Origin of the sequence: Photobacterium rosenbergii, from assembly GCF_003026455.1 — a bacterium.
GTDB classification, from domain to species: Bacteria; Pseudomonadota; Gammaproteobacteria; order Enterobacterales; family Vibrionaceae; genus Photobacterium; species Photobacterium rosenbergii.
Genome location: NZ_PYMB01000013.1, coordinates 1 through 57,671, shown reverse-complemented (window position 1 = coordinate 57,671; position 57,671 = coordinate 1). Strand labels below are relative to the sequence as shown.

The 57,671-nt window shown below is 45.4% G+C and carries 55 protein-coding genes (1 of these 55 running past the window's edge); 39 read left to right on the top strand and 16 right to left on the bottom strand.

Annotated features, from left to right (window positions below; all coding sequences use genetic code 11):
* Positions 1–295: the end of an ornithine carbamoyltransferase gene (gene argF / locus C9J01_RS20035; RefSeq protein WP_107299917.1), read on the top strand. 707 nt of this gene lie to the left of the window's left edge; only the last 295 of its 1,002 coding nucleotides appear in the window; its start codon lies off the left edge, out of view; it ends in the stop codon at positions 293–295.
* A gap of 99 nt (positions 296–394) precedes the next feature.
* Here argF and C9J01_RS20030 read toward each other — a convergent pair whose 3' ends face one another.
* Positions 395–1,546 (bottom strand): iron-containing alcohol dehydrogenase, encoded by a 1,152-nt coding sequence (locus tag C9J01_RS20030; protein ID WP_107299916.1) that lies wholly within the window; start codon positions 1,544–1,546, stop codon positions 395–397.
* 250 nt (positions 1,547–1,796) lie between these two features.
* On the opposite strand from C9J01_RS20030, the gene C9J01_RS20025 reads away from it, so the two are divergent.
* From C9J01_RS20025 to C9J01_RS20010, 4 genes are all read left to right on the top strand, one after another.
* On the top strand, positions 1,797–2,717 hold the full coding sequence (locus C9J01_RS20025) for an AraC family transcriptional regulator (RefSeq protein ID WP_107299915.1): 921 nt from the start codon (positions 1,797–1,799) through the stop codon (positions 2,715–2,717).
* Positions 2,718–2,908: 191 nt separating this feature from the next.
* Positions 2,909–3,469 carry a porin family protein gene (locus C9J01_RS20020; RefSeq protein WP_107299914.1) on the top strand — a complete coding sequence of 187 codons (561 nt, stop codon included), beginning with the start codon at positions 2,909–2,911 and terminating at the stop codon, positions 3,467–3,469.
* A gap of 387 nt (positions 3,470–3,856) precedes the next feature.
* Positions 3,857–4,366: a porin family protein gene (locus C9J01_RS20015; RefSeq protein ID WP_107299913.1), complete on the top strand. Its 510-nt coding sequence runs from the start codon at positions 3,857–3,859 to the stop codon at positions 4,364–4,366.
* A 175-nt stretch (positions 4,367–4,541) separates the two neighbouring features.
* A complete protein-coding gene (locus C9J01_RS20010) occupies positions 4,542–5,006 on the top strand; it encodes a hypothetical protein (RefSeq protein WP_107299912.1) in 465 nt (154 codons plus the stop codon).
* Between the two features lie 65 nt (positions 5,007–5,071).
* Here C9J01_RS20010 and C9J01_RS20005 read toward each other — a convergent pair whose 3' ends face one another.
* Positions 5,072–6,112 (bottom strand): AraC family transcriptional regulator, encoded by a 1,041-nt coding sequence (locus C9J01_RS20005; protein ID WP_107299911.1) that lies wholly within the window; start codon positions 6,110–6,112, stop codon positions 5,072–5,074.
* A gap of 204 nt (positions 6,113–6,316) precedes the next feature.
* Between C9J01_RS20005 and C9J01_RS20000 the strand changes: the two genes are divergently transcribed.
* From C9J01_RS20000 to C9J01_RS19990, 3 genes are all read left to right on the top strand, one after another.
* A complete protein-coding gene (locus C9J01_RS20000; RefSeq protein WP_201797850.1) occupies positions 6,317–6,697 on the top strand; it encodes an MFS transporter in 381 nt (126 codons plus the stop codon).
* Positions 6,690–7,913: an HlyD family secretion protein gene (locus C9J01_RS19995; RefSeq protein WP_107299910.1), complete on the top strand. Its 1,224-nt coding sequence runs from the start codon at positions 6,690–6,692 to the stop codon at positions 7,911–7,913. Before C9J01_RS20000 ends, C9J01_RS19995 begins: the two co-directional genes overlap by 8 nt.
* 201 nt (positions 7,914–8,114) lie before the next feature.
* Positions 8,115–8,819 (top strand): hypothetical protein, encoded by a 705-nt coding sequence (locus C9J01_RS19990; RefSeq protein WP_107299909.1) that lies wholly within the window; start codon positions 8,115–8,117, stop codon positions 8,817–8,819.
* Here C9J01_RS19990 and C9J01_RS19985 read toward each other — a convergent pair.
* Positions 8,816–9,988, bottom strand: coding sequence for a cation:proton antiporter domain-containing protein (locus C9J01_RS19985; RefSeq protein ID WP_107299908.1), 1,173 nt, complete (start codon positions 9,986–9,988; stop codon positions 8,816–8,818). The two genes, C9J01_RS19990 and C9J01_RS19985, sit on opposite strands and share 4 nt — an antisense overlap.
* Before the next feature lie 355 nt (positions 9,989–10,343).
* Here C9J01_RS19985 and C9J01_RS19980 point away from each other — a divergent pair, with 355 nt between their 5' ends.
* From C9J01_RS19980 to C9J01_RS19955, 6 genes are all read left to right on the top strand, one after another.
* Positions 10,344–11,702 (top strand): class-II fumarase/aspartase family protein, encoded by a 1,359-nt coding sequence (locus tag C9J01_RS19980; RefSeq protein ID WP_107299907.1) that lies wholly within the window; start codon positions 10,344–10,346, stop codon positions 11,700–11,702.
* A gap of 168 nt (positions 11,703–11,870) precedes the next feature.
* The gene (locus tag C9J01_RS19975; RefSeq protein ID WP_107299906.1) at positions 11,871–12,884 is read left to right on the top strand and encodes a helix-turn-helix transcriptional regulator; all 1,014 of its coding nucleotides are present in this window, start codon (positions 11,871–11,873) and stop codon (positions 12,882–12,884) included.
* 128 nt (positions 12,885–13,012) lie between these two features.
* The gene (locus C9J01_RS19970) at positions 13,013–14,467 is read left to right on the top strand and encodes a TolC family protein (protein ID WP_107299905.1); all 1,455 of its coding nucleotides are present in this window, start codon (positions 13,013–13,015) and stop codon (positions 14,465–14,467) included.
* Entirely contained in the window at positions 14,464–15,453 is a 990-nt protein-coding gene (locus tag C9J01_RS19965; RefSeq protein WP_107299904.1) for an HlyD family secretion protein, read from the top strand. Before C9J01_RS19970 ends, C9J01_RS19965 begins: the two co-directional genes overlap by 4 nt.
* The gene (locus tag C9J01_RS19960; protein WP_107299903.1) at positions 15,450–16,595 is read left to right on the top strand and encodes an ABC transporter permease; all 1,146 of its coding nucleotides are present in this window, start codon (positions 15,450–15,452) and stop codon (positions 16,593–16,595) included. Before C9J01_RS19965 ends, C9J01_RS19960 begins: the two co-directional genes overlap by 4 nt.
* Positions 16,592–17,758, top strand: a complete 1,167-nt coding sequence (locus C9J01_RS19955) for an ABC transporter permease (protein ID WP_107299902.1) — start codon at positions 16,592–16,594, stop codon at positions 17,756–17,758. Before C9J01_RS19960 ends, C9J01_RS19955 begins: the two co-directional genes overlap by 4 nt.
* 58 nt (positions 17,759–17,816) lie before the next feature.
* On the opposite strand, the gene C9J01_RS19950 is transcribed toward C9J01_RS19955, so the two are convergent.
* Positions 17,817–18,449 carry a heme-binding beta-barrel domain-containing protein gene (locus tag C9J01_RS19950; RefSeq protein WP_107299901.1) on the bottom strand — a complete coding sequence of 211 codons (633 nt, stop codon included), beginning with the start codon at positions 18,447–18,449 and terminating at the stop codon, positions 17,817–17,819.
* Between the two features lie 421 nt (positions 18,450–18,870).
* On the bottom strand, positions 18,871–19,347 hold the full coding sequence (locus C9J01_RS19945; RefSeq protein WP_107299900.1) for a CreA family protein: 477 nt from the start codon (positions 19,345–19,347) through the stop codon (positions 18,871–18,873).
* A 221-nt stretch (positions 19,348–19,568) separates the two neighbouring features.
* Between C9J01_RS19945 and C9J01_RS19940 the strand changes: the two genes are divergently transcribed.
* Positions 19,569–21,335 carry a lysophospholipid acyltransferase family protein gene (locus tag C9J01_RS19940; RefSeq protein ID WP_107299899.1) on the top strand — a complete coding sequence of 589 codons (1,767 nt, stop codon included), beginning with the start codon at positions 19,569–19,571 and terminating at the stop codon, positions 21,333–21,335.
* A 59-nt stretch (positions 21,336–21,394) separates the two neighbouring features.
* On the opposite strand, the gene C9J01_RS19935 is transcribed toward C9J01_RS19940, so the two are convergent.
* From C9J01_RS19935 to ovoA, 5 genes are all read right to left on the bottom strand, one after another.
* A complete protein-coding gene (locus C9J01_RS19935; RefSeq protein WP_107299898.1) occupies positions 21,395–22,489 on the bottom strand; it encodes a hypothetical protein in 1,095 nt (364 codons plus the stop codon).
* Between the two features lie 90 nt (positions 22,490–22,579).
* On the bottom strand, positions 22,580–23,026 hold the full coding sequence (locus C9J01_RS19930; protein WP_107299897.1) for an META domain-containing protein: 447 nt from the start codon (positions 23,024–23,026) through the stop codon (positions 22,580–22,582).
* Between the two features lie 105 nt (positions 23,027–23,131).
* Entirely contained in the window at positions 23,132–23,461 is a 330-nt protein-coding gene (locus C9J01_RS19925) for a hypothetical protein (protein WP_107299896.1), read from the bottom strand.
* An 88-nt stretch (positions 23,462–23,549) separates the two neighbouring features.
* Positions 23,550–23,855, bottom strand: a complete 306-nt coding sequence (locus tag C9J01_RS19920) for a DUF1289 domain-containing protein (RefSeq protein WP_107299895.1) — start codon at positions 23,853–23,855, stop codon at positions 23,550–23,552.
* A gap of 142 nt (positions 23,856–23,997) precedes the next feature.
* Positions 23,998–26,124, bottom strand: coding sequence for a 5-histidylcysteine sulfoxide synthase (gene ovoA / locus C9J01_RS19915; protein WP_107299894.1), 2,127 nt, complete (start codon positions 26,122–26,124; stop codon positions 23,998–24,000).
* Between the two features lie 205 nt (positions 26,125–26,329).
* On the opposite strand from ovoA, the gene C9J01_RS19910 reads away from it, so the two are divergent.
* Entirely contained in the window at positions 26,330–26,887 is a 558-nt protein-coding gene (locus tag C9J01_RS19910) for a hypothetical protein (protein ID WP_107299893.1), read from the top strand.
* Between the two features lie 82 nt (positions 26,888–26,969).
* Here the strand turns inward: C9J01_RS19910 and C9J01_RS19905 are convergent, their stop codons facing one another.
* Entirely contained in the window at positions 26,970–27,278 is a 309-nt protein-coding gene (locus C9J01_RS19905; protein ID WP_107299956.1) for a hypothetical protein, read from the bottom strand.
* Between the two features lie 559 nt (positions 27,279–27,837).
* Here C9J01_RS19905 and C9J01_RS19900 point away from each other — a divergent pair.
* Positions 27,838–28,329 carry a GNAT family N-acetyltransferase gene (locus C9J01_RS19900; RefSeq protein ID WP_107299892.1) on the top strand — a complete coding sequence of 164 codons (492 nt, stop codon included), beginning with the start codon at positions 27,838–27,840 and terminating at the stop codon, positions 28,327–28,329.
* A gap of 22 nt (positions 28,330–28,351) precedes the next feature.
* Here C9J01_RS19900 and C9J01_RS19895 read toward each other — a convergent pair whose 3' ends face one another.
* Both C9J01_RS19895 and C9J01_RS19890 read right to left on the bottom strand, forming a co-directional pair.
* On the bottom strand, positions 28,352–28,900 hold the full coding sequence (locus C9J01_RS19895) for a GNAT family N-acetyltransferase (RefSeq protein ID WP_107299891.1): 549 nt from the start codon (positions 28,898–28,900) through the stop codon (positions 28,352–28,354).
* 145 nt (positions 28,901–29,045) lie between these two features.
* Positions 29,046–29,483, bottom strand: coding sequence for an SRPBCC family protein (locus tag C9J01_RS19890; protein ID WP_237157022.1), 438 nt, complete (start codon positions 29,481–29,483; stop codon positions 29,046–29,048).
* A gap of 1,295 nt (positions 29,484–30,778) precedes the next feature.
* Between C9J01_RS19890 and C9J01_RS19885 the strand changes: the two genes are divergently transcribed.
* From C9J01_RS19885 to C9J01_RS19870, 4 genes are all read left to right on the top strand, one after another.
* Entirely contained in the window at positions 30,779–31,819 is a 1,041-nt protein-coding gene (locus tag C9J01_RS19885; protein ID WP_107299889.1) for an amino acid ABC transporter substrate-binding protein, read from the top strand.
* A gap of 117 nt (positions 31,820–31,936) precedes the next feature.
* Entirely contained in the window at positions 31,937–33,211 is a 1,275-nt protein-coding gene (locus tag C9J01_RS19880; RefSeq protein WP_107299888.1) for an amino acid ABC transporter permease, read from the top strand.
* Between the two features lies 1 nt (position 33,212).
* Positions 33,213–34,310 (top strand): amino acid ABC transporter permease, encoded by a 1,098-nt coding sequence (locus C9J01_RS19875; protein ID WP_107299887.1) that lies wholly within the window; start codon positions 33,213–33,215, stop codon positions 34,308–34,310.
* Positions 34,311–34,332: 22 nt separating this feature from the next.
* Positions 34,333–35,100, top strand: coding sequence for an amino acid ABC transporter ATP-binding protein (locus C9J01_RS19870; RefSeq protein ID WP_107299886.1), 768 nt, complete (start codon positions 34,333–34,335; stop codon positions 35,098–35,100).
* 84 nt (positions 35,101–35,184) lie between these two features.
* Here the strand turns inward: C9J01_RS19870 and C9J01_RS19865 are convergent, their stop codons facing one another.
* Positions 35,185–35,730, bottom strand: coding sequence for a hypothetical protein (locus tag C9J01_RS19865; RefSeq protein ID WP_237157021.1), 546 nt, complete (start codon positions 35,728–35,730; stop codon positions 35,185–35,187).
* Positions 35,731–36,359: 629 nt separating this feature from the next.
* On the opposite strand from C9J01_RS19865, the gene C9J01_RS19860 reads away from it, so the two are divergent.
* From C9J01_RS19860 to C9J01_RS19840, 5 genes are all read left to right on the top strand, one after another.
* Complete coding sequence (locus C9J01_RS19860; RefSeq protein ID WP_107299885.1) at positions 36,360–36,986, top strand: NAD(P)H-dependent oxidoreductase; 627 nt, start codon at positions 36,360–36,362, stop codon at positions 36,984–36,986.
* Positions 36,983–38,917: a monovalent cation:proton antiporter-2 (CPA2) family protein gene (locus C9J01_RS19855; RefSeq protein ID WP_107299884.1), complete on the top strand. Its 1,935-nt coding sequence runs from the start codon at positions 36,983–36,985 to the stop codon at positions 38,915–38,917. Before C9J01_RS19860 ends, C9J01_RS19855 begins: the two co-directional genes overlap by 4 nt.
* Positions 38,918–39,451: 534 nt before the next feature.
* Positions 39,452–40,660 carry a NupC/NupG family nucleoside CNT transporter gene (locus C9J01_RS19850; protein ID WP_107299883.1) on the top strand — a complete coding sequence of 403 codons (1,209 nt, stop codon included), beginning with the start codon at positions 39,452–39,454 and terminating at the stop codon, positions 40,658–40,660.
* 191 nt (positions 40,661–40,851) lie between these two features.
* The gene (locus tag C9J01_RS19845; protein ID WP_107299882.1) at positions 40,852–42,222 is read left to right on the top strand and encodes a S8 family serine peptidase; all 1,371 of its coding nucleotides are present in this window, start codon (positions 40,852–40,854) and stop codon (positions 42,220–42,222) included.
* 454 nt (positions 42,223–42,676) lie between these two features.
* The gene (locus tag C9J01_RS19840) at positions 42,677–43,189 is read left to right on the top strand and encodes an outer membrane beta-barrel protein (RefSeq protein ID WP_158264575.1); all 513 of its coding nucleotides are present in this window, start codon (positions 42,677–42,679) and stop codon (positions 43,187–43,189) included.
* Between the two features lie 46 nt (positions 43,190–43,235).
* Here C9J01_RS19840 and C9J01_RS19835 read toward each other — a convergent pair whose 3' ends face one another.
* Entirely contained in the window at positions 43,236–44,117 is an 882-nt protein-coding gene (locus C9J01_RS19835) for an NAD(P)-dependent oxidoreductase (RefSeq protein WP_107299880.1), read from the bottom strand.
* 258 nt (positions 44,118–44,375) lie between these two features.
* On the opposite strand from C9J01_RS19835, the gene C9J01_RS19830 reads away from it, so the two are divergent.
* The 5 genes from C9J01_RS19830 to C9J01_RS19810 all read left to right on the top strand — a co-directional run bounded on the left by C9J01_RS19830 (position 44,376) and on the right by C9J01_RS19810 (position 49,661).
* The gene (locus tag C9J01_RS19830; protein ID WP_107299879.1) at positions 44,376–44,915 is read left to right on the top strand and encodes a hypothetical protein; all 540 of its coding nucleotides are present in this window, start codon (positions 44,376–44,378) and stop codon (positions 44,913–44,915) included.
* Positions 44,916–45,083: 168 nt separating this feature from the next.
* Complete coding sequence (gene secD, locus C9J01_RS19825; RefSeq protein WP_107299878.1) at positions 45,084–46,904, top strand: protein translocase subunit SecD; 1,821 nt, start codon at positions 45,084–45,086, stop codon at positions 46,902–46,904.
* A 1-nt stretch (position 46,905) separates the two neighbouring features.
* Positions 46,906–47,802 carry a protein translocase subunit SecF gene (secF, locus tag C9J01_RS19820; protein ID WP_107299877.1) on the top strand — a complete coding sequence of 299 codons (897 nt, stop codon included), beginning with the start codon at positions 46,906–46,908 and terminating at the stop codon, positions 47,800–47,802.
* Between the two features lie 161 nt (positions 47,803–47,963).
* Positions 47,964–49,151, top strand: a complete 1,188-nt coding sequence (locus C9J01_RS19815) for a cystathionine beta-lyase (protein ID WP_107299876.1) — start codon at positions 47,964–47,966, stop codon at positions 49,149–49,151.
* 159 nt (positions 49,152–49,310) lie between these two features.
* Complete coding sequence (locus C9J01_RS19810) at positions 49,311–49,661, top strand: hypothetical protein (protein WP_107299875.1); 351 nt, start codon at positions 49,311–49,313, stop codon at positions 49,659–49,661.
* Positions 49,662–49,805: 144 nt separating this feature from the next.
* On the opposite strand, the gene C9J01_RS19805 is transcribed toward C9J01_RS19810, so the two are convergent.
* Positions 49,806–50,087 carry a hypothetical protein gene (locus tag C9J01_RS19805; RefSeq protein WP_107299874.1) on the bottom strand — a complete coding sequence of 94 codons (282 nt, stop codon included), beginning with the start codon at positions 50,085–50,087 and terminating at the stop codon, positions 49,806–49,808.
* A gap of 372 nt (positions 50,088–50,459) precedes the next feature.
* Here C9J01_RS19805 and C9J01_RS19800 point away from each other — a divergent pair, with 372 nt between their 5' ends.
* The 8 genes from C9J01_RS19800 (at position 50,460) to C9J01_RS19765 (ending at position 57,500) form a co-directional block, all read left to right on the top strand.
* Positions 50,460–51,041: a DNA-3-methyladenine glycosylase I gene (locus C9J01_RS19800; RefSeq protein ID WP_237157020.1), complete on the top strand. Its 582-nt coding sequence runs from the start codon at positions 50,460–50,462 to the stop codon at positions 51,039–51,041.
* Between the two features lie 142 nt (positions 51,042–51,183).
* A complete protein-coding gene (locus C9J01_RS19795) occupies positions 51,184–52,107 on the top strand; it encodes a cation diffusion facilitator family transporter (RefSeq protein WP_107299872.1) in 924 nt (307 codons plus the stop codon).
* Between the two features lie 149 nt (positions 52,108–52,256).
* On the top strand, positions 52,257–52,643 hold the full coding sequence (locus tag C9J01_RS19790; protein ID WP_107299871.1) for a hypothetical protein: 387 nt from the start codon (positions 52,257–52,259) through the stop codon (positions 52,641–52,643).
* A gap of 117 nt (positions 52,644–52,760) precedes the next feature.
* The gene (locus C9J01_RS19785; protein ID WP_419687446.1) at positions 52,761–53,093 is read left to right on the top strand and encodes an SMR family transporter; all 333 of its coding nucleotides are present in this window, start codon (positions 52,761–52,763) and stop codon (positions 53,091–53,093) included.
* Between the two features lie 277 nt (positions 53,094–53,370).
* A complete protein-coding gene (astB, locus tag C9J01_RS19780) occupies positions 53,371–54,705 on the top strand; it encodes an N-succinylarginine dihydrolase (protein WP_107299869.1) in 1,335 nt (444 codons plus the stop codon).
* Positions 54,706–54,974: 269 nt separating this feature from the next.
* On the top strand, positions 54,975–55,355 hold the full coding sequence (locus C9J01_RS19775; RefSeq protein WP_107299868.1) for a hypothetical protein: 381 nt from the start codon (positions 54,975–54,977) through the stop codon (positions 55,353–55,355).
* Complete coding sequence (locus C9J01_RS19770; RefSeq protein WP_237157019.1) at positions 55,352–56,836, top strand: LruC domain-containing protein; 1,485 nt, start codon at positions 55,352–55,354, stop codon at positions 56,834–56,836. Before C9J01_RS19775 ends, C9J01_RS19770 begins: the two co-directional genes overlap by 4 nt.
* Before the next feature lie 142 nt (positions 56,837–56,978).
* Positions 56,979–57,500 (top strand): DUF2058 domain-containing protein, encoded by a 522-nt coding sequence (locus C9J01_RS19765; protein ID WP_107299867.1) that lies wholly within the window; start codon positions 56,979–56,981, stop codon positions 57,498–57,500.
* The last annotated feature ends 171 nt before the right edge of the window (positions 57,501–57,671 follow it).

Genomic DNA, 57,671 nt, shown 5'->3' with positions numbered 1-57,671 from the left:
TATGGGTGAGCCTGCAGAACTATGGGCCCAGCGCGTTCACGACCTGTCCCCTTACCAGGTCAATATGGACGTCATCAAGATGACCAATAACCCAGATGTGAAATACATGCACTGCCTACCAGCATTCCACAACAGTGAAACTACGGTGGGTAAAGAAATCTCAGAGCGTTTCTACCTAGAAGGTCTAGAGGTGACAGAAGATGTATTCGAGTCACCTTACAACATCTGCTTCGATGAGGCCGAAAACCGCATGCATGCGATCAAAGCCATCATGGTAGCGACTCTGGGTGATTAATCTAGTCAGTAGACTTTAAGACCTTGAATCCTGCAACTTGAAGTCTTGGGTGAAAAAAAGGGAGGCGAAGCGCCTCCCTTTTCTTTTATAGCTATGAAGTTACAGCGCAGCCTCTAGGATCGCTCGGCTGTCATTGATCGTGATGTTACCTCGCTCACCCAATGCTTTCATACCATGCTTTTCAAGGCTGGCAACCAGAGTGTCGATGTCAGCATTACCCAACTCGACATCACTTAGGCTGGTTGGTACTTCCATCTGCTTGAAGAAGGCGATAGTTTGGGCAATTGCTTGGTCGATACGCTCGTCGTTTGTACCTTCAGTGATACCAAATACACGCTCTGCGTACTGCAGCAATTTGCCTTCTTTGTCTTCACGGCGCTCTTTCATCACTGCTGGCAGAACAATGCTAAGCGTGCGAGCATGGTCGATACCGTAGTTACCGGTTAGCTCATGGCCAATCATGTGAGTGGTCCAGTCTTGCGGTACACCGACACCAATCAAACCATTTAGAGCTTGGGTTGCGGTCCACATGATGTTGGCACGCACATCGATATCATCAGGAGTCGCTAGGGCTTTCGGCCCTTCTTCGATAAGGTTCAGAAGCAAACCTTCGGCAAAGCGGTCCTGAACCTTGGCATTGGCCGGGAAGGTCAGGTATTGCTCCATGACATGAACATAGGCATCAACTACACCATTCGCTACCTGACGAGGAGAAAGGCTAAGCGTAGTTGTTGGGTCTAGTACTGCAAACAATGGCTGTACTTTTGGTGTCATGAAAGCCAGTTTGTCTTTACCGCGAGAAACAACAGAGCCCATGTTGCTCTCAGAGCCTGTTGCAGGAAGAGTCAATACACATGCAAGTGGTAGGGCACTTTCTACAGGGTGCTGTTGGGCAAGGATATTCCATGGGTCTTCGCCTTGGTAAGCAGCAGCTGCAGCGATGAACTTAGTGCCATCGATAACCGAACCGCCACCGACTGCAAGTAGGTAGTCAAAGCCTTCAGCTTTGATTTTTTCAACCGCTTTCATTAGCGTGTCGTACTGAGGGTTTGGTTCTACACCCGCAAACTCGCCCCAGTTATGCTCACTTAGCGCTGCTTTGACTTGATCATATACACCGTTTTTCTTGATAGAACCGCCACCGTAGATGACCAAGACCTTTTTGTCTTGTGGGATATCGTTGGCAATGGCTGCGATTTGGCCTTCACCAAAATGGATACGGGTAGGGTTCTGGTAAGTAAACTTGTCCATGAAGTATCTCCAGTGTTTATTGTATGTGTCGCTATATGATGAACACAGTCTATGCCAATGCTCCCTAAATAGTGATGCTCAAAACTGTTTAATACTTGCCTAAATCTACTTTTTGACTGATATTGTCGTCGGGAATATATGGTAGGATAGCTTTCTGCTGATTGTTCTCCAGCACTGGCTTTTCGCGTTAAGTCGCGTTCTGCTCTGTGCCCAAAGGCAAATCATTCATTTTAATCTTAGGGTAGGTGAGATGGTATCCGTCGTAGACTCCGCGTCTAAAAAGTGTGTACAGAAAGGGGAAGATCTTTGTACTTACTATGGTTTAGCTGATAGTTCAGGTATTGTTGACCTTCCTATACCGGGTATTCGGCTATTTAGGATCAAGCAGTACCATAAGATGACACCGCAGATGTATCAGCAAGGGGTTGTGGTGATTCTGCAAGGGAATAAAGTGGGCCACCTCAATGATTACCGCTTTGATTACGATACAAACCATTGCCTGATTGTTGCAACACCTTACCCTATAGCATGTGAAACTTTTGCTTCACCGGAAGAGCCGTTGATTGGGTTGGATATCGATTTTGATCTCACCATCATTCAAGAGCTTGTTGATACCTTGGAGCAGCACCAGCACAGCGAAATGGCCCCCTCGCCGGATAATGGGCGTGGTGTTGCAGTCACTCAAATTACACCTGACATACGAGATTGTATCTGCCGGCTTTTGGGCTGCTTGAAAGATCCGTTAGATGCCAAAGTGCTGGGCAAGCAGTTGTTGCGAGAGTTTTACTTCCAACTGCTCAAAAGCGATCAGGGCCATTTACTTGCACAATACTGTAAGCAAGACAGCGCATTGTCGCGGGTTTCCCGGGTGATCACCCATGTCCAATCACACTATGATCAAAAGCTGGCGATAAATGATTTGGCGGATATGGCTGGAATGAGTGTGTCGGCGTTCCACCGTGCCTTCAAACAGGTGGTAACTGATCCCCCTTTGCAGTACATCAAGAAGATCCGCCTCAACAAGGCTAAAACCATGATGTCGCAAGACGGTATGCCTGCCAATATTGCGGCCTTGAAAGTAGGCTATGAGAGTCCAACCCAGTTTAGCCGCGAATTCAAACGCTACTTTGGCGTACCACCAAGTAAGGCGTCACATATAGGACTTTCTTGATATTGTTAAGTCTTTTCTTGTGTTCTGACATAGAAAATTACAAATAAAACAGTGTTTTCTATTTTAAGGTTTCGTTCAGCTTTATTGTGTACAGTGTTCATTATTGAAAGGGCAGCAACCATAACTGCACCTAATAACTAGAAACCAAGAATTAGCTTGGCTTTACAAACACTGCATCAAGGAAATTACACATGAAAAAGCTAGTAGTAGCGTCAACCCTTATTCTTTCTACTCTTGCGGCTACACCTGTATTGGCAAACAACACTGACTGGTTTGTCGGTGGTGGTATTGGCTACCAGAATGACAAAATAGAAAGGAGTGGCCAACTATATTCGAACAAGAATGTTGAAGATGCTTCCTACCAGTTCCGTGGCGGTGCCATCATCAACGACCAGCACCGATTCACGGCGACATACAGCTATTACGAAAGTGAGTTTGATGGATTTTTCGCTAATGATTATACCCAGAACATGTACCTTGCTTCGTATGATTACTTGATCCCTGTTCATCAAAAGGTAAACCTGTTTGCGGGTGCTACGATGGGTTACTCTGATACCAAGATCAAAAATACTCTGAGCAGCAACAGCTCAACAGATTTTGTATGGGGTGGCCAAGTAGGTGCACAATACAAGTTGAGCAATAATCTATCAACAGACCTTACTTACCGTTACCTAGATCAAGACTATCAAAAAGGTGTGAATAAAATTGATTACACCCAACAGGTCGTTTGGTCTGTTGATTACAAATTTTAATTTAAGCTGAATAAATATTAAAAAGAGGACTTGCTGTCCTCTTTTTTTTATTTCAAAAATTAATGTCAAAATATTCAGCTTATGTTTTGTTTGTTATTTAATTCTTTTAATAACAGTGGTTTGTGTGTTTTCTCTTTGGTTTTTCTGAGTGTAAATTAATCATTGCTGCTTATTTTGATTGATTTATGGTGTCTTTTTAAGATTTCTTATTGAGCACATACATTATTTGTTCAGCATTTGTTAAGTTAAAAAACAATGTTTTATATCTTAAGTTTCCATTCAGTAAATAGGCGTATATTGATTGGCGAACAGAACAAATTATATAAGACTTATCCGGCACATTAGATAAGAACAATTAATGAAGCTTGGGAGTCCAAGGAGACATACATGAAAAAGATCACAGCAATCTCAACTTTGGCACTAGCAGTAATGGCAGCATCTCCAGCGTTCGCCGCTGACACACAGTGGTTTGTGGGTGGTGGTGTTGGTTACCAAGAAGATAATGTAAAAGGTGCTAATGCCCAAAACGGTGAAGATGCAACTTACCAGTTACGTGGTGGTGCTATCATGAACGACCATCACCGTGTGATGGGTACTTACAGTTACATGGACAAGTCATCACAGAACATGTTCTTGGCTTCTTATGATTACCTAATGCCTGTGCACCAAAATGTAAACCTATTTGCAGGTGTTTCTGCGGGTGTGGCTGATAACAAGATCAGCGGCAGCAGCTCGACAGATTTCGTTTGGGGTGGTCAAGTTGGTGCGATGTATGAAATCAATGATAATTGGTCAACAGATTTGACGTACCGCTACCTAGATCAGGATTACAGCAAAAACGATACGAAGATCGACTACTCACAACAAGTAGTATGGTCGGTTGATTACCGTTTCTAATTGATCTGCTTGTAAAAACTAAGCCTAATTAACTGAAGGGGAAAGTGTATGCTTTCCCCTTTTCTTGTTTTAATCCATCAAGCTTTAACCGTAGCAGTGAGATAAATTCACTGTCTTGTTTACATGGATACTGCTATAACTAATTGTATTAGATTAAATAAGTCAGGATTCAAGGATGAAGATAAAACTGGTTGGGTTACTAATGGGAAGCATGTTGGCAACGCCTGCTGTCGCTACCCAATTGGAAGGTGGCACATGGTTATGCCAGCGGCCGGATACCCCAGAAAACATGTGGGAAACCACATCATATACGTTCAAGCCTGACGGTACGATTCAGTCTGAAGAGTGGCTGAGGCGTTCTGAAAACAATCAAATTCAATTGGAATTCAAGCTGGCAGTTGATTATAGCTTCTACCATAACGGGCTAGATTATGTGCTAAAGCCTGTTCACCTATCGCGGGATATTGTGGTGGACAAAAACAATGTGAATCCTTTTGATAGTGACGCAAGACGCGATTTACTTGGTTACCGGATCTTTTTCCAACCACAGTTTGAAAGTGATAACCGTGCTGAGTTTGTGATGCGCCACCATATTACCCCTGACCAGCGCTTTACCCTCAACTGTTCCCGACAAACATAGTCCTATGACGTACCCCATACCCAAGTTATCGCAATCTCTTGGGTATCCCTTCTAATAGCAACAAGCTAATTTGGTTTTTGCCGGCTCCGTTCTTGTAGCTTCTCCTTATATTGGGTGGGTGTTTGTCCCCGCTGACGTTGAAAAGCCTTGCTGAAACTCTGAACATTTTTATAGCCGAGCTCTTTGGCTATTTCAGAAATACTAAGATCAGCCTGCATGTATTTGATTGCTTGGTTACAGAGTACATAGCTGGTTATCGAACTGAAGCTCCATCCAAAATGGTGGAGGCGGCGTTGAAGCTGTTGCCGAGATAAGCCGAACTTGTCGGCAACAAAGTCTAAGCTTGGGTAGCCATAGAAGCGGGAATAATTGATCATCTCATACATCATTTTCGCTGCATCATGAGGCTGGGGCATATTGAGAAATTCATCTAGCTCCAGGTTGGTCAGCATCATAGGGCGTGACAATTCAAATGGGAAAGTATTTTCATGCTCAAGGACGGAGATATCCAGCCACACCCGAGTTAACGGTGCGTTCCAACGTATGTCTGCGCCAAAAAACTGCTCTAATTCTCCGTTACCACAAGGTGGCCCACTTAGCTCGACAGTCAGCGGGTGATAATTCCCCCCCATAAAATAGCGCAGGGTGTTAGTGAACATGATAGCCATGCGTAAGCTGTCTTGGAGGCGCCCCCGTCCTGATGAAAAATGGTTGTCATAAGTCCATTTGATGATTTTACCTGATAGTTCACCGTGAAAGGTTGCACCAGATTGCAAGCAGGACGTGCCGTAATTAATCCGGCGGAAAGTAAGAGCAAGCTCAGGCGTTGAGAGGAACCACTGTCCGAGTTTGTCCATGTTGTCAAAACTGATGTCTTTCGCCATTTTGCAAAGGTATGCCGGGTTACCAATCAGTTGCTCTAGTTGCTCCATTTTTTGGTTGAGATCCGAAAAGGGGACCAGCGTCATCGGCTCTTCAAGCAATTTGCGAGGTACGCCGATGTCACTAAGGGAGATCCCGTAATGTTTGTCCAAAGCACGGACAAAAGGTTGGAAGAAAATGGATCGGACAAAGGCTGCTTGAAATTGGGAATCAGGTAATGGCATAGCGTGCTTTTGCTCTTATGTGGTCTGAATATATTAAAACCTCTTCTATATTGATTTAATGTATCCAATCTTGTGATGCCTGTCACTGTTAGTTACATAATCTCACCAACAAAAATAAATTGAAAAAGCCGATAACAGTCAGTGTTTTGCCCTGAGATTGTTTGTTGGCGAAATGATTGTGCGTTAGTGAATTGGAGAACTGTTATGAGTCTCGTCAGCATGCCGTTTGTCGACAGTGGTGTCGACACTGCGCTTCATATTGTCGCCGCTGTGGTGTTATTTGGCTCCATTGCCGCTGCGGCATTTGGTTTTTGGCGCATTCATGAGCTGCCAATCCAAAAAGCCCATACGAAAGAGCATCACCAATTGGGATTGATAACCGCCTTGACCTGGATTGGCTTTATTTGGCATTGGGTATGGGTGGTAGCGGTGTTCATCGCTTTTGTTGATGGCGAACAAGCCTTGCGTCGTATCCGAGATATCTGGAAAGAAAAAGGGAGCCATCCACAGCCTCAACCTTCAGCTACTCAGCCTGCCGTCTCTGAGCCGGTGATCATGACTAAAGAGGAGGCAGAAAATGCTTGAGGGTTTGGCGGTATGGGCATTGTTTATTTACCTACTTCGACTTGTAGGGATGCCATGGAATAAAGTCACCAAGACTTTCTCTTATCTTGGCGGGGCGGGCTGGTTGGTTTTTGTCTGGATTGGGTTGATTACCTTTGCGCCAATGGATATGTCCGGTGGTTCGGTGGTGCAGTCCCCGCATATTCAGTTGCGTCCCGGTTCGACCAAAATTAAAGGCCATGTGGATGAGATATTCGTCCGCCCTAATGAAAAGGTGAAAAAAGGCCAGCTGGTTTACACCTTGGATGATGAGCAATACCAGATTGCGCTGAATAAAGCAGAGACCCAACTTGATTCAGCCAAGGTAGCTCTGTCTATTGCCAAGGAAGATGTACTGATTGCCAAGCAGAATCATAACGCGTCACTGAAAGACATTGAGATTGCACAGAACGAGATAGAGTCTGCCAAGGAAGATTTGGAGTGGAAGGAAACCACGCTGCGTCGCTATCAGGAACAAAACAGGGTGGTTAAACATACGATCACCGAAACCCAGATGGATGAGCAGCAGACGGCGGTGGATGTAGCAAGGGCCAAGCAAGTAACTTTGCAGTCTCAGTTGGAGAAAGCCCGTGTATCAGCCCAACGGGCACAATTGGATTTCGAAAAAGCGGAATTGTCTGTTGCAAGCCGCAAAGTGGATGTGGCAAATAAACAAGAAGATGTCGCCCAGGCGCAATGGAATCTAGACAACACCCAGGTTCACGCGCCAACCGATGGCTATTTGACCAACTACATTATGCGCGAAGGCCAATATGTTGGTGTTATGCCTCGTATCCAGATGTATACCGATGAAAAGTACGTCTTAATGCGGGTTAATCATCAGGCGATTCGTAATGTCAAAGTTGGGCAGCAGGCAGAGTTTGCCTCACCGGTTTACCCTGGCAAGGTCTTCAGCGCTGAGGTCGAGGGCATAATTGAAGCAACGGGTGAATCGCAGGGCAGTTTGCTGGCAAGGGATGACAATGTCCGTCAAACAACCGGTCAGAACGCATTGAATAAGCACCATTTTGTCCGCTTGAAACTGACAGAGCCCGGAGACTATGACATTCCGGTTGGCTCCGTTGGACTGGCATGGATAAGCGCCGAGAAGCCGATTGATTTCTTAGCGTTCCTAGATGTCATTCGCGGCATTATCATCCGCATGAAATCCCAGATTTACTTTATCTGGTCGATGTAAGACAAACCTTCACCCGATACAAGGATAAATCGAGGGGTGAAGGACCGATTACCGCTCTGGGATAACAAGGTTTCCGAAGCTGCGTTATCCCACTTTAACTACGTAAATGCTGACCGTAGTGGCTGCAATTCTACTAGGCTAAGGAATTGCAGCTTTTTTTTTATCATCGGTATAATTGGCAGATTACATGGAGTGTCAATCATGCCTTTAGTTTTCCCGGTTACCCGATTTTTTCGCCTTACGGTTTCCTTCAACCAATTAGCCCCTTGCTTGTTTACCCTTTTCACTGCGCTGGTGTTGTTTTCGCCAATTTCTAATGCCAATGTTTTTCAGCAAGATTTTGAATTTGGTGACTCTGCTGACTACATAAGCTCACTGCCTGAGAGCTTTGATTGCTCAGCCCTTTATCAAACGAGTGAAGGCGCAGAGTCAGAAGGGAAGGCATTTTGTTTCGATCAAACCAACCTGTTCAATACCCAAGGTGGGATGCTCACGGCTTTTATCTCTGAGGGTAGAGTCGATGCAGTCGAGTATATGCTGGAAATGTCTTGGGCCAATTACAATGCAGTACTGGCTGGTTTGCGCCGTCAAAACTATGTTTTTGCTCAGGTGACCGTTGGTGGTGAAACTCTTGATGTATTATCTGGCCTTAAAGTCCTTGATCAACAAACCCTTGATGACCAGTTGTTTACCTTGGCAAACCATAGTGATTTCTTAGTGCTGCGCGAATTTATCCTGCTGGATCACCGTAGTTTCAAACGTGCGCTAAAAACGGATATCAAAAGCGTAGAGAACTGGCTTTCAGGCAATAACCCTAAGCGAGGCTTCGAGCGATTAACCCTAATAAGAGTTACCGTTAAAGACAATGAAATCTTACTTAAAGCCAGCCAGCCGTTTTCAGATTAATCCTTGCGAAGCTTCTTGACCGTGGATATTGGGGTAGGGAAGCGGTTTACTACCCAATAGGTCGAGATGATAAACGTGGTAATGGTCGCCATTTGGATAAACAAGACAGCCTCCATCGAGAGCAAACCGCTTATCATTGCTGCATAAGCAACAAGGAAGGAAAACTCACTGGCTTGGCTGAGCCTAGCACTCAATTCATGCTGCATAGTGGGTTTTTCTCTGGCCATTTTCAGCGCGGTTGAAAAGCCCCAATATTTAATTCCCACCATCACGGCGCCAAAAGCGATGCCGAAGAAGGTGTAGTGGTTCCATTCACTGAAGTCCATCCTTGCGCCAATGGCAAAGAAAAACAGGATCAAGAAGAATTCTCGCAGTGGTTTTAAATGAACAGAAATGGCCTGTGATACCCGGCTGGTTGCAATTGAAATACCCGCAATAAATGCTCCGCTCTCGTAAGATAAACCGACCTGGTGGCTTAGCTCTGCCCAGAAGAAGCACCAAGCAAGGGTTGCCAAAAAACTGTATTCCTGAATGACGTCAAACTTTCGAAATAGCGGCAAAATAATGTAGCGCACACCGATAAACGCCAAGGTGCAGATCGCGACGAATTTTCCCAGCATCAATAAAAAGCCAACCATCATGGCATTGCCACCGTCCATATTGAGAAAAATGATCACGCTAATGGCAATGACGTCCTGCACCAGCAAAATGCTGGTGATCACTTCCCCCATGCGTTGATGGTGCAGGGTGGTTGTCGGAATGAGCTTGAGGCCAATGACTGTACTGGAAAACATCAAGGCAGCAGCGCAGATCACTGCATCTAACAGCGACAACTGAATCGCCAAGCAGAACAACAGAGTGATGGTGAAAAAGAAGATACAGGTGCCAAGGGTGATTATGGCACTTTCCTTGAACAGGTTGAGTAACTTCCTCGGTTGAAGGTTCAAGCCAATTAAAAACAGCAAGAGGATGACACCGATATTGCCGATCTGCGTAATGTGTTCGGCATTGGGGATCAGGTTAAACCCGTAAGGGCCGATGACAACGCCGGCAGCAATGTAAGCAAGGATAATCGGCTGGCAGGCATATAAAAAAAGCGTACCCAATATCGCTGCGCTGATAATAATCGCACATAGCTCAAAGATGATGGGGGCCAATTCAATCGGCATACCGATACAACCGCATAAGAGACATCCTGCAACATGGTGTCACATAAGTTTGGCCCATGATGCTATGTTGCGCCTAAGCGCTTGGTTGCATTGAATGACTTTTAGTAATGATTGAGGGCTATATCTTGCTTGTTCAAGTGTGATCTATGTCACAACTAATTATACGGTGTGTTGTTCTGTAATTATATGGAATGCTATTCTCTATCCCGTAATGGTTCTCAGCAATATGGATGTTGCTTGATTAGGCTTAATTTGCTGCGGGCTGATGCCCGCTTTTTTTTCATTAAGCGCACAGTAATCACTATTATGTCAGAGTAGTCTTTATCTCTATCGATTGGCGCTTAGGATGAAGGATATGCCCGGCTCAAATGTCTCTGTTTTTGATTCAACTCTATACTCCCCACTTTTTACCCAACCAGAAATGAAACGGATATGGTCTGACGATAACCTTATCCAAACGTGGCTAACTTTCGAGGTAACCATTGCCAAGGTTCAGGCTGAACTAGGGCTTATTCCGCAGCAGGCTGTTACTGCCATAGAGCAGGCTTGTATCAGTGATAACATTGACTGGACACGACTGGCACAAGATACCCAAAAGGTGGGGATGGCCATTAAACCCTTGGTCGATCAGTTGACCGAGCAAGGTGATGAGCACGTAAAACGCTACCTTCATTGGGGATGTACCACTCAGGACTTGCTCGATACCAGTCTGGCGATGCGGGTGAAGCAAACGCTAGGCTTGGTGAGGGCTCAGCTTGTTAGCTTAGGCGATTTACTTGAAGTTATGGCGCTTGACCACAAGCAGACCGTAATGGTGGCAAGAACCAATGCGATGGATGCTTTGCCGACGACTTGGGGTTTACAGGTAAGCAGTTATTTGCAGGAAATTACCCGCCATATTGTCCGGCTTGATGAGCTTTATCCACGGGCAACCACAGGTATGTATGGTGGGGCCGTGGGTAATCTATCGTCAATTGGCCCTCAAGGCTTAGCCGTACGTAAAGGACTCTTTGATGCCCTAGGTCTGACAGAGCCAAAAGGCCTTGGCAATGCAAGCCTGGACAACATTGCCGAGCTTATTCAGTTTTTTGCCTTGGTCCACGGTACCTTGTGTCGCATCGCTAATGATACAGAGACGATGGGACGGGCATCTGTTGCTGAAGTTCGCGAGGGGGAAGCCGGTGGCGGTTCAAGTACGATGCCGCACAAAGCCAACCCGCGCGCAGCCAATATGATTCAGACTCTGTCACGTATGGGCTGGATGTATGCGAGTAGTGCACCTAACCTGATGGATCAGCACGATGTCCGTTCCGCTTCTATGCGCGTTCTAAATTGGAGCTTGGTACCAGAGTCGTCTTTGGCTGTTTCGACAGCATTGGAGCGCGCTCATAGACTGGTAGCTAACCTTGTGGTCAACAAGGAGCGCATGCGCGACAATTTCGATGCTTCCCGAAACTTCATCATGTCGGAAGCTGTGATGATGAAGGTCGCTGAAATCGCTGGGCGAGGGGAAGGCTACAACAAGGTCAAATCCGCCATTGCCAATGCGCCCGTTGAGGGAAACTTGGCAGAGGTGCTCAAGCAGGATGATGAAGTGTCTGCAATACTGTCATCCCAAGAGATTGATGAAGCTTGCAACCCGCAGCACTATCTTGGCTGTAACGACGCGCTTATTGATGAGACGGTTGCTCAATACCATAAGGTCTTGGGGTAAGCTTTCCGTTAAACCTGTATCAAAAGAGCCAGCGTAATTACGCTGGCTCTACTTTATCTTTTTTAAGTGCCTCCCTTCTTACTTGCTCTCCCCTTCGCCTCAGCATTTGCCATATTGCAGCGCCGCTCTACCCTTAAAAGTTAGAGTAGGTCCAGATGAATCCAGCATATGAGTAGTAGCAAAGATCCTGTTGTTCCTTTAATTAAGTCAGGCTACGCACGGGTACTGGTAGAGATTTTCTACGAGTATAACCATGACCCTCACCAAGCCATTAAAGACTCAGGGCTTCCGCCAGATCTGTTTGATCTTGACCAGGAGTTCTTACCCCAAGAGCCAATGAAAAAGCTGATATACCTATTGGCGAACCAGTTAGGGATCACTCAGTTTGGTGATATTTTGCGAACTGCTATCAGGCGCAAAGCCATCCCGCGCCTTATAGGGGAATTTTCGCAATGCAAAACCGTTAAGGAGGCTTTAGAGCTTAGTCAGGCCGTATTTCTTTATGATTCCACTGTTGCCAATGTTGGCCTGGAAACCAGCCATGGCAGAACCTGGTATTGGTGCAAACGTAAAGTTGATGAAAGTGCTTTATTCTTATGGTCTGAAATTTGGGCTGTGCTTTATGCAGTGGAATTTATTAGTGTACTGACTCAGAGAGACTGGCTACCTACTCAGATTAAAATCCAATCAGACTGTGCGGATGTATATCAATCGATTCTGGGCAATTCGATCCAGTATTTTGTTGCTAATGAGCGGGTGGAATGGCTTATTGATGACGAAGTGTTGGCGTTGCCGCTAAGAATTAGCCCCAAGGCATTTGAAGAGAAAAAGCCATTGGTTAGTTGGCATGCAAATTTTACTGACCGCGTTTTTACTTCATTACTGCCCTATGTCCGAGAGCATAACCTTACCCTTGAAGAAGCGGCGGAACTTCTTAGCATGACGCCGCGAACACTGCAGAGAAGGTTGACCGAAGAACGCACCAGTTTCAGGCGGATAAAAGATAACCTCCTCTACACAGTAGCGGTAGATATGATGGGCGAGCAGTTGTCCCTCACCCATATTGCCAACCAGCTGGGCTACTCCAACATTGCCCACTTTTCCCGCTCCTTCAAGCGCATTAGCGGTCTTACCCCGAAGGTTTACCAGAAAATCATCTTGAGTTTGAATGATGAGCCCTAGAAGACCCTATTGCTAGCCTGTGACTCCCTGTAATTTGCGTGACTTGCATCACGGTTATTGATTTTTAGAGTTATTACTCTAAAATTGGCGATTCAAGCTACGAAAACAGGCATATAGGTAACTTCACAATGAGAATGACGCCAGTTGCGGTGCTCACCTGCTGGGCAATGACGGTTGTACCGATGTCGGCAGGGGCTAATACTCTAGAAGGGAATAGCTCGCTCAATCCGGTATTTTCCGACACCACGCCAGTTAAGGCGCAACACACTGTCAGTTTTTTGGATGCCTGGCAGGCGGTGTTAAGCCAGAATGATGGCCTGGCAGCCGAGCGTGCCAATATTGAACGCTCAGAAAATATGCAAGATGCTGCAAGGGATTTGTACTTACCATCCATTAGTGCGACAGCCAAATATACCCGGCTTGATAAACCCGTTGAAATCAAGCCCTCTGATCTTATTGATAGCATGCCGATTGGCTCTGTTGTGCCTTCCCTACCTATTGTTGACCAGTTATTTACCTCCCAGTTGACCAAACGAGAGGTCTTTACCAGTTCTATCCGTGCGGTGTGGCCAATTTTTACCGGTGGCCGTATTAGTGCTGCCCAGGATATCGCTAAAGGTCAGACAGAAGAAGCTACCCATTTGTTAGCGATGAAGCAGCAAGTCACCTTTGAAGACCTTTCCAAATTCTATTTTGGTGTTGCGCTTACTCAAACGGTTCTGGATACACGTATCGAGGTTGAAAATGGCCTTAAAAAGCACTTTGAGCGGGCCCAAAAACTAGAGCAGCAAGGGCAAATTGCCAAAGTTGAACGCCTGCAGGCACAAGCCTCTTACGATAAAGCGCGGGTAGAGCGGCAGAAAGCCCAGCGAGATATGGAAATTGCTCAGGTTGCGTTGACCAAACTTCTGAAAGTTAATTCACCTGCTGTGCCGACCTCTTCGTTGTTTGTGAATGAGTCATTGCCACCTCTATCGGCGTTTATAGACAAAACCTTGGCAGGCTACCCCGGCTTGCAAATTCTTGATGCCAAGAAGAAACAGGCGCAGGGCCTGATGGCGGCTGAAAAGGGTAAATACTACCCAGAGGTGTACCTATACGGTAACTACAACTTGCACGAGGACGACACGCTAGCAGCGAAAACAGCGCCGGATTGGGCCGTGGGTGTAGGCGTTAATATTCCATTACTCGATAGCTCTGGTCGTTCGGGAAAAGTAAAGGCCGCGCACAGTGCCGTTACCCAAGTTAACTACCTACGGGCACAAGCCGAACAGGATCTGACGGTATTGGTTGAAAAAACCTACCGCGAGGCAATGCAGTCATTGGAAGAATATAACGGACTGGCTTCCAGTTTGGATTTAGCAAAAGAGAATGTCAGTTTACGAGAAAAAGCATTTAGCCAAGGTTTGTCGACATCCTTGGATGTGGTTGATGCCGAACTATACCTGGCAAGTGTGAAAACACAGCGGGCAGCGGCAGCCTATCAATATGTCATCTCGCTAACTCGCTTGTTGGCGGTCAGTAGTGAAATTAATAATTTTAAACAATATCAGCAATATCAAGGTTTAGAGGTTCAGTCATGAGAAACGGCAAATCAAGTACGAAGGTGATCGCTGCTGCGGTCTCGGTCACTGCTGTGGTTGGATGGCTGGGCTATCAGTTTTGGTCGGCCTATCAGCCTCAGCCAATACGGCTACAAGGGCAGGTTGAAGCCCAACATTACAATATTTCTTCCAAGGTGCCAGGTCGGATACAACAAGTGCTGGTCCGCAAAGGCGACATGGTAGAAAAAGGTGATTTGATTTTCACGCTTTCTAGCCCAGAAATTGATGCCAAACTCGAGCAGGCACGAGCTGGTGAGCAGGCAGCCGATGCTATGTCTCAGCAGGCGGAAAAAGGGGCTCGGGAGCAAGAGATCGCCGCTGCACAAGATCAGTGGCAAAAAGCCAAAGCGGCCTCAGCCCTGATGCAAAAGACCTATCGCAGGGTCGACAACCTATACAAAGAAGGGGTGATGGCCGAGCAAAAACGCGATGAAGCCTATACCCAATGGCAGGCAGCACGTTATACCGAACAAGCCGCCTACCAGATGTATACCATGGCCAAAGAAGGTGCGCGCGTAGAAACAAAACGTGCCGCTGCTGAAAAAGCTCGTATGGCTTCCGGAGCGGTTGCTGAAGTCGAAGCTTATGCCGCTGACACCCAGATCTCTAGCTGGTTTGATGGTGAAGTCAGTCAGGTGTTACTGCACGAAGGTGAGCTTGCTCCACAAGGTTTCCCTGTCGTCAGCGTGGTCGATATGGAAGACGCATGGGCGTTGTTCAATATCCGTGAAGATAACCTAAAAAACTACCCACAGGGCAAACAATTTGAGGCGATGATTCCGTCGCTAGGTGATGAAAGCTATACCTTCAAAGTGACACATGTCGCTGTGATGGGGGATTTTGCAACTTGGCGAACTACGGATCCCGCCCAAGGGTTTGATATGCGTACCTTTGAAGTGGAAGCCCGTCCGGTTGCTCCGATTACAGGGCTTCGTGTCGGCATGAGTGTGATTGTCAGCGAATGAAGATCCAACTCGCACGAGAATGGCGGTTGATCCGCGAAGAGCGCTGGCTATTATCGTTGACGACATGGTTGCCATTGATGCTGTTTGCCATCATTTGGGCAATATTCTCTTCAGGCATTGCAAGGGATTTACCCGTTGGCGTCGTTGATTTAGACCATAGCCAATTATCACGCCAGTTGGTCCGGTATTATGATGCCAACCCGACCTTGGCGGTGGCTAACTATTACCCATCGGTGGCCGAAGGCTCCCACGCTCTTAAGGGGGGAGATATCTATGCGTTGGTAGTGATCCCAACGAATTTAGAACAAGACACTAAGCTAGGGAAATCACCAACAGCGACAGTTTTCTATAACAGCCAGTTTGTTCTTATTGGCAAGTCGGTGAAATCGGCAGTGGTACAAGCCCAAGGGACGCTCAATGCACAAATCGATACCTTGAGAAACATGGCCTCCGGCAGTCGGGTACCCCAGCAAGCATTGGGGTTAGCCGTCCCGGTTAGGAACCAAATTACGCCGTTATATAACAGCAATAGTCATTATGGCCAGTTCTTGGTATCAGCGACGATTCCAGCGATATGGCAAATTGCGATTGTTATCACGACCATCATTGCGTTGTCTGCTGAGCAGCGAAAGGGTGGGCTCAAGGCGTGGTTAGGAAACGCACCAACGCGTCACCTTATCATTAAGCTTATGCCGTATACCTTACTGTTTTTCATACAAGGTCTTATTTTTATCACTGTTTTGTATGGTGCGTTGAATTGGCCAATGCACGGCCAGTGGTGGATTTTGTTGTTTGCCCAGTTTCTGATGGTATTGGCTTGCCAAGGTGTTGCATGTGTCTTGTACTTGTTCACGCTTGATGCGACCAAGGCAATGAGCTTAGCTGCAGGCTTTACCGCGCCCGCATTTGCTTTTGTTGGTGTGACATTCCCAGCAACAGACATGCCTAATTTTGCCCTAGTGTGGCGTGCAATGTTACCGGCAACCCATTATTTGGATGTCCAGTTACATCAAGTGAACCACGGAATGACTTTTCAGCAGGCAACTCCACAGCTGCTTTGCTTAATTGCTTTTCTGATCACTTGGCTGCTGGCCGCGGGGCGTGTGACTCGGTTGAGTAAAGTAGAAGAGGTGAGAGTATGAGTTGGCGCTCGCTATTCCAATTTGAGCTAAAAGCGATTTTTACCAACCCATCGATCCTTTTTACCGTGTTTGGTGGGGTGCTGATTTATTCGTTCCTCTACCCGTTGCCTTATACCAACCAGTTGCCAAGGGAACAACAAATTGTGGTAGTAAACCTTGATCAGTCTGCGCTAGGGCGCAAGCTCGAACGTATGGTTGATGCTACTCCTGAGGTGGTGATTGCTGCAAGGGCTGAGTCCGTGGATGCGGCTAAAGCGCTCGTGAACCAAGGCAAGGTGCAAGGGTTACTGGTGATCCCCAAAGATTTCCAACGAGACGTCTTACTTGGAAAAAGCCCGACCTTAGCCTACGGCGGCGATGCCGCTTATTTTTTGGTGTACGGCACTATTGCTGAAGGGATAGCGACCGCTGCGGGTACGTTAGGGGCTGAGGTCAAAGTCGCTAGAATGGTCTCCGCTGGCGGCGATATAGCTTTGGCTACTGAGCAATACACGGCGATAAAACTGAACGCTCAGCCAGTCTTTAACCCAACAATGGGTTACGTAAATTATGTCGTACCGGCTGTATTTGTCCTGATTCTGCATCAAACACTGCTTATTGCCGTTGGTTTGCTCGGTGGTGGCCAGAATGAGTATCTCCGCGCCGGGGAAAGTGGCTATTGGCTGCATTATCCGGCAAGGCGTGTTGTTGTGGTGCGCGGTATTGTTTTTACCCTTATCTACCTGCCACTGGTTATGTATTACTTTGGCTTTAGCTTCAGTTATTACAACATTAGCCGACTCGCCTCGATACAGGATCTCATGTTGGTTACGGTGCCATTTCTACTATCGGTGATTTTTCTTGGCATGATTTTGGGGCAGTTGATCCCGAGAAGGGAATTGGCAACGGTCGTGGTCTTGTTAAGCTCGCTGCCACTCGTTTTTTCAGCGGGGTTTATTTGGCCGGTAGAGATGATCCCTACACCTGTGACATGGCTTGCTCAGTTAGCGCCTTCAACGCCAGCGATTAATGCTTTTTTACGCCTAAACCAAATGGGGGCTGGCTTTGATCAAATCCTATCTTTATGGGGGCAATTGTGGCTACAAGCCCTTATATATGGCGCCATTGCGGTAAGGTTAATGCTGAGGGTTAAACGCCAGAGTAAGCAGGCTGTTAAATTATAAATAAAAAGAGTGATGCCATATTACAGCATCACTCTTTTTTAATTATCCGTTAATACGTTTATTCTACTTTTACCAAAATACTAGAATCAGTATGGGAAACAGACTGACCGTAAATATCTAATAAGGTCGTCTGTGAATATGTCATCTTGTCATCTTCAACTTGAATACTCATCGTAAAATCGGTAGTAGTAGCATTTTCTGTCATATAGTTTGACTCAGCAATTCCGCGATCTGAGGCAACCAGTGTCATTTGGTTTCCTGCTGCACCTTCTGCAGTTACACAGGTATTTCTCGGTACACAGAATGAGTTATAAACCTTCTGGTTAGCTTTGTCATAAACAAAGTATCCTCGCTGGTCATGGAACTTTGAATCATCCGCTTTACGGAATACTTCCTGCTTGTAATAGAGTGCGACAAGGTATTGGTCACTGGCATTAGTAGCATCAGCAGCGACCTCGAATGTGATGGTTTCATAGAAAGGCGTGACAGCTGGAGTACCTGCCGCAACATCCAAGTCTTTTTGCGCGGGTGCAATATCAACACCACCGGCATCCGCTGAAATCCAGGTACCAACCAGTTGAGCGAGTGGTCCGAAGTCCAACCCATCAATTATCGTGCTTTCATTGTCATCAGCAATAACAGGTAGGGACAGGCTGGCCGAAAGAGCAAGAGCAATTGTTGTGTTTTTCATATTGAGCTTCCTTTTGATTTTTCATTTAAGATGAATTAATTCTTTTTGTGGAGGCTACTTTATATGAATAAATAATGGTTAATTATTGATCTGTGTTAATTATTGCTTGTGTAAATGGTTTTAGCTGTTAATTATGTGATGAGGGAATATTGCTGTTTATATTTTCTTACCTTTTGTAATCTTTGCTTGTACCTTTAGTTGAAATTAAAAGTGAAATTTTACTTTAAAATGAAAGTGGATGGAGTTTGATCTATTCATAGGGATAATTAGGAAAGGCTCGATTTAGAGTGTATTTATAATCGAAGAACGCTAACAATATTAATTGATATATCAATAGCAGATATGTCTTTATGTACAATCCACTCTTTGATTCTTTTTATTCTGAGGAGACGAAGGGGGGAATTCCCCCTCCGAATAAGGGTTACTCTGCTGGTGTAGGCGCCTGATAGGCTTTTGTTCCCCAAAGAGGTACGGTAGACAGGCTGTGCTTGAAGCTACCTTCAGTTTCTTTGGTTGTGTATGACAGATACAGCAGCGTCTGGTTTTCAGCGTCATAGATACGACGGACTTTCATCGTCTTGAAGAAGATGCTTTTTGACTTTTTGAAGACCACTTCGCCAGATTTAGACTTATCTATCTGTGCGATCATCTCTGGAGTAATGTCACCGGTCTGACGGCAAGAAATAGAACTGTCACTCGGATCGGCAAGGCTCAAGTTTGCTTCTATAGAAGCAATATGACAGGTTACACCGGTAACAACGTCATCTTTCAAATGGCCGATTTTGATATCCTTCATGGTGAACATGCCTAGGCTTACGTCACCAACTTCATCATCCGAACAACCACTCAGCGCTGTGGTTGCGGCAAGCAGACCTGCTAGCAGTATTTTTGATTTCATTATTATTTCTCCATCATTTTTCATCATGATAGCAGCAACTTGGCGCTAATTTCTATTTCCTCGGTGATGAAGTTGAATTTCTCGCTAATGTAACAGGCAAGTTTGTGCTTCATCATATCGTCGTATTTCGCTCATTATTTTGCCGTAAAAGTGAAACGGTTCGGTCATCTGGCTGTTTCATAATTTTCATTCACTGGTTGAATGAATAAACAGGTAAAAACATGGAAGTGACAAGTCCTTTCCGTCTTCCTCGAAAGACGCCATTCGGTGTTGGGGAACATGTTACTGAGTGGGCGACAGGGTTAAAAAAGCTGGATAATTTTTATGCTGCTCGCCCAATAGGTGGCGATGTGTCTGCTTTTCTCCGTTATGCCTTGGATACGTTAGGTATTCAATATTCGATTAAGCAGGGCTCCCTCGCTCAAGTGCCCGCGATGGGGGCAACGGTTGTGGTGGCTAACCATCCACTGGGTTGTGTTGAAGGGGTTATCTTGGCAGAACTACTACGCTCAGTTCGCAAAGACATCAAGATACTTGCTAATCATTACTTGAAAACCGTCCCGGAGTTGGATGAGTTGTTCATTGGGGTTGATGTGTTTGAGGGGCCTCAAGCCGTTAAGGCCAATGTGAAAGCGTTAAGGGAAGCGAACAAACATCTCGCTAACGGTGGGTTACTATTGATCTTTCCGGCGGGAGAAGTGTCGGCTTATGATCATAAAACGCGAAGTATTACCGATAAAGACTGGAGCCACTCTGTTAGCCGGTTAATCAGTAAAAACAAAGCGACGACAATACCCGTGTATATTGATGGCAAGAACAGCCGAAAGTTTTATATGGCAGGCAGGATCCATCCCTTGCTAAGAACACTGATGTTAGGGCGTGAGTTGCTCAATAAGCGTGACAGACAAATTAACCTAGCCATTGGTGAAGCAATAAGCTTCAAGGAAATCAAAGGGTTTGAAGATCATAAACAGCTGGTTAATTATCTGCGACTGAATACCTATTTGTTAGGGAGCCAGCTAAGGAGTGCCCATAAACCGATATTGGCTCACTCTCTGGATGACGCTGAAGCCATTGCATCTTCTGTAGGTCCGGAAAAACTATCGAATGAGATTAGCCAGTTGGATGAAAGTGAGCATTTACTTTCGTCTGGGCAGTTTGATGTCTATTGTACGAAAGCTGCTCGTATTCCTTCATTGATGGCTGAGTTAGGTCGGATCCGGGAGGTGAATTTCCGTGCGGTTGGAGAAGGTACCGGCAAAGCCACTGACATTGATGAGTTTGACCAATACTACCACCACCTGTTTGTTTGGGATCGCGAAAACCAATGTTTGGTAGGTGCTTATCGTCTTGGCTTAGTGGATGAAATATTAGCAGAGCAGGGAGTGAGTGGGCTGTATTCTCGGACTCTGTTTAAATACGATGAGCGCTTTATTCGCCAACAAGGAAATGCAATTGAACTCGGTCGCTCGGTTATTGCGGCTGAGTATCAAAAGAGTTTAAGTGCCTTACTGCTGTTATGGAAAGGCATTGCGACGTTTGTCTCTCGCCACTCTGGCTACACACATTTGTTTGGGCCTGTTAGCATCAGCAATGATTACAGCCCTGAAGCCCGGTATCTTCTCGCTGAAAGTATGGCCGTGCACCATTATGATAGCCAAAGTGCCGAGTTAGTATCGCCGAGTAACCCATTGATCCCCAAAGAGCCTTCATTTTGGCAAAGAGAGATGCTTTCGTCGTTGGCGGATATTCAATTGCTCTCTAAGGTAATTTCCCGTCTGGAAGGAGGTAAAGGCGTACCTGTATTACTTAGGCAATACCTCGGTTTGAATGGCAAATTAGTGTGTTTTAATGTTGATGCCGATTTCAATGACGCCCTTGATGGGTTGATCGTGGTGGATTTACGAGATGTGGCTGTAAAAACCTTAGGGAAGTATATGGGTAAGCCAGAAGCAAAAGCGTATCTGGCTCAGTTTGATGTTAATTGATAGGTTGCTAGATGGAGGGAAGCGAGTGCTTCCCTCCAGATTTTGACAAAGCGCTGCCGTTAGTCATCTTCATTTTCTTTGATATGGCTAAGCTGCCAGAGCTTTTCAGCTTGCGTGCCAATCAGCCAGAAACTAAGGGCTAGCAAGGCAAAGAATACTGTCTTGTGCATTGCATCCCAGAAGTACTCAAAGTAACGGGTGTAGAGGTTTATCAGTAGGAAGGTGATACCAAAACTGCGCGTCAGTTTGTCAGCATGTTTGATCCCGTGGTAGAGCAAGCCCAAACACACTAATCCGGATAGTAGCGCCCAAGGTAAAAATGAGACTTGTGACACCTTCGACCAGGTTGCAGCATTAGTATGATTGCCAAATAGGGAGACCAACCAAAGCGCAAATAGTAAATAAAACAATCCGATGAAACGGGTTGGCTCTTGCAGGTAGGCAAACCGGTTAGTTGCAACGGGTGTACCTGCAGCTATATCTGCTTTATTTCCTTTGTTTTGGGCAAAAAACCACGCAGTTGCCAAGACAATCAAGCCAATGATCACTAACCGCCAAGCCATGTTAAGGCCCAGGAAGTAGTCTGAGGGCTCAGAAAAATAGCTCGATTGCTCCAATCCCCATGCTGCGAAGCTCAGCAATGCGAAAATCCAAATCAGCATACTGGAGAGTCGGAAACCAATAACACCGTAGATGAGTGTTAAAGCGAGCAAGAAGAAAGCTATATGGGTGTCAGCAAACAGTGCTGTCTCCCTTAGGAAGCCAATAGATACCGCTGTCCATAAAACGCCAAAGAAATACATGGCTTCATTGCTGAAATATTTTTCGGGGTAACGACGTCGACGCTTCACGCCAAAAGCGAAGGAGGCGATAGCTAACCCAGCACTTACGACCGATAAAACACTGGCTGGCGTATCAATGAGGCTTGCCAGTAATGCCATAAGATAGTCGTCTGCCAATAACACGCCAATAGAAATGACAAAGCAGGTAATGGCGATCCAAAAAGAATAGACAGCCAGCAATTTCCAATCAAAACCAACGACCTCATAGCTATTGCGTAAGGATTCTGCGGTATCGGCATTGATCCGTTTATCTTTTTCCCATTGGGAAATGGCCTCGTTGAGGGTTTTGGCTTGTCGTTTGTTTATTTTCATAACGAAACACAACTTGGTTCTGTGAACCGGTCCTTGGAAAATAAAGCGCAGCCAAACGGCTGCGCATGAAAGTGATGGGATGTGCCGAATTTACTGGCTATCTTCCGTGGCAATTTCTTCAGGGGTGAAGGTCAAAATGTGCTGCTCTGAAGTTAAGGTTAAGATATTGTTTTCTAAGGCAGCATTGTTCCACTCTTGAAGAGACTGAGTCATGACGGCTTCAACGGTTGCCTGATCATCTTGGATACAAGCCATTTTAGTTGAGCCCATGCCAGTGAGGCGGATCCGATTGCTGTCCGCTAATTCAATTTGGCCGAAGAATCGGTTACAGCCACCAAACCCTGAGACTTTTAAGTCAGCATCAACGGCCATGCCCGGGACAATTCGAGGTTCCGTAATGGTGATCTCTTTACCGTCGACCTTAGTTAATACCCAACTTTGTTGTAGGTTTTTGGCTGAAAAGCCTTGTTCTAGTTCAGCATCACAGCCTGTGAGTAGAAAGAACAGGGGAGCCAAAATAAGTAGCCACTTTTTCATATACATTACCTCAGAGGTTTGCCGTGTAAGGGCTTAAGTCAACGATAGCCTGATCAATAGTTGTTTTGAATAATAGTAGCACTACCAACCAGTTATCTAGAAACATCAATAGTGACCACGGCCAAAAAAGTTAACTTCCCCTTGCTTGTAGTGGAAGCCACTTTGTTTATCCTGATCAAACTTTTGCAATGCCCGCTGGGCATCACAATAACTGCCATGATCTGCGAACGCTTCGCGACTGGCATCTATAGCCCTTTCTGCCATGCGGCGAGTTTCAGGTGTTGACTGACTATCACTAAACAGAATTTGCTGTTGGCTGAGTAAGGTTTCCATTTTCTTCAAGCATATTTGCTCGTTGTCTGGCAATGCATTGCTCGCTGTTACTCGCAATGGGAACAAAACAGAAACCAGAAGGAGTACTCTTACTGCAGTCATCTTAGTGCGCCGTTTTAGATAGGGTGAATTATAATACACTGTTCAATAAAAACAAGCTTGTGTTTATGGTGTTGTTTTTATGTGGGTTTTATAGCAGAGGAAGCTTCTCTAGGCAATGGCGGCATAGACAGGTACCAGACGGAATACCGGAGGTATCACGTTTGGTTAATTCAAAACACCAACAAGTCTCTTTGCCTGCACTGATCTCACAATACGCCGGTTGACCACATTGGCTGCAAGTGTGTGTGGAGTGTTGTCCTTGGATCTGTTGGATTTTTTGTTCTTGTTCAGAATCACTCATGGTACGCCACGCCGTTAGTTCAGACATTGTTCGGTGGCATCCACTACAGATACCTTCATTGTTTTTACATTTTGCTACGCAAGGGGTTTTCACTGCTGATATTACTATGATGAGTATTTGAAGCGCACAACATAGCATATACCCAAGTGACTGCAAGTTGCTGATCAGTAAGTTGACCGTATATTAACGTGTTATTGCCCCAGTACCTCAAGAGGTACCGGGACAAGAGACTAGATTAATGGTTACTGTCTCGTTTTCGCCAAATCGTCATTTCAGAAACCGAATGCTGGAACTTGCGCTTGGTTTCCCTGATCACGAATGGGATTTCTTTTACGGCGATGAGCTCAAAGTGGGAAATAAGGGTCTCGGTCAGCCCGTCTAAGGTTGTGAAGTTTTCACCGTTGACTTTAATCCCTCCAAGCCAGTTTTCTTTATTGGTGTATTCCTCCAGCCAGGTGTAGGGTGAAGCGATAACAAGGTATCCGCCAGGATTGAGCCGCTGGTGGATGCTATTTAGAAACTGCTTGGGGTTGCCGAGGCGATCAATCAGGTTTGATGCATATATTAAGTCATAGTGGCTAAATTGAGGTTTTAGGTTGCAGGCATCCCCTTGGACAAAATTGATTTTGCCAGTGAGGTGCTGATAACCCAACTCAGCCAAGGTCACACACTTAAACTCGACCAAATCACCTTCTGTCCTGATGGTGTAACGCTTTTCTCCCTGTTCAGTAAGCGAATAGGCTTGTTGAATGAAGCGTGCAGAAAAGTCGATACCATCGACATGATCAAATACTTTGGCTAGTTCGAAAGAAGCCCGCCCGACTGAGCAGCCAATATCCAAGGCACGGTGGTGATGGGTTAATTGAATTTCTTGCAAACAGGCTTTTACACCATGGGTACAGAAGTTGGGGACAGAAAAATACTCGTTGCCATAGTGGAATTCTAAGTATTGAGAAATGAGCTCATCGGTCTCGTAGACATTTAAGCTAGCCATAGTTTCAGGGGCTTGATGGGATTCAACATACCTAAACCCTGCATGTTGATAGAAATGGCGCCGGAAGGCATAGCGCGAGGCCTTAATAGATTCATTGCCGGTTGAGATCCAAGACCCGCCTTTTATCAGGTTGTGCTTGCCATCAAATGTAGGGGTTGAGAAGTCATCATAGAGTGGATGAACCCTAAACCCTTGAAAGCCATCAATACTGGTTTCAGTCCATTGCCAAACGTTGCCGATGATGTCACAGAAGCCTTCATGCTCAAACCGGTCGACCGGGCAGGATGAGGCATAATAGCCAAGCTCAATATTGCCGGGGGCTTCATCCCATTGTGGTGAGTCAGAGTCGATATTCTGCCTGAGCAAATACCATTCAGCTTCTGTAAGCAACCGGATAGAGAGTTGCTCCTGTTCCGCTTTCCAATTACAAAATGCTTTTGCCTCTAACTGGTTAACCTCGACAGGCCAATTAAGGGGTAAAGGCGTTTCAGCGGTGAGGTTACGCTGAAACCATTGTCCGTCTTTTTTTCGCCAGAACCGGGGCATCGTTGCTTGGGTATAAGCGAGCCATGCTTTGCCTTCATCATCCCAATAGCGTAGATGGCGATAACCATCCGCTTTGACAAAAGCAAGGTACTCTTGGTTTGAAACTAGATACTTTGACGCTTTGAAGCCAGCGACTTGATACGATTGGCTGCCATATTCGTTGTCCCAACCATAGGTGTTTTCTTCTTCAGTTTTACCGAGTGTTACATGCCCTCCAGAGACACTTAGCAGTCGATTTTCCGGGGCAGTATGCATGTCTGGGCATGAAGGCCATAATGGTGATGGAGTTACATCACCAAGAGGCAATTGGCGAATGATGACTGAAGATGTTTCAAGATGGATTCTTTCGTGTTCAATCCCCATCAGAATGACCCAGGCTGGGTCGTTGTCATTTATTGGGAGGGTGAGTGGGAGTTCATCAATGACTTTATTGACCAAATCCTTCACATCATTTCGGTATTGTTGAACCTCGGCAACAGATGGCCATTGATAATGGGTTTCATCGAGATCATCCCAAGACATTTCATCAACCCCGATAGCAAACATGGATTCAAAGTGAGGGTTGATGCGCTGGTCGATGTATTTTCCCAACTTAAGCTTGTTGATGTAGAAGGTGGCTGTATGGCCGAAGTAAAAAATTAAGGGGTGGCGTAGGGGTTCGGCTTTGACAAAATAAGCATTGTCATTATTAACCACACTAAAAAGGGATTCATAAAGCTCCCAAGTGTGATTAAAAGCGAGTTTGAGTTCATGGCGTTTGTGTTCGATATCATCGCCAGTAAGTGCAATGGTACGAGTCGCAAATGTTGGAACCTTATCCATTGAATCGCTTTCCTTTTCAGTTATTTTCGACAACCTGAAACTTAAAGATAGACAAAGGGAGTATCAGTCATCAAATTAAAATAAAACTATGTAATTTATTGTCTTATTGAGAAATAGTGGTTTTATTTTAACGACATAAAAGTGCAAAAAAGTTTGCCATAATTATTAAGGGTCACATTTCTATGCTGAGAAAATGGAAGAATAAATGGGACAGATTTCTTCAATAAAATGGCAGGTACCGACTTGGACTTTGGTAGCAGTAGGTTTGTTACTCAATATCGTTTCGGCCTTGATTACTAACTTCTATATCGATGACTTAACCCGACAGTCTAATGACATCAATCAGCGCCAACAAAGCAATGAAAAGCTGATTCAGCTAATTTGGCAGCAAGTTGAGACCGTAGAGCGAAAGCGAGAGCACACACTGGTGATACTTAACGCAGCCGAGATGATGCAGTCAGCTCTACCTGAAGAGATCGCAGCGCAAATACAACACGATATTGGTTATTGGCTACCGGATACCCCGTTAGATCTCAATATTGAGAAAGTGCCAGAACTCATGGAAGCTTTAGATGGGGTACAAGCTAGCCAGCGAGAAAAAATTAACGACCTGTATTTGGAAAACCAAGTCTTCATTGATGACAACGCCGAGAAAATGAAAGCCATTTCGCGGCTTAGAAACCTAGCACTGTTCCTCCAAGTTTTAGGGCTAGCTTTTGTATTGGCAAGAGATCTCAATTGGAAAGAAGACCGGGCCCGCTAGGAGGGAGTATGAATTTTTGGGCGGTAGGTCACAAAAGTAAAAGCCCTCCGAAGAGGGCTTTTGCATGTCAGGCGTTCATCAACTATTTGTTAGTAGAGTGGAAAGCGAAGCGTGATGATTGTTTACCACCCTCAGTAGTTGCTTTGTATTTGATTGAGCGAGAGTTTTCTAGTGTCAATGGAATGAAAACTCGACCGTTTGCGTCAGTTTTGTAGCTTTGACGTTGTTGAGGTACGTTGGCAACAGAAACGGTAGCGTTAGCAGCTGGCTGACCATTTTCAGTTACGGTTACCCATGCACCGTTGTGGGTGTCTGCCACACGGATATCAGCAAAGGCTGAAGAAGACATTACGAGCACAGCGGTTGCAGTTAGTACTTTCAAGCTAGACATAATCTTCACCTCGTTATCTATGGCTTCGGCCATATTGTTGTTTGTGTACTTATGTTTGTGACTAAGTTCACGTTCAACCTATAAGACCCGCCTATAAATCGTATCTTTCATCAATTTTATTGTTTTTTTGTATTCACTTAAAATTCAGTGCGTTAACAGTAAAACTTTTTTTCCTTTGAGCATTAAACGGAACTGTTCGCAAAACTTAGTTTGTATCGCTTAAGTGAACGAGCCCATTTGCCTCATTTTCAGTATAGCTATTGGATTGCAGTTAAAGGCACAAATTTTATGTTGTTTTAATCTATGGCTATGACATGTAAAGAAAAAACAAACAAAATCGATTATTTACCGCAATTCCATCACACTACACAATTTCCTTATACTGACGCAGATAAGGAATGGATCAGCGAAATAATTCAATTATAAAATAAACTTATTTTTAGCGGATTTTATAAAGGGATGTTCCGGGGTAGGTGATGATTTGCTCCAATAAATAATTGTTTTTAATCGGTTTATATGTTGTTTTAAAGGTTGGGTTTAAAACACAAGGAGGAAGCCAATGTCGATCATTATCAGGCATGTCGAGAAAGAAGATATCCCAGCTATTCGAGAAATTTATGCTGGGCGCAATGCTTACAGCGGAACATTGCAGCTGCCTCACCCATCACTGGAGCTATGGAAACAGCGTATCGAAAGCCTACCTTCTAATGTTTACAGCTTGCTTGCTGAGCTTGACGGTAAAGTGGTTGGGCAGGCTGGTTTCGCTGTTGAACAAAACCCTCGTCGAAGACATGTGGCGGGTTTTGGGATGGCAGTTCACGATGACTATCAAGGAAAAGGGATCGGAACGGCGCTGCTAACAGAGCTGGTTGACTTGGCAGAGAACTGGATTGGTGTCACTCGCATTGAATTGACCGTGTATACAGATAACATCGCTGCCATTGCGCTCTATGAAAAGCTGGGCTTTGTTATTGAGGGGACTTCACGTAACTATGCCTTGCGCAATGGCGAATATGTGGATGTGTACCAAATGGCAAGGCTTAAGGAATAACAGATGGGTAATCTGTCAGTAACTAGCTAACGGGAAGTGCTTCTGGGCACTTCATTTCGTAGTACTCCATGTTTTCGGTAAGCATGTTTACCCTTACTGCATCATTCTTGGTCATGATATGTTTCATACCAATTTTCTGCATCACTTTACCTGGATTTGTTTCACGGCTGAAATGCTGTCCATAGATAATATCCAGCTTAAGGCGCTTGAAGCCGAACTCAACAATTCTCTCAGCCGCCTCTGTACAGAATCCCTGGCCCCAGTAGGGCACACCAATCCAATATCCTAGTTGCGCTTTGTTGTCTTGGATGTTGTGTAGGCCGATACAACCTATCAACTGTTGGGATGACTTCAAGGTAATTGCGTAGATTGCCGATTGTCCTTTGTGCCAACCAGCAAGGTGCTTACCTATCCACTGACCCGCAACACCATCGGTATAAGGGTGGGGGATATTCAGTGTTCCATTTGCAATTTGTTCATCACCGGCAAGGGCTTGAACTCGCTTGGCGTCAGAAAGCTGAAGTGGGCGCAAGAGCAATCGGTGAGTCGTTAATAATGGTTGATGTGGCATAGCTATCCTCTTAATTGGGCACTTTTATGGTACTAGTAAAGCCCTATTGGACCGTCTTGAACAGCGACCAGATCAAATTAGAGGATAAATATTAAACAATTAGAACATTCGTATGATAATTCAGTTATTTGGAGGAAAAGCTGTTTCAAGGTTGCCAGTGATCCTCACCATAGTCTGCTAAATTGTCCAACGCTCTTTTTATTTGTTTTTCAATAAGGTACTTCATTATCCAACCTGTACCTTTCACTTTTGGGGTAAACATAATTCGGTAGTGGATCATGCTATCGTGTGCATTTAGGCTGTTAAACTTTATCCATCCACCATGCTCTTCTACTGCAGCCCCTTGGATAATCTTATAGTGCAGGTGCTCATTTTGTTTGTAGTCAATCACCTGCTCTTGAACGGTAAATAAGCCGTTAGACACTTCTCGAATAGCACCAATACCGTTACTCTCAGGTTTACCTTCTTTAATCAAGTTGTACTGACCGTTAAAGAAACGGCCCAGGTTACCGTGGTCGGTGAGGAGCTCGAATAGCACTTTCTTCGGAACTTTCGCGGTTTTCTCTAAAGTAATAGTGTACATACCCATAGTACCATCTCCACGAGGACTATTATGCCAGTCTATTGCTTGTTGCGAAGTTGTCAATATGAGGTTTTTGTGGTGTTGCAAGTTCTATTCTGTCATTGATAACGATACATTTTTCTTGTTAATGATAAATTTTCTGTAGAGGTGCTTTACTGTTAACTTGGAATTTAAATGAGTCAAAACAGCAACCTGCGCTACTTTATTTTGAAATTATGTATCTGAGGTCGGAAATAGATGATGTCTATCACAAAAAAAATGCCAAAGAGTATTGCAAAAGACTTAGTAGCCTCTTATATTGGAATCTGTTGATTGTTATTCAGAGGTGGAAATTTCCATACAGGGCTCCTTAAACCGTTAATTAAGGTCAAGTCATTCTCCTCTAGCTACATCACAGTTCTTTAAATCCTCGGTTATTCTAAAGTTGGCATAAGACATGCTTTTACTTTTGTGTTAGGTAATTACCTATTGGATAACAATGAGGATTGACGTTTTTCTTTTACTGAATTGTCATATGGATGTCACAGGGTTCAGTATAAAGTAAAGCGGTATAGGATGAGTAAGAACGGTATTATTAAAGAGAAATATCAACCTTACTCGTTTAGGAAAAATGAGAGGTGTATTATGTCAAATCGTAACCGTCGTCAGTGGTTTTACCATCAGACACAAACAAATAACCTGAAAACTAAATCTAAGTAATGTCGTTGCAGCGCATTCGCGCTAATTGCTTGATTTAAAAGTAGGTTAAAAGCAGTACAGCCAGAGGCACAAGTGATCCAGTGTTTCTGGCATATACTCCCCCTACCTTACCAAATACCTATTACCCTTAATTTTCTATCTACATTCCACGCAATCGTTTTCGTCGCTCAATTATTCTTTTGTATTTAGTTTTAGCACTTGATTGACTGACATATCCTTATTCCTCATAGATGTCTAAACGCCTACTTATATTTGTTTGATAGCTTTACACGTTGGAATAAAGTGTACTTATTGTTGAGTACAATAAGCCTATCTGCCTTTTTAAGGTGCATACCCCTCGCCAAACTGATGACCCCTTTTGATGCAATTATGCACCATGTGTGAACGCCTACCAAAAACAGAATGAGAGAATAAAAGAGATACACCTCTTTTTATTATCAATTAGTTATATATTTCCCCAATGCCACCTATCTTAGTGGATTTTTCTGTTTCAAAGCCTGTGTAATTCTTTGTGGGTATATTGGCACGCCTGTTGCAATTTTGAGACTGCAACATTAATCAAAAGGTTATCTCTAATGGTAGACAGGATGTCCAATATGAAGAAAGTCGTTAATGGTATTTCAATTTCATTATTAGCTTCAGCGTTGATGATGTCGGGCGCAGCAACGGCCGCGCAGGCTTCAAGTGGAGCAACTTTGAAGAAGGTGACAGAAGTCGGTGTTCTAAAGTGCGGTGTGAGTACAGGTCTACCTGGTTTTTCTAGTACCGATGCCAAAGGAAACTGGGAAGGGATTGATGTGGAATACTGCCGGGCAGTTGCTGCTGCGGTTTTGAAAGATGCAAGCAAAGTTCAGTTCGTGCCGCTTACTGCCAAAGAGCGCTTTACAGCACTGCAGTCAGGTGAAATAGATATCCTCTCACGGAATACGACATGGACGATGCAGCGTGATAGCGCCCTAGGTATCAACTTTGTTGGGGTTAACTATTATGACGGCCAGGGCTTTATGGTTAGTAAAGAACTGGGCATTACCTCAGCCAAAGAATTAGATGGTGCTTCGGTATGTATCCAGTCTGGTACCACCACTGAGCTGAACTTGGCGGATTACTTCCGTGTTAATGGGATGAAATTCAAGCCAGTGGTTTTCGATACCTCAGACCAGACAGTGAAAGGGTTTGAAGCGGGGCGCTGCGATGTGCTGACTTCCGATCAATCCCAGCTTTATGCGCTCCGTATCAAATTAGCCGATCCATCTTCTGCGGTTGTGTTACCTGAAGTCATTTCAAAAGAGCCTCTGGGGCCCGTGGTCGCCCAAGGTGATGACCAGTGGTTCAATATCGCTAAGTGGACATTGAATGTAATGGTCAATGCCGAGGAATACGGTATCGATCAGGCGAATATCGACAGTATGAAAAAGTCTACTGATCCTAACGTATTGCGCTTGTTGGGTGTTGAGGGACCTAAAGGGCAGGGCCTGGGTTTAGCCGATGACTGGTCTTATCAAGTACTCAAACAAGTAGGTAACTATGGTGACAGCTTTGAACGCACCGTCGGTACGGGCTCACCATTGAAAATTGCACGTGGACTCAATGCTCTATGGAATGATGGCGGCATTATGTATGCGCCACCTGTTCGCTAACATGGTATTTCAATAAAACGTAAGTTGGCTGGGAAGGGTGCCAGCAGAGACTGGGGAGCTGGCATCCTTTTTACTTTGATTTGCACAGGGATTTAACTTGTTAGTATAGGTGCATAGATGTCTACAAGTGATTTAGAACTGGATTCACCGCTTAACCTTGATTCCAAACCTGCCAGCAACGAGAGTGTTGCAAGAGCTGCTTCAGCTGAGGAAAAAACAGCGCCTCCCTCAGGTGGTTGGAAACGAGTCGTATATAACCCATCAGTGAGAGCCGTATTTTTCCAGTTACTGCTGTTATGTAGTGTTGGGTTCTTTATTTATACCGCGATCACCAATGCATTGGGTAACTTGGAGCAAAGGGGGATCTCGACAGGGTTTGATTTTCTGGGGCAAACAGCAGGCTTTGGCATTGGGATGTCGTTGATCCCCTATGATGAAACCCATACCTATGGTGCCACCTTTATTGTTGGCTTGCTTAATACTGCTTTGGTGGCGGGGTTAGGTATTGCTTTGGCAACGGTGATGGGTTTCATCATTGGGGTCGCACGCCTTTCTAAGAACTGGCTGTTGAGCCGTGTTGCTGCCGTATATATCGAGATATTCAGGAACCTTCCTCTACTGCTGCAGATACTGTTTTGGTACACCGTTGTTTTGCAGGCACTGCCTTCTCCTCGTAATAGCCTGTCTTTTGCTGATGCGGTTTTCCTTAATGTCCGAGGGCTATTTCTACCTGCACTTGAGGTATATCCAGGTGCAGGTTGGGTAGGGCTATCAGTGATTGCTAGCTTGATTGGCGTATTCGCTATTCACCGATTTAAACATCACCGCCAGCAACAAACCGGTCAGGTAATACCCGCGTGGCGTTTAAGCGCATTGATTATGGTTGTACTGCCAATGGCTACATTCTTCCTTGCCGGTAAACCATTGGGTGTCGAGTACCCTGAACTTAAAGGGTTTAACTTCCGTGGTGGTATTGATGTGATGCCAGAGTTGTTTGCCTTGTTAATCGCACTTTCTATCTACACGGCAGCGTTCATCGCTGAAATTGTGCGCTCGGGGATCACGGCAGTGAGTAAAGGGCAAACCGAGGCAGCGAATGCGTTGGGGCTGCCGTCGGGCAAGGTCCTTAAGTTGGTGATAATACCGCAGGCAATGCGGGTCATTATCCCACCGTTGACCAGTCAGTATTTGAATTTGGTGAAAAACTCTTCGCTGGCAATGGCGATAGGTTATCCCGACCTTGTCTCGGTGTTTGCGGGCACCACACTCAACCAGACCGGTCAGGCGATTGAGATCATTGCAATGACGATGGCGGTCTATCTAACGTTCAGTTTATTGACATCATTGTTGATGAATATCTATAACCGCAAAATGGCATTGGTGGAGAGATAATATGAAGGTTTTTCATTTTTCACCCTCAGAAGCTCCACCCTCTAAAATGGTGGGTATTTCGGCATGGCTGAGGGAAAACTTATTTTCTTCTGCTTTGAATACCTTGATTACCGGTGTCATTGCCGGAAGTGTTTTCATTGCATTGGCGAGTATTTTTCAGTGGGCCTTTCTTGATGCAGACTGGGTTGGAGCAAGCAGGGACGACTGTAGCCGTGATGGTGCCTGCTGGGTATTTGTCCAGGCCAGGTTTGAGCAATTTATGTTTGGCTTCTATCCAAGCGATGAAAGTTGGCGCCCCCTTGCCTTTATGATGGGGTTGCTAGGCATGATTGCAGGGATGATGCTAGGCAATGCGAAAGTAAAAAAAGGGCTACTTGCTTTTGCCTTAACAGGCTTTCCAGTGTTATCCGTAGCCTTGCTCTATGGTGGTGTTGCAGGCTTACCTGTTATCGAAACCCATCTTTGGGGCGGTCTGTTGATCACCTTGGTGATTGCCTTAACCGGCATTGTGGTGTCATTGCCATTTGGTGTGGTATTGGCCCTTGGCCGTCGCTCGCAAATGCCTATCGTGCGCAGCTTTAGTACGGTTTACATCGAGTTCTGGCGTGGTGTGCCGCTTATCACGGTGCTTTTCATGGCTTCGGTCATGCTGCCGCTATTCCTATCAGGCGGGACGGAAATCGATAAGTTGGTCAGGGCATTGATTGGGGTTGTCTTGTTTAATGCCGCTTATATGGCCGAGGCTATCCGTGGAGGGCTGCAGTCTATTCCAAAGGGGCAGTTTGAAGCCGCTGAAGCTTTGGGGCTGAGTTATTGGAAATCGATGCGGCTGATCATTTTGCCTCAGGCGTTGAAGATCAGTATTCCTTCTATCGTTAATACCTTTATTGCCTTACTTAAAGACACTAGCTTAGTACTGATAATCGGCATGTTTGATGTCTTGGGTATTGCCCAATCAGCCAATAGCGATCCGGCTTGGCTTGGCTTTTCTACTGAGAGCTTTGTCTTTGCCGCTTTAATTTTCTGGATTATGTGTTTTGGCATGTCGCGGTACAGCATTTACCTGGAAGGTAAGCTGAGTACAGAACACAAACATTAATTAGCACAAGGAAGTCGTGAATATGTATAGCAAAACGGTTTATCAGTCAGTATCGGAAGATTCGGTGATCCGCTTACAGAAAGTCAATAAGTGGTATGGTGAATTTCATGTCCTTAAAGATATCGATTTGAATGTAAGAAAGGGCGAGAAAATAGTGATTTGTGGCCCATCAGGCTCGGGTAAATCAACCATGATCCGCTGTATCAATCATCTTGAAGCGCATCAGCGTGGACAAATAAAGGTAGCCGGGACTGAGCTAACCGATGATCTTAAAAATATCGAACTGGTAAGGCGAGAAGTGGGCATGTGCTTCCAGCACTTTAACTTATTCCCCCATCTAACAGTGTTGGAAAATTGCACCTTGGCACCAGTTTGGGTAAAGAAAATGCCCCAGCAGGAAGCGGAGGCACTTGCTATGGAGTATTTAAAGCGTGTCAGGATTGCCGATCAAGCCCATAAGTTTCCTGGGCAGTTATCGGGTGGCCAGCAACAACGTGTAGCTATTGCCCGTTCACTGACGATGCAACCGCAAGTGATGTTGTTTGATGAGCCAACCTCGGCTTTGGATCCGGAAATGGTACGTGAAGTACTCGATGTAATGGTGGAGTTAGCTTCAGAGGGGATGACCATGTTATGTGTGACCCATGAAATGGGCTTTGCCAGAGAAGTCGCCGATAGGGTGATCTTTATGGATGCAGGGGAAATCATTGAAGAGAATGAACCTGAAGCCTTCTTTAGTAACCCGCAGTTTGATAGAACCCAAGCCTTCCTTGAGCAAATCATTCATTAATCGGCTTTTCAAAGAGAAAGGCGAACAATAAAAAGTTGCTTCCGTTACAACCTCCCTTGGCGTCCACATGGACGCCTTTTTTCTTTATTGGAAAATGGTTCCGTCTATTTGAGCTTGGTCGGGAATATAAGTGATCGTGACACCGCCGAGGTAAATATTGCCTTTTACCACAAGGTACTCTGGTAATTCGGTGATACTTGAATTGGCGAGGTAGAGATCTCCTCCGACATAGAGGTGTGAGGGGAGTTTGGTCAGTTGTGTTCCCATTAGGCTGAGATCGCCTTGTACCTGCAGCCCTTCGCTAATGGCGGCAATTTTAGAGTGGGCAAGGTTGAGGTAACCGCCGATGTGTAACTGGGCTGGTAGATACTCTATATCGCTATAGGCCAAGTTAAGGTTACCGTTGACTGTTAAGGTATTGGGAAGTTGGCGTATCTGGCTATTTTCTAGGTTCAGGTTACCTTTAATAACGAGAGGATCAGGCAAAATGAGTTCGGCAGAGTTACGTAACGAAACATTGCCGTAAGTGTCAGTATGATTGAGTAACTGCTGGGGGATGACAACCGATTTAGCGTGGCTTTGCAGGGCAACGAACAACGAGATAAACAGCCAGATTGAAACGTGTTTCAATAGCAAAAAGCCTTGGAATCCTCGAGTGTTGGCGGTTTTGAACAATCCTAAAATTACCGTGTCCTTTTTCATCACAAGTGTAGATAAGACTCCCATATGACCCATTTTGGTGCGTAGTGCACGGTTTGTAATCATTTGATTGATAGGTTTGAGGTCGGTATTCAATAATTTCATTTAGATAATGACAATGTACCCCAATAAAAAAGGTGATGACTAGCCTTAAATCGCCAAAGTGAGTTCATTTAGCCCTGATATCTGTAAGTGGCACCTGAAATCCTGCCACTTTATTCGGTTGATATATTTGATTATTGTCCAGTTGCGAAACTTGGCACAACCATTGCTTTAGTTATTATGCGTTTCGGGCAACAAGCCAGGTATCTTTACCTCCCCTAGGACATTGCGTCCTTTCCTTGGATACCTGGCTTGGAAACGATGTAAGCAATTAGCACACAACTTCCTTTCGGGCGCTCTTCCAGGCGCCCTTTTTTTATTTGTCAGTCTACACTTAATGCAAAAGAGGTAGGGCATAAGCCGAATGTAGGCTATTGTCTTATAGCAGTTTTGTGAATGATTTTGGGGACACGGTTTATCCGTTGCTTGTCGTTTTCTTTCCCAGTGTGAGGAGCTTTATGTCAGGGACTAAGAACAAAGTACTCATCCTATTTGCCCATCCGTCAACTAACCGTTCTGAGATAAATTGGCCTTTGTTCCGATCTTCCCAAGGTATCGATGGTGTGACAACGGTTGATCTTTACCATGAGTACCCCACCTTCCGGATCAACATCGATAAAGAGCAGCAACGGTTGCTTGAACATGACATTGTGGTGTTCATGTTCCCTTTGTATTGGTATTCCACGCCTGCGATTTTAAAAGAATGGCAGGATCTCGTATTGGAATATGGTTTTGCCTATGGTGCCGATGGTACTGCATTACATGGTAAAAAATTTCTTTGCGCATTAACGGCTGGTGGTCCGGTGAATGCTTATTGCGAAGATGGTTTTAATCATTACACCATCCGTGAGCTGTTGCATCCACTTGAGCAAACCGCGGTATTAACGGGCATGGAATATCTTGCACCTTACGCGTTATTCGGTGCTCGAACAGCAGTTGAAGAGAAGCGGGTAGATGCACATATAGAAGGGTGGCAGCGACTGTTACTGGCATTGCGTGATGACCGAATTGATTTTGCACAGGCGGGAGAAGTGGCCAAACTCAATGATCATCTCGACAGGTTGATCACGGAGGTGCCAGCATGACCATCTATTTTATTCAGGCTTTTATCTATCTGTGCGCTGCTGTTGTTGCTGTGCCTATCGCCAAACGGCTTGGTCTTGGTTCAGTCTTGGGTTACCTCATTGCCGGGGTCGTGATTGGCCCTGTTGTTGGTCTGGTCGGGGAGGAAACATTAGCCATACAGCATTTTGCTGAGTTCGGTGTGGTGATGATGCTGTTCTTGGTCGGTTTGGAACTTGAACCTCGGATGCTCTGGGACATGCGCCATCGCTTGATCGGTCTTGGTGGCTTGCAGGTTGGTCTGACGACAGTGATTGTGATGGCTATCGCGATGATGTTCGGCCTAGGCTGGACCATGGCGTTAGCTATTGGTTTGATCTTCTCCTTGTCGTCGACAGCGATTGTGTTGCAGACCTTCAATGAAAAAGGATTGGCTAAAACAGAAGGGGGCAGAAATGCGTTTTCCGTGCTGTTGTTCCAGGATATAGCCGTTATCCCGATGTTGGCATTGATCCCGCTACTTGCCTTACCTGAATTGGTAGAGCAAGCCCAACAGTTGGCTCAGCAGGCTGCCGACCATCATGAAGAGTTAAGTTTGGTCGCAGGCCTTCCCGGGTGGGCTTATGCTCTGGTGGTTATCGGGGCAATTGCTGCTGTGGTAGTGGGTGGTCACTTCCTTAGCCGGCCCTTGTTCCGATTCGTTGCTAATGCCGGGCTTAGGGAGATTTTCACGGCTACAGCATTAATGTTGGTCATCGGCATCGCTGCCTTGATGAGCTTGGTCGGCTTGTCACCGGCACTAGGGACTTTCTTGGCCGGTGTCGTGTTGGCCAATAGTGAGTTCCGCCATGAACTAGAATCGAATATCGAGCCTTTTAAAGGTCTATTGCTAGGGTTGTTCTTCATCACCGTTGGTGCGGGTATCGATTTCTCGGTGCTGTTTAGCAATGTCGGTATGGTGCTTGGTATCACTCTAGGGGTAATGGTCCTTAAAGCCGCCGTTTTATTTATCTTGGCGTTAATTTTCAAAGTGAGGGGAAGCGATCGCTACCTACTGACATTAAGCTTGGCTCAGGCCGGTGAGTTTGGTTTTGTATTACTCAGCTACTCGATGCAAAACCATGTACTGCCAGCGGATGTCGCACAGGTGCTGTCTTTGGTTGTTGCGATTTCTATGTTCCTAACCCCTGGGCTGTTTATTTTCTTCGATAAAGCGGTATTGCCCAAGTTTCAGGAGAAGAGCAATGAGCGGGAGGCCGATAAGATTGATGAAACAGGGACAGTGATCATCGCAGGTATTGGTCGCTTCGGTCAGATAGTCAATCGTTTGCTGGTGGCTAACGGTGTCAAAACCGTTGTTCTCGATCATGAAGCTGGCCAAATAGATAACATGCGGGCTATCAAGATCAAAAGTTATTACGGGGATGCAACTCGCCCAGATTTGCTACATACCGCTGGTATTGAGGAAGCTAAACTTCTCGTCATAGCCATTGATGATCAGGAACGTGCCGTTGAGTTGGCCGAGTATGTGAAACATACCTACCCGCATGTGAGGATATTAGCTCGGGCCTACGATAGGGGGCATCATTACGCTCTTCGTTTTGCGGGTGCGGACTTTATTATCAGTGAAACCTACCATTCGGCACTGACGTTAGGGACACAGGCATTAAAAGATTTGGGTGTGCATCCGTTTCGTGCAGAGCAGTTACGGCAGACTTTCAATGAAACTGAAGCCAAGAGTAAGAATGTGCTCTATCAGGCTTGGAAAGACAATACCGAAGACAATAAATACAACGCCACATACCGCGATTTGTTCATGCAGTTAGAAGAGGCGTTAAGTAAAGAAATGAAAGCGGATAGGCATGACAAACATGCCTCATCAGAGCGGGGATGGACACCCCCACCGAAAAACTACATTGATGTGATTGCAGATATGCAAAAGGAACAAGAGTAGTCTTTAGTACGACAAATAGACTAACAATAGCGCGGCTAGGTAAGAGGTTACTTAGCCGCGTTTTCATTAGGGCTTATCAGGGCAAAATTCAAAAAGAAAGTGCTTAAAAAATAGTAATCGTTTGCGTTTTAAAGTCAGAAATTGACAACTGGAAATAATTTCTTACATTTGCTGGTTAATTGCGCAATCAAACCTAGATCACAAAAAAAATACCTTTCTGGGTTTTTAATGTGATCGACATCTCTATATACTCCGCTTCCGGCCAGAACCATAGAGTTCAGCCACCTTAGTTACAAGCTGTCACCATGGACATGTGAATGACCCACGGAGTTGGACCGGCATTACTTAGCTTGTTAATTAGGTGACTTGTATGTTTTACAAATGGACGGACAATTCCACATTTTCTGGGCATTCTTGCTCAGGACCTTCCTATTTGGCTTTCTCCCCGAAGGCGATGTCCCCATTGGTATTGCAGGCAGTAACACCTTCATTTTTCGATATCCCAACACATAGTCAAAGCAACAGGACGAAATAATGCAGTTGTTAATTAGTTTGGCCGGTATTTTGGTACTGGTATTGTGCGCGTACGCGCTATCTGAAAACCGTAAAGCAATCAACTGGCGTACGGTTGGTGGGGCGTTGTTGTTACAGGCCAGCTTTGCTGCCTTGGTTCTGTATATTCCCGTTGGGCAAAAGATGCTAGGGGCAATGAGTGGCGGTGTTGCTAGCGTATTGGGTTTTGCCGATGAAGGGATCAAGTTCCTGTTTGGTGATCTAGCGACTTCCGGTTTCATCTTTGCTATTCGCGTCCTTCCTCTTGTTATCTTCATTAGTGCTCTTATCTCCCTTCTTTATTACCTCGGTGTGATGCAATGGATCATCAAAGTGATCGGTGGTGGCATTCAGCGTGCGCTGGGTACAAGCCGTGCCGAATCTTTGGTTGCGACGGGTAACATCTTCCTTTCTCAAGGTGAATCTCCGCTTCTTGTAAAACCCTTCCTACCACAGATGACCCGCTCTGAACTTTTTGCGGTAATGACAGGTGGTATGGCTTCGGTAGCCGGTAGCGTCTTGGGTGGTTACGCGGGCCTTGGTGTTGACCTTAAGTACCTAATCGCTGCGAGCTTCATGGCGGCGCCTGGTAGCTTGATGATGGCAAAACTCTTGGTGCCAGAGCAGAGCGTTGCGGTTGAGCAGACTGATATTGAAATGGCAAAAAGTGACCACAGCAATGCGATTGACGCGCTAGCTGCAGGTGCTATGAACGGTATGAAGGTAGCAGTGGCTATCGGTACAATGCTGATTGCATTTGTCAGTGTGATTGCGATGGCGAACGCAGGTCTAGAAACGGTTGGTTCGTGGGTTGGTTTTGAGAACCTGACTCTTCAAGGCTTACTGGGCTACCTGTTCTCACCGCTGGCATTTGTTATTGGTGTTCCAGCTTCTGAAATGTTGCAAGCAGGTGCCTTTATCGGCCAGAAAATGATCCTTAACGAGTTCGTTGCCTTCTTGGACTTTGTAAGCATTAAAGAGACGCTATCCCAGCACAGCCAAGTGATCATTACTTTTGCACTGTGTGGTTTTGCTAACATCGGTTCAATTGCTATCCAGATTGGCTCTATCGGTGTGATGGCTCCAGAGCGTCGTGGTGATGTTGCTAGCCTAGGTATTAAGGCGGTATTGGCTGCGACACTAGCAAACCTAATGAGTGCTGCCTTGGCAGGTATCTTTATTAGCCTATAAGCTCATCACTAAGCTTGAATCGATTTTGGCCGCCTATATAGGCGGCTTTTTTGTATTGTTTTCTGTAGCTTCAGTTGGAACGCTTGTATTAGCGATGAGACAACGGGGCATATAATTTACTTATTGAACTTTTTTGAGCTTAAAGGCTAATCACTTCTATCTACACTCAACGTGACGTAAAGGAGAGCATCATGAAAAAGAGCGTTGAGAGATCATGTCAAGTTGTAGTGATAGGGGCGGTTTTGGGCTTTCATTGTAGTGCATTGGCTAATGGTCAGGGCATCCCTTTCCGTGAGGGAGAAGTGGTTGTTGCCACATCGCCAGAAGCGTTGAGCGGGGAAGTACTCATTCGATATTACCCTAACTCTGGTCTTTCTGTTATTCGCGCTGATAAAGGAAAGGAAGCGGATAAGGTCAAACAACAAAAGTCCAAAGGTCGCAAGGCTGGTAAGAATTATATTGCCCAGCATTTTGAATATCCAATTAATGACCCTCTAGCTAGTTATCAATGGCACTTTGAAAAAGTTCAAGCCAGCAGTGCATGGACAATCAGTGCGGGAGCAAGCATAACTGTTGCCGTGTTAGATACAGGGCTAACCGATAGTAATAGTGATGGTATTGGCTGCACTACTTATCCCCGAGATGTGGTGAATGATGACAGTGATCCGGCTGATGGTGATGGGCATGGTACACATGTTGCTGGGACGATTGCACAACGTACTAATAATGCTATTGGTGTAGCGGGATTAGCTTATGAGAGTTGTATCATGCCGGTTAAGGTGCTGGACGACTCTGGTTCGGGTAGCTTCGCAGATATTGCTGAAGGGATATATTGGGCAGTCAATAATGGTGCCAAAGTCATCAATATGAGCTTAGGGGTGAATGCAAGGTCTGGAATTGCCAACGATAGCATTATCGATCCTGCTTTAGATTATGCCGCTGAGAAACAAGTTGTGGTGGTAGCGGCAGCCGGTAATGACGGTTTCAGGAAAAATGTCAGTTATCCTGCTATTTACCCCAGCGTTATTGCTGTTGGCGCGACAGATTTTAACAACAATCTGGCAAGTTACTCGAATAAAGGAAAGGGGCTAGACATCGTCGCTCCGGGAGGCAATACCCGGGCAGATGCTAATAATGATGGCTATGCCGATGGGGTGTTGCAAGAAACTATCATAGATGGTGCTAGTGGCTATTACTTTTTTCAGGGGACCTCAATGGCTGCGCCACATGTCAGTGCTATTGCAGCGATACTGCTTGCCAGTGGTAAATCTTATGAGGATGTATCATCGGCCATGTTTGAATCAGCACTCGACCTTGGCAATGTAGGCTTTGACAATAGCTTCGGCCATGGTTTGGTTCAGGCATATGATGCGATGCAGTGGCTTCCTGGTGGGAGTGAAGGTGATAGCCAAGTGTGTACTGATAACGATGGGGATGGCTATTGTGCTGAAGAAGGGGATTGCGATGACAATAACGCCCAAGTTAACCCATCTCGAAACGAGAAAGGGCCAAGGCGGAACGATGGCTTAGATAATAATTGTGATGGTCTTATTGACAATTGATGCTGAAAACCTCTTTCGAAAGAAAGAGGTTTTTTTATAAATGGCGAATAGATTGCTCCCCCTCGTTATTATTTAATAATCCATTTTATAATGATGATTTTTATTTATGTTGAACCATATTGAAAAGCACTTACAGTTAGAAATGTGATTAGATCTGCAATTCATAAAAACGTCATTACAGGTCATTCTGTAAAAAGTGTTTACATCATGTGTTGGTGCATTGATTTTATTGCAGTGTGCTTTATTTACTATTCTTTTCTTTTACAATCACTTGTTAAAAAGATGCACTCCTTAAGATACTGATTTTTATTGGCTTTTGTCTTTTTTGTGTTTCTTTGAGTGCTTTTATCTGAGGTTTTAATGTGAATTAAGTATGTTTCACTACCTTTCATTGAGTAGTCGCTTTAAAGTTCACTCATCAAATGAACGCTGTTTTTTAAGAAGAGAAACCAAAATGAAAAAACTAACTTTTATTGCAACTGCCGCACTGCTTCTATCGGGTATAGCAAATGCTTCTGATACAGTTAATGCCAATAATGATAATGATGGGATCAAATACTTTGGAGGTCTAGGCCTAAGTGATGGCACAGTATCTAATATTGGTGGGGAGTTTGAATATAATTTCCGAGCAGGGGCAATTATCAACGATACACACCGTTTGACGGGTACATATGCTTATGGTGATGATTCTAGAGCATCACATCTTTTTGCCTCTTATGATTACATGGTTGGAATTTCAGAAAACCAGAAGTGGAACTGGTTTATCGGTGCTAGTGCAGGGTATGCAGTGTTCAAAAAAGCCGATAACGATTGGACCCTAGGTGCACAAACCGGTATTCAATACTCAGTTAATGAGAATTACAGTTTGGAGTTGGGCTACCGTGTTATCGATACATGGGATGAATGGAAAGATCGTAACATGTCGCAGCTAGATTCTTTCTACTTTGCCGTAGACTATAAATTTTAATCGCGAGATGTGAAAGCATGGGGGAGCCCCCCATGCTTTTTCTCTGTTATCGCTTGTCGTTATCAAACTGTTTGATTAATACAGAAGTATCGGCACGCTGGTAGCCACGTTGCTGAAGTTCAGCATATTTTCCGTCCACCTGTTTGGCTAGCGGGAGTTCTACGCCTAGTTTCTCTGCGGCTTCGAAGCAAATCCCCAGATCTTTACGCATCCAGTCGATAGCAAAACCGAAATCAAACTCATTGTCTGCCATGGTTTTGGCGCGGTTTTCTAATTGCCAAGAACCCGCAGCACCATGCTTGAGGACTTCAGTCATCTGTTCGATATCAAGACCGGCAGATTTAGCTAAGGTAATGGCCTCTGATAGGCCTTGCAGTATACCGGCAATACAAAGTTGGTTGGCCATCTTGGTGATTTGGCCATAGCCAATATCGCCCATAAGAGTGGTTGCTTTGGCAAAGCAGTCAATCACGGGTTTAGCTTGTTCAAACACGTTGCTATTACCGCCCACCATAACGGTTAGGCAGCCATTTACCGCTCCCGCTTCACCGCCTGACACTGGTGCATCAAGGAAACTTAGCTGACAATCACTGGCTTGTTCAGCAATCTCTCTCGCCACTTCTGCAGAGGCTGTGGTGTTATCTATCAGGATGGCACCGGGTTTGGCTGAAGCTAAAATACCGTCTGCACCGAGGTAGACTTGGCGTAAGTCATCATCGTTGCCCACGCAAGTAAAGATAAAGTCAGCGCCTTCTGCTGCTTCTGCTGGGGTTAATGCAAAACTGCCAGCGTAAGTCTCAACCCATTTCTCGGCTTTCGTGGTGGTACGGTTATACACGGTGACATGATGGCCAGCATTGGCAAGGTGTCCAGCCATCGGGAAGCCCATGGTGCCTAGCCCGATAAATGCAATTTTATGTGATGTCATTAATTCGCTTCCCTTAAAAATTTACGTTTGCCGATAATGGTAACGATGGGGTAATAGAGGTTTTTCAGTATCTTGCATTAGCATGATAAATGCTACCGATTAGCTTCGATATATAGCACAACACATGTTGTCAAAAAATAACTAAAAAAATGTGGGCAAGCGCAATCTTTTCTTGTGAATCTCTAGCACTGGCCCTATTATGCGAAAAGTTATTCTGTAAATGGCCGTTTTATGCTGGCTTCTGTGCTAAGAATTTTGATGTTAATAGTGTGTTTGGGATTTGCGTGGCCTAGCCATGCAGGCTCAATTGCGCCTGTATCAGAAGCACAAGGCTTTCAGCAAGTTCGCCAGATTGTAGATAACGAAGGTTTGATGTCCATTGGGTTCTCAAAACACTTGGCCCAATCCGCTGCTTTTGCACCTTCCCAAGCTGAACTCAATGCGCTGTTAAAGTTTGATCAAACTGATTTAACTGAGGTTGTTCACGCTGGTGATCAGACACCTTCCGATAATAACCAACACTCTAACCATGATCGCAGCCTTGATTTGGCCATTGCAGCCTCAAGTCGTTTTTCCAGCCTGTTACGGCATGATCCGGAAGAAGTTGAGCCTGCTTATCAATTGGCGATTGAACTTCCTGTTGAGCCGGCTCCTAGTTTTGCCAAAGACTATCGAGTCGATATGCAGCCTGCATTGGATTGGACGCTGAATACCTCTCCCCCTTCGGGCCGGGTCTCCGGTTGGAAGGAATCTAACCTCATCTATACCGTTTACCACCATCGCCTAACTTTGGCGTAATCCGCAAATCTATCTAGTCCTGCCTGTCGATCAGGACAAATTAACCTTGCTTGATTAGTACATAAAGTACTGCCGAGCAGGAGCGGTATTACATCTGCTTCCCTTGTTTGATGTGGGGGCAGTGTACTGTGCACCGAAAGCGGTGTGCGCTAAAACAGTGGTAAAACTATGAGAAAAAAAGCCCCTCAGCGGTTATTGAATCATTATCCGGCTTGGAAATATGTTGTTCTGCTCGTCACCTTGGTAGTGATGATGCTAAGTGCTATCCCTACTTGGTACGGTGAAGATGCTGCCGTGCAAGTGTCAGCCAAGGGAGTGCCTGTCCCTGATGTTGTCCAGCTACAAAACACCTTGAAACAGCATGATATTGCGGTCAAGCGTATCGACCAGCAAGCAGATAGCACTCTGGTTGTCCTTGCCGATGAATCTCAGCAAACCCAAGCCCGTACCGTTTTGGCGCAGGAAATGGGGCCAAAAAGTGATTCGCAACTAACGTTGGCAATGACACCTGCGGCACCTGCTTGGTTACAGGGCATGGGCTTTGCACCAATCAAACTGGGTCTCGACCTTCGTGGTGGTGTGCAGTTCCTGTTAGATGTTGATATGAACCAGGTGTATCAAGCCCAGGCTGAACTGCTGCAGGACGAATTGCGTCAAGAGTTTCGCCAGCAGGGTATTCGCAATACCCGTATTGACTCTGTTGCTTCAGATATTTTGGTTGTACGCCTACCCAATAGCGAAGCTAACGGTAAAATCCGCCAGTTTATTCGCAAAAACTACCCTCAGTGGCAGGTAACCAATGATTCAGGCCATGGTGTTAGATTGGCTCTAAAAGACGATGAACAAGCGCAGCTAAGAAACCTGACAGTTCAACAAAACCTGCAAACCATGCGTAGCCGTATCGAAGAGCTCGGTATTACGGAAGCGCTCGTTCAGCGTCAAGGTGAAAACCGTATTCGTATTGAGTTGCCAGGTGTTCAAGACCCAGCCGCAGCGAAAAGCGTTATTGGTGCCACTGCCAGCCTAGCTTTCTACCCGGTGCGTGAACTCGGTAGTGGTAGTACCATGACTATCAACGATGAGAACGGCCAACCAGTCCGCGTAGCCCGTAAACCAATCCTAAGTGGTGATCACATTGTTGATGCCCGCGCTAGCTTTGGTGAAATGGGGATGGCGGAGGTTAACATCAACCTTGATAGCGCTGGTGGCAAGATCATGTCTGACTTCTCTCGTCAGAACATTGGTAAGCCAATGGCGACGGCATTTAGCGAATATAGCCGTGACAGTGAAGGTAATGCGGTACAAGAAAGTAAGATCATCAGTGTCGCAACTATTCAGAGCCAACTTGGTAACCGCTTCCGTATCACTGGCGCGGGCTCTATCCAAGATGCTCAGGAACTTGCTCTACTTCTGCGTGCTGGTTCATTGACAGCACCCGTCACCATTGTTGAAGAACGTACTATCGGCCCAACTTTGGGTGCGGAAAATATCGAGAACGGCTTTGCAGCACTAGCATTGGGACTTGGCCTGACATTGGTCTTCATGGCTCTTTGGTACCGCCGTTTAGGTTGGGTGGCTAATGTGGCATTGGTCTTCAATATGGTGATGCTATTTGGTTTGCTGGCTTTGATCCCAGGGGCTGTCCTGACCCTTCCTGGTATCGCGGGTTTAGTATTGACGGTCGGTATGGCGGTTGATACCAACGTACTTATTTTCGAACGTATTCGAGACAAGTTGAGGGAAGGTCGCAGCCTGGCACAGGCTATTGATCGCGGCTTTAGTAGTGCCTTCAGCACTATCTTCGACGCCAACTTCACCACTATGATCACTGCAGTTGTGCTTTACGCCGTTGGTAATGGTCCAATTCAAGGCTTTGCCTTGACGCTGGGGTTAGGTCTTCTAACCAGTATGTTTACCGGTATTTTTGCTTCCCGCGCCATTATTAACTTGGTTTGGGGTCGTGATGCTCGACGTGAGGTGCGAATTTAATATGTTGATTACAATGAAGAATGCGACAAAATGGCGTCACTTCACCAGTGTCGTGTCTATTATCTTGCTGCTTGGCTCTCTAGTGGCAATTTCAGTTAAGGGACTTAACTGGGGCTTGGACTTTACCGGTGGCATCGTGACAGAGGTGCAGACCAATAGTGCGCTTACCAGCCATGAGATTGACCAGCGGTTAGATGCCCAGTTTGACCAAGATGTCAGTGTCATTGCAACCGGTGAGCCGGGCCGTTGGGTTTTGCGCTATGCAATTCCGGAGCAGGGTGAAGCCCCAGATGTTGCCGGTGCCCTGCATTCGCTGGATGCCAACGTTCAAGTTTTGAATACTAGCATTGTGGGTCCTCAGGTCGGTCAAGAGTTGGCTGAGCAGGGCGGCTTGGCTTTGCTGGTTGCTGTGCTGTGTATTCTGGGCTATTTGAGCTACCGCTTTGAATGGCGATTGGCTTCAGGCTCCGTCTTTGCTTTGGCGCATGATGTGATCTTTGTTTTGGGCTTCTTTGCCCTAACCCAGATGGAATTCAACTTAACGGTACTCGCGGCTGTGTTGGCGATTTTGGGCTACTCACTCAATGACTCGATTATCATTGCCGATCGTATCCGTGAACTGTTGATCTCAAAGCCGAACAAGGCCATCGAGGATATCAACAACGAAGCAATCGCTGCGACTATCTCCCGTACCATGATCACCTCAGGGACGACGTTGCTGACCGTAGGTTCATTGTGGCTGTTGGGAGGCGGGGCTCTTGAAGGGTTCGCCATTGCAATGTTTATCGGTATTTTGACGGGTACATGGTCTTCTATTTCAGTGGGTACGGCTTTACCTGAGTTGTTCAAGCTCGATTCGTCGCACTATAAATTAGAGCCAGTTTCACAAGAGCCGTAACCGAGCAATATTAATGAGTATAAGAGGGCCTTCGGGCCCTTTTTTCGTTGAAAATATGGATATTTATTTCGAGCTTAGCCATATATATCCAACACGCTTGAACTGTGATAACGTCAAATGCATGGAGACTAGCGCCGAGATTGAAAGGAAAGAGACGCAACATGGGTAAGAAATCATTAGAAACCAAGATCGTAACTGCAGGACGTTCATCAAAGTGGACCCAATCACTGGTTAACCCACCGGTTAGCAGGGCTTCAACTATTGTGTTTGATTCTGTAAAAGAGATGAAGCACGCCACGGCGAACCGAACGAACAAAGCGCTGTTTTATGGTCGTCGTGGCACTAACACCCATTTTGCATTCCAGGATGCGATGGTCGAGTTGGAAGGTGGTGTTGGCTGTGCTTTATACCCATGTGGAACGGCTGCAATTACCAGTGCTATCCTGTCGTTTGTTAAAGCGGGCGACCACATCCTGATGGTGGATGGTGTCTATGAACCAACCCGTGATTTTTGTGACAAAATGCTAGATAAGATGGGGGTGGAAACCACTTACTACGATCCTATGATCGGTGAGGGGATCCGCGATCTTATCAGGCCAAATACAAAGGTTCTTTTCTTGGAGTCACCATGTTCCATTACCATGGAAGTGCAGGATGTGCCGACCTTGGCACGTATTGCCCATGAGCATGATTTGGTCGTGATGCTCGATAATACCTGGGCATCTCCTATTAACTTCCAGCCATTTGAACACGGGGTTGATATCTCTATCCAAGCTGCGACCAAATACATTGTGGGTCACTCAGATGTTATGTTGGGCACAGCCGTCGCTAACGAGCGTTGTTGGGACCAATTACGTGAAAATAGCTACCTGCTTGGTCAGTGTACTTCACCGGATGACGTGTATCTTGCTATGCGAGGCCTTCGCACGCTCGGCGTACGTTTGAAGCAGCATGAAGAGAACAGCATTAAGGTTGCGCAGTGGTTGGCTGAGCGTGAAGAGGTCGACCATGTTCGTCACCCAGCTTTTGAAAGCTGTGAAGGGCACGAGTTTTATAAGCGTGACTTCAAAGGGTGTAATGGCCTGTTTTCTGTTGTGCTGAATCGTGGTAATACCGAAGCGCTGACCGCTTTGCTTGATGGGATGGATCACTTCAGTATGGGATACTCGTGGGGCGGTTTTGAAAGCCTGATCCTCGCCAATGAGAATATTAATTCTCTGCGTACTGTCGCCAAGAAAGACTTCGCTGGCCCGTTGTTGCGTCTGCATATCGGTTTGGAGTCACCTGAAGATCTGATTGCAGATTTAGAGCGAGGTTTTGAGCGTTTAAACGCGGTGTTGAAAAAATAATTTGTCGCACACTCTGACTTAATAGAGGCCAGCTATGCTGGCCTTTTTTGACCGGTACAGTTTGATAATGTGGCAATATCACAACCAATATCTAACTTGAGCAACGATACCTGCAGGTTTTGGCTACTATGTAGTAAACGCTAGAGCAAAGGGGAAGTTATGAAAAAGACAGGGTATTGGGCCGCTATTGTCATACTCCCAATGACAATGCTGGGTTGTTCAAGCTCAGATCTGGAAAACTACCAGTTGTTTCCTGATAATTATGACTACGATGTGCCTTATGACAGTATCTATCATTACGGTTACAACCAAGGGTGCGATAGTGCACTAGGGGTTACTGGCAATTATGGCAAGGTGTTTGGCAAGGATGAAACCCTAGATGGTAGTGATACTAAGTTCAATCAAGGCTGGGATGATGGAAATCTGGCCTGTAAACAATCTAACTCTCGGATACTAATGTCGACCTCGTTTATCAACCCTTATCAGAGCTTTAGTAATAGTTATAAGTAAGTAGCGTATCGCTGCAGTTTCGACGTGGTATAAAAAAACAGACCGGGAAGGTCTGTTTTTGGATAAGGCATTTTCATTTTGTGTTTAAGATTGACCTAGCCATGTATCGTTCTTAATCGTTAGTCACAAAGTTATATGTCTTATTTAGTTTGGTCTAGTCAGTGACTGCACTTGGCCGTCTCGGAATGAAACTGGCACTACAGCATGGACTTCTGGTAGTAATAAAAATGCATCTTCATCAGACTCATTATTCACTTCTACCACCACTTGAAGGTATTTGTTCAACGCACGCTGGAGAGCTGGGGTTGAGATCTTGTTACCTTGTTTGCTGAACTGACTGTATTGACCTTTACTGGAGTATACCCAAACGCTAAACGGGTCATCTCCTTTTTCTAGTTGCTCGATAAAATCGGCGATATTTCTCATAAAAGTCCTTTTCCCTAACCAATAACTGCGTATTGATTTTCCCATTATGGAATGAAGTTGTTATTTTTCAATTTGATTTACATACCTTATCTAGGTTTATGTGATGCTGATAGCAAAAAATTGAAACTCGACTGCATTTGCAAAAATCAATTTAACTTACCTTGTCACTTTACACCTAAATAATCGATAAACTCATCAGTAAACGTTTACAGATTAATTCCCTGAAAGAATATTATCAAGGGGTGTTTACAACCATAACTACCCCTTAAGGGGTATGCGGTATGAAATCTATTTGTGCTCAGGAGTTTGGGCAAATATGATTGTTGTAACGAAATTTTTCGGTCACTAATTGAACATATTATGGGAGGCCACTTGGAAAAAAGTGTTTGTGCGTGGGCAATGAAGCAGCCTATCGAGCGAGAATATCATGATAAAGAGTGGGGAAGGCTAAATAAATCAGATACATATTTATTCGAGTTTCTAACTTTAGAAGGTGCCCAAGCTGGGCTGAGTTGGTACACAGTTCTTAAACGGCGTGATGCTTACAGGGAGGCATTTGATAATTACGATATAGAAAAATTAGCTTTATATGATGATGGTAGAATAAAAGCAATTATTGATAACTATGATGTTATAAAGCATCGCGGAAAAATCAGTTCGGTATTTCATAACGCACGAGCGGCCCAACAGTTAATTAATGAGTACGGCAGTCTTGCTAATGCATTATGGCAATTTGTCGATCACCAACCTGTAATTAATCACTGGCAAACAATGGCAGATATTCCAGCATCAACCGAAACTTCAAAGGAAATGAGTCGCTTTCTCAAAAAGAAAGGGTTTAAGTTTGTTGGAGAAACTATTTGCTATGCGTTTATGCAAGCTGTAGGTATGGTCAATGACCATTTAGTGACTTGTTATTGTCATCAAGAGGTCATAGAGCAGAATAAAAACTAATTTAGTATCGATAACCGAGACCTATTTTTGTGATAGGGGAGAGAAACTGGTTTGTCAGAGTGATGCAGCGTATTATGTTCTATCCACTTGACCCTCGTAGTTTGGTTTTTACGAGGGAAGTAACTATGCAGAAGTTAGGACAATGGCAGATAATCCGGTAAAAGTAATACAGCGAGCGACGTGGGTCGGCTCAATTGCAAACGTTAGCTTGGCAGTATTAAAGATCACGATAGGTAAAATTACAGGCAGTCAGGCTTTGGTTGCCGATGGTGTACATAGCTTTTCGGATCTAATTACAGATACCGCTATCTTGATTGGCTCTCGCTATTGGACCGCCCCTGCTGATAAGGGGCATCCTTATGGCCATGGCCGGTTTGAAACCTTTACCAATATCTTTATTGGCGTCTTGCTGCTTATTGTTGGTATTGGTATTGGCTGGGATTCGCTATCGGCATTGGGTCATGAGGCCAAAGCTGTGCCGGGAATGCTGGCTTTCTGGGCTGCGGTTGCGTCAATTGTGGTGAAAGAGGTGTTGTACCGTTGGACCGTTATCCAAGCCAAAAGAATTAACAGTCGCTCCCTTCATGCCAACGCATGGCACCATCGAACCGATGCTCTGAGTTCCTTGCCCGTTGCCATTGCAGTTATCGCAAACTACATCTTCCCGGATTTGCATTACCTCGATCAAGTTGCGGCCTTAATCGTGACTGCAATGATCTTGAAAGCGGCGTTTGAAATCTTGTGGCCAGCTGTCATGGAACTGACCGAGGCGCAGGTAGATGAAGGGATCGAGGAGCAGATCCAAGGTTATGCCAGTGAAGTCCCGCAGATCAAAGAAGTGCACGCCATCCGTTGTCGCCGTACCGGCAGTACAATTTTGTTGGATTTTCATATGCTGGTGGACCCAGATATGCGGGTCGAAGATGCCCATACCATCAGTGAAAAATTTAAGTCCCATATCTTGGCTCAAATTGATGAGCTGGTTGATGTTGTTATCCATATCGAGCCATATACCTGTGCTGAGCGTGTGATTAATCCTTGCTGTGAGGATAAGAGCTGTGATTAATTTGCGATGATTGATGGATAAATAAGTGCTAATTCTCAAAACTGAGAAGGTGTAGCAACAACGCATTTGGCTATCTTCTTAAATGTGACCCCGATCAAATTACCTAGCGGCTATTTGGCTGCTAGGTAAGGGCTTAAAGGAGAACTGCCATGCCGTTAATCAGAATTAAGTCTTTGCCTTTTGCTCAGGAAGTAAATATTCCATCCACTCTGGGTGTGCTTTCCAAAGCGGTATCAGAAACCAGTGATATAGATTTGAAGCATGTTATGGCGACATGGGATTACCTCTCTCCTCATCACTATGCCCATAATGGTAAAGTAGTCGATTGCCAACCGGAAAAAACGCATCCCTTGCTCGTTCACCTTGTTGCGCCAAGCTTCAATACCGAAGAGCAAATTGCCAACATGCTGGAAGTGATAGCAAATACCCTGGCTGATGTGTTGCCGGTGGCTAAGGAAAACATCTTTATCAACTTTTCCCCGGCCTACAGCGATGGTGTTTACGATTCAGGGCACGTTGTTGAATGGGATGACTGAACTTATGACTCTGCCTAGCTAAAGTAATGCCTTAATTCATGACTTATTCATCAAACTGGCATAGGATGAGCACTTTTCTCATGTTATGAGTTTCAAATGTTTAAGTTGATTGCGTCTATGCCACCTATGATAGCGTTGTCTGTTGCGATTGTTTGTGAAGTGATCGCGACATCAATGCTACCTAAAACCCAGCAGTTTACCCAAATCGTGCCGACCCTGATAACGTTGGCAGGGTACGCCGTTGCCTTCTTCATGCTATCTGTCACGGTTAAGGCCGTTCCTATTGGAATTGCCTACGCGATATGGTGCGGTGCGGGGATCGTTTTGGTTGCCATGATAAGTTGGTTATGGCACGGCCAGCAACTTGATTTCCCCGCTCTAATCGGCATGCTCCTTATCTTGTCAGGGACTATTGTGATTAATGTTTTTTCTAGTTCAGTGAGCCATTAAGCCAATTCTCAATAGATAATGATGATCTAGCGCACAGTTTTATAAAAAGCCTGCTTAACATAAGCAGGCTTTTTTTAGCTTTCAAACGCTTAATTATGTGTCAGATGGGGAATAGGGATATTCAGGAGCCCCCCTTTCTTGCATAGCCATGCCAATAGTAGTTATTTCTATCTTCACTAAGCGGTTTACCAGAGAGTTGTACCACGCTTGTTGTAAATGTAGCGTTTTTGTTATTGTGGGTTCGGATGTAAAGGTGGTAACTAAACATGGAATGTCTATGAGCGCACTTGAAGCAAATTTTGATGGCCTAGTTGGGCCAACGCACAACTATAGCGGACTCTCTTTTGGTAATGTCGCTTCGGCGAAAAACCAAGCTAACCCTTCCAGCCCTAAGCAAGCCGCTTTGCAAGGTTTAGCAAAGATGAAAGCTTTGTCTGATATGGGAATGGTACAAGGCGTTCTAGCGCCACAGGAAAGGCCTGATATCGCGACATTACGCCGGCTGGGATTTACCGGCAGTGACCAGTCGGTATTGGTCGCAGCAGCGAAGCAAGCCCCGCAAGTGTTGGCAGCTTGTTGCTCAGCTTCAAGCATGTGGACCGCCAATGCGGCAACCGTGTCCCCTTCGGCAGATACTCAGGATGGAAAAGTCCATTTCACCCCTGCAAACCTAATCAATAAGTTCCATCGCTCAATCGAGCATGAAGTGACAGGTCGGATCCTAAAGGCGACATTCTCCGATGAGAAGCATTTTGTCCATCATCCAGCCCTACCTAGTGTCGAGCATTTCGGTGATGAAGGGGCGGCTAACCATACTCGCTTCTGCCTTGATTATGGTCAGCAAGGGGTTGAGTTCTTTGTGTTCGGACGTCATGCCTTTGATAGTCGTCACCCAGCCCCAACAAAGTTTCCGGCCCGCCATACCTTCGAGGCTTGTGAAGCAGTAGCAAGGCTGCACCAGCTAGAGAAGGACAAGGTGGTGATAGCCCAGCAGAACCCAGATGTGATTGACCAAGGCGTGTTCCACAATGATGTTATTGCCGTTGGTAACCGCAATGTCTTGTTCTGCCACGAGCAGGCTTTCTTGAACCAACGGGCTGTCTACGATGAGTTGAACCTCAAGCTCTCGGGTGAAATGCGGATTATCGAAGTACCAACGGCGAAGGTATCGATTGAAGATGCTGTGACCAGTTACCTGTTTAACTCACAGCTCATTACTATGCCAAATGGTGACAATACCCTGATCCTGCCAGAAGAGTGCCGCAATAATCCTCGGGTATGGGCATACCTAGAGCAGCTTTTGGCAGATAAGCAGGGCATTGACGATATCAAAGTGTTCGACTTGAAACAGAGTATGGCTAATGGTGGTGGGCCAGCATGTTTGAGGCTGCGAGTTGCACTTACTCAACCGGAGTTGTCTGCGGTGAACCCGAGCACCTTGATGTCAGATGTCTTGTACGGTCAGTTAACAGGCTGGGTCGAGAAGCATTACCGTGATCGTTTGGTTGAGGCTGATTTGGCTGATCCTTCTTTACTACAAGAATCCCGTACTGCCCTCGATGAGCTGACGCAAATCCTCGATTTAGGCTCTGTCTACCCTTTCCAACAATAACGTTCATCAAAGCAGCACAAGTTAGTGCTGCTTTTTCATCTTTTGCTACTTTATTCCTGAGAGATAGGTCTTAGGCTTGCACTACATATTGAAAAATAAACCATTTTTTCAAATGTAAGATGCCAATTTGCATCTTTTTTTGCAGCAAAATACTTATATTGCGAGTTCAAATTATGACTACTTTCTTAGGTGATTGATATCTAATGTAAATTAGAGTTGGCATAAAACATGGTTGTTTTACCCAGTTGATTCGAGGGGGCAAAATTTCCATGAAGTACTCTTTTCATTTTTTAGCGTTACTGTTTCTTGCCGGATGTGGAGGTGGTGGTGGGGATTCTGCTTCCGGGCCACAACCGGAACAGCCAACCACAACATTGCTTGGCGACAACAATGTTCCAGCCGATGCTAGGTTTCAGCAGTTTGAAAACTACCTGTTTGAAATTAACCCATCAGACTACAACTTTGCCGGCAATCGGTTGTATCTCAAGGTTTATCTGTCTTCGGGTAACGTCTTATTTTTAGGTGAAATTGATAAACAAACTTTCTTTGCTTTTCCGATTTCCGTTCCGCTGAAAGATAAAGTGGTTAGGTTTGATTTGTTTAGTGATTTTAGCGGCGACGAGGCTGTTACAGGGGAGGTAACGCTATGATGAGACCTATTATTACGGTCTGCCTGTTTATGCTGGCAGCAATGGGTAAAGGGTTTGCTGCGGAGCAATCCATTTTGCTTAAGGATACAGTCTTTCAGGGGAATGGCAGTATCGATTTGTTTAAGGCTCGGCAGCAGAAAAATAACCCTAGTGCGGCAAGTTTAGAAGCATTAAGAGTAGAAAATAATAATGCTTTGGTCTTGGCTGTTGATGTGAACGAGGCGGCTAACGGCACGGAAAAGGCTGAGAGCCAAGGTGTTGCTATAGAGTCGGTCATTCTGACGGTGGAATCTGGAGGGAAGACCTTTACCTTCACCGAGTTCTCGACACCGACTAAGTGTTTATTGGCTAAGGCTGGGGAGGCAGACCGCACTCTATTTTATACCTTGATTGGTAGAGCTGGCTCTTCGTCATTGACGCCTAACAGTGGATGGCAGGGCACTTCTTATGATGCGGTTTTGACCATACCGGTAAATATGTCGCTTGAGAATGCCACATCGGTAGTGGTCGATATTACTTTCTTGGAAACTAACACTTCACTGGGCGATCCGGAAGCGTTTTATGATTTTACAGCGGGGCCTGAAGACCTTGCGTTGTTGAGCCAAATTGATGCTGTAACCCTTACCGAGGAAGCTCCCGGTCAAGATGAGGCGCCTTTGGTGATCACCCAAAATCAGATCGGTAGCGAAACGGATTCATGGGTGTATTATCCATCTTCCGTTGAGTACTACGTAGCGGCTTATGAGGATAATTATCCAGTTAAAAGTGATTACGATTTTAATGACTTAGTTATCGGCTACCGTGTTGGCTATGGGATGACCGGGCAGCAAGTGACCTCATTGATTGTTTATGGTTACATGATAGCGAGAGGTTCGAGCTTTACCCACGATTGGCATTTACACATCGGGCTTCCAGATACCGCCACAGGTACAGGGACGCTTAACTTGTTCAAGCCGGACTCTACAGAGCAAGAAAGTGGATACCCGCAGACATTCTCACAGGCGGGAAGCTTTGATAAACGTCTCTTGCAAGGGACGAAAACATTAATGAATAGCCCTAGTTCAGAGTTTGCCAATACGGAAACCAATGTTGATTTGGTTAAAGGCCATAAATTCAGCGTAGCATTTGATTTTGATGAACCTATCGAGCTCTCTAGTATCTCTTTGCCCCCTTATGACCCCTATTTGTTTGTGCAAAACACCGGCTACGAAATTCACTTACCTGAGCATGCCTCCCGTTTGGGTACCTCTGTCAACAATGCCGAAGCGGCTGGTGGATTCAAGAATGAGCAGGGATACCCGTTTGCGATTATCATTCCTGAAGACTGGGAGCCGCCACTCGAACGGGAAGATCTAGGGGGAGCTTATTCGACCTTCTTAGGGTTTGTGACCAGTAATGGCGAACAACAGGACAATTGGTATACCGCACCGTCACAAAATAAAATCAAGCAAATTGGTAAGGCCTTTTGGAAGTGGGATTGATACAAGCTTTTATTGTGGAAATCTCCCAATAACTTGACCTTAAACTTATTGCGCAGGGATAATATGACAAAACCTATAGGCTAAGGTTACCTTGGCCTGTAGGTTTACTTGTTTAACTTAGATTGCCCGTGACGGAGTCGAAATGGCGAAACTATCCCTTCAAGAGCAGATGCTAAAAGCTGGTCTTATTGACAAGAAAAAACTGAAAAAAGCGGGCAAACAGTCCAAGAAATCTCGTACTTTGCGAAACGAAGCTAAAGCGGCAGTTGAAGCCAATAAGACTGCCCAGCTGGAGCAGGACAAAGAGCTGAACCGCCAGAAGCAGGAAGAGGCCAACAAGAAAGCTATCGCCTCACAAGTTAAGCAGCTGATCGAAATGAACAAGATCGAGCGTGCTGATGGCGATATCGGCTACAACTTTACCGATGGTACTTTGGTTAAGAAAATCTACGTCGACAAGCAGACTCAGGATCAGCTAGTTAGTGGTCGCCTAGCGATTGCGCGCTTCCAAGAGGGTTACGCTGTGATCCCGGGTGTGGTTGCCGATAAGATCAGCCAGCGTGATGAAGAAGTGATCATAGTGAACAACACGGTTTCTGAGCAGGAAGTTGATGAAGATGATCCGTACGCAGACTTCCAGATCCCAGATGATCTAATGTGGTAATGCCACTGAGCAAATGGATAATGAGCCCAGCACTATGCTGGGCTTAATTATATGGTCCGCCTCACTCTTAAGCCTCTACGCTTGGGGTAGGTAAATTGAAAGAGGTGAACCATATGTCTTCCTTACATATTCTTGGTATAGATCTTGGTAAACACTGCTTCCACATAGTCG

Excerpts from the sequence above, each read along its gene's own strand:
- C9J01_RS19765 (WP_107299867.1), top strand. The coding sequence starts at position 56,979 with ATGGCGAAACTATCCCTTCAAGAGCAGATGCTAAAAGCTGGTCTTATT.
- C9J01_RS19985 (WP_107299908.1), bottom strand. The coding sequence starts at position 9,988 with ATGCCGATTGAATTGGCCCCCATCATCTTTGAGCTATGTGCGATTATT.
- C9J01_RS19965 (WP_107299904.1), top strand. The coding sequence starts at position 14,464 with ATGAGAAACGGCAAATCAAGTACGAAGGTGATCGCTGCTGCGGTCTCG.
- C9J01_RS20025 (WP_107299915.1), top strand. The coding sequence starts at position 1,797 with ATGGTATCCGTCGTAGACTCCGCGTCTAAAAAGTGTGTACAGAAAGGG.
- C9J01_RS19815 (WP_107299876.1), top strand. The coding sequence starts at position 47,964 with ATGGGTAAGAAATCATTAGAAACCAAGATCGTAACTGCAGGACGTTCA.
- C9J01_RS20020 (WP_107299914.1), top strand. The coding sequence starts at position 2,909 with ATGAAAAAGCTAGTAGTAGCGTCAACCCTTATTCTTTCTACTCTTGCG.
- C9J01_RS19955 (WP_107299902.1), top strand. The coding sequence starts at position 16,592 with ATGAGTTGGCGCTCGCTATTCCAATTTGAGCTAAAAGCGATTTTTACC.
- C9J01_RS19845 (WP_107299882.1), top strand. The coding sequence starts at position 40,852 with ATGAAAAAGAGCGTTGAGAGATCATGTCAAGTTGTAGTGATAGGGGCG.
- C9J01_RS19910 (WP_107299893.1), top strand. The coding sequence starts at position 26,330 with ATGGGACAGATTTCTTCAATAAAATGGCAGGTACCGACTTGGACTTTG.
- C9J01_RS19790 (WP_107299871.1), top strand. The coding sequence starts at position 52,257 with ATGCCGTTAATCAGAATTAAGTCTTTGCCTTTTGCTCAGGAAGTAAAT.
- C9J01_RS19830 (WP_107299879.1), top strand. The coding sequence starts at position 44,376 with ATGTTAATAGTGTGTTTGGGATTTGCGTGGCCTAGCCATGCAGGCTCA.
- C9J01_RS19930 (WP_107299897.1), bottom strand. The coding sequence starts at position 23,026 with ATGAAAAAGTGGCTACTTATTTTGGCTCCCCTGTTCTTTCTACTCACA.
- C9J01_RS19840 (WP_158264575.1), top strand. The coding sequence starts at position 42,677 with ATGAAAAAACTAACTTTTATTGCAACTGCCGCACTGCTTCTATCGGGT.
- C9J01_RS19880 (WP_107299888.1), top strand. The coding sequence starts at position 31,937 with ATGTCTACAAGTGATTTAGAACTGGATTCACCGCTTAACCTTGATTCC.
- C9J01_RS19860 (WP_107299885.1), top strand. The coding sequence starts at position 36,360 with ATGTCAGGGACTAAGAACAAAGTACTCATCCTATTTGCCCATCCGTCA.
- C9J01_RS19950 (WP_107299901.1), bottom strand. The coding sequence starts at position 18,449 with ATGAAAAACACAACAATTGCTCTTGCTCTTTCGGCCAGCCTGTCCCTA.
- C9J01_RS19925 (WP_107299896.1), bottom strand. The coding sequence starts at position 23,461 with ATGACTGCAGTAAGAGTACTCCTTCTGGTTTCTGTTTTGTTCCCATTG.
- C9J01_RS19850 (WP_107299883.1), top strand. The coding sequence starts at position 39,452 with ATGCAGTTGTTAATTAGTTTGGCCGGTATTTTGGTACTGGTATTGTGC.
- C9J01_RS19855 (WP_107299884.1), top strand. The coding sequence starts at position 36,983 with ATGACCATCTATTTTATTCAGGCTTTTATCTATCTGTGCGCTGCTGTT.
- C9J01_RS20000 (WP_201797850.1), top strand. The coding sequence starts at position 6,317 with ATGAGTCTCGTCAGCATGCCGTTTGTCGACAGTGGTGTCGACACTGCG.
- C9J01_RS19970 (WP_107299905.1), top strand. The coding sequence starts at position 13,013 with ATGAGAATGACGCCAGTTGCGGTGCTCACCTGCTGGGCAATGACGGTT.
- C9J01_RS19795 (WP_107299872.1), top strand. The coding sequence starts at position 51,184 with ATGGCAGATAATCCGGTAAAAGTAATACAGCGAGCGACGTGGGTCGGC.
- C9J01_RS20010 (WP_107299912.1), top strand. The coding sequence starts at position 4,542 with ATGAAGATAAAACTGGTTGGGTTACTAATGGGAAGCATGTTGGCAACG.
- C9J01_RS19785 (WP_419687446.1), top strand. The coding sequence starts at position 52,761 with ATGCCACCTATGATAGCGTTGTCTGTTGCGATTGTTTGTGAAGTGATC.
- C9J01_RS19940 (WP_107299899.1), top strand. The coding sequence starts at position 19,569 with ATGGAAGTGACAAGTCCTTTCCGTCTTCCTCGAAAGACGCCATTCGGT.
- C9J01_RS19960 (WP_107299903.1), top strand. The coding sequence starts at position 15,450 with ATGAAGATCCAACTCGCACGAGAATGGCGGTTGATCCGCGAAGAGCGC.
- secF (WP_107299877.1), top strand. The coding sequence starts at position 46,906 with ATGTTGATTACAATGAAGAATGCGACAAAATGGCGTCACTTCACCAGT.
- C9J01_RS19805 (WP_107299874.1), bottom strand. The coding sequence starts at position 50,087 with ATGAGAAATATCGCCGATTTTATCGAGCAACTAGAAAAAGGAGATGAC.
- C9J01_RS19980 (WP_107299907.1), top strand. The coding sequence starts at position 10,344 with ATGCCCGGCTCAAATGTCTCTGTTTTTGATTCAACTCTATACTCCCCA.
- C9J01_RS19770 (WP_237157019.1), top strand. The coding sequence starts at position 55,352 with ATGATGAGACCTATTATTACGGTCTGCCTGTTTATGCTGGCAGCAATG.
- C9J01_RS19810 (WP_107299875.1), top strand. The coding sequence starts at position 49,311 with ATGAAAAAGACAGGGTATTGGGCCGCTATTGTCATACTCCCAATGACA.
- C9J01_RS19775 (WP_107299868.1), top strand. The coding sequence starts at position 54,975 with ATGAAGTACTCTTTTCATTTTTTAGCGTTACTGTTTCTTGCCGGATGT.
- C9J01_RS19990 (WP_107299909.1), top strand. The coding sequence starts at position 8,115 with ATGCCTTTAGTTTTCCCGGTTACCCGATTTTTTCGCCTTACGGTTTCC.
- C9J01_RS19995 (WP_107299910.1), top strand. The coding sequence starts at position 6,690 with ATGCTTGAGGGTTTGGCGGTATGGGCATTGTTTATTTACCTACTTCGA.
- C9J01_RS19835 (WP_107299880.1), bottom strand. The coding sequence starts at position 44,117 with ATGACATCACATAAAATTGCATTTATCGGGCTAGGCACCATGGGCTTC.
- C9J01_RS19975 (WP_107299906.1), top strand. The coding sequence starts at position 11,871 with ATGAGTAGTAGCAAAGATCCTGTTGTTCCTTTAATTAAGTCAGGCTAC.
- C9J01_RS19905 (WP_107299956.1), bottom strand. The coding sequence starts at position 27,278 with ATGTCTAGCTTGAAAGTACTAACTGCAACCGCTGTGCTCGTAATGTCT.
- secD (WP_107299878.1), top strand. The coding sequence starts at position 45,084 with ATGAGAAAAAAAGCCCCTCAGCGGTTATTGAATCATTATCCGGCTTGG.
- C9J01_RS20005 (WP_107299911.1), bottom strand. The coding sequence starts at position 6,112 with ATGCCATTACCTGATTCCCAATTTCAAGCAGCCTTTGTCCGATCCATT.
- C9J01_RS19885 (WP_107299889.1), top strand. The coding sequence starts at position 30,779 with ATGAAGAAAGTCGTTAATGGTATTTCAATTTCATTATTAGCTTCAGCG.
- C9J01_RS20015 (WP_107299913.1), top strand. The coding sequence starts at position 3,857 with ATGAAAAAGATCACAGCAATCTCAACTTTGGCACTAGCAGTAATGGCA.
- astB (WP_107299869.1), top strand. The coding sequence starts at position 53,371 with ATGAGCGCACTTGAAGCAAATTTTGATGGCCTAGTTGGGCCAACGCAC.
- C9J01_RS19875 (WP_107299887.1), top strand. The coding sequence starts at position 33,213 with ATGAAGGTTTTTCATTTTTCACCCTCAGAAGCTCCACCCTCTAAAATG.
- C9J01_RS20030 (WP_107299916.1), bottom strand. The coding sequence starts at position 1,546 with ATGGACAAGTTTACTTACCAGAACCCTACCCGTATCCATTTTGGTGAA.
- C9J01_RS19935 (WP_107299898.1), bottom strand. The coding sequence starts at position 22,489 with ATGAAAATAAACAAACGACAAGCCAAAACCCTCAACGAGGCCATTTCC.
- C9J01_RS19900 (WP_107299892.1), top strand. The coding sequence starts at position 27,838 with ATGTCGATCATTATCAGGCATGTCGAGAAAGAAGATATCCCAGCTATT.
- C9J01_RS19870 (WP_107299886.1), top strand. The coding sequence starts at position 34,333 with ATGTATAGCAAAACGGTTTATCAGTCAGTATCGGAAGATTCGGTGATC.
- C9J01_RS19895 (WP_107299891.1), bottom strand. The coding sequence starts at position 28,900 with ATGCCACATCAACCATTATTAACGACTCACCGATTGCTCTTGCGCCCA.
- C9J01_RS19945 (WP_107299900.1), bottom strand. The coding sequence starts at position 19,347 with ATGAAATCAAAAATACTGCTAGCAGGTCTGCTTGCCGCAACCACAGCG.
- C9J01_RS19890 (WP_237157022.1), bottom strand. The coding sequence starts at position 29,483 with ATGTACACTATTACTTTAGAGAAAACCGCGAAAGTTCCGAAGAAAGTG.
- ovoA (WP_107299894.1), bottom strand. The coding sequence starts at position 26,124 with ATGGATAAGGTTCCAACATTTGCGACTCGTACCATTGCACTTACTGGC.